Origin of the sequence: Flavobacterium sp. N2820 (assembly GCF_025947285.1) — a bacterium.
Lineage (GTDB): Bacteria > Bacteroidota > Bacteroidia > Flavobacteriales > Flavobacteriaceae > Flavobacterium.
The window spans coordinates 2,751,130-2,808,800 of sequence record NZ_CP110008.1 but is presented as its reverse complement, the minus strand read 5'-3'; the positions used below and the strand labels follow the sequence as shown (position 1 = coordinate 2,808,800).

Here is a 57,671-nt window from a genome sequence, read left to right as displayed (position 1 = left end):
CTTTAATTTTTCGTTACATAAAAATGACAAATTAGTTAATGAATATCTAAAACAACGTGAAAGCCATTTTCAGGTTTTGTTGAAGCAATTTATTCAGTTAACTGGATTTAAAATCCTGATCACTGCTGGATTACTAATTATTGGAGGATTACTAGTAATCAATCAACAAATGAATATTGGACAATTTGTGGCGGCTGAAATCATCATATTAAGCATTATTGCAGCTGTTGAAAAACTGTTTTCAGGCTTAGAATTATTCTATGATGTACTGACTTCTTTAGAAAAATTAGGTTCAGTTGTGGACATGGAATTAGAAGAAGATGTTCAAAATTCGAACTATTTGGTAGATAAAAATAAAATTACAATCGAAACCGAAAATGTTTCATTTGCGTATCCAAAATCAGATAAAGAAATATTAAAAAATATTAGTTTGTCGATTCAACCGAAACAACATACTTTGATTTTGGGCGAAAATGGTTCTGGAAAAACAACATTAATTCGTTTATTAGCGCGTTTGATAGAGCCAACTTCTGGAAGTATTTTTATCAACAACACAAATTACAAAAAGTATTCTTCAGAAGAATATCGTTCTAAAATTGGAATTATTACAGCACACGAAATGCCTTTTGAAGGCACTATTTTAGAAAACATTACCTGTAATAATCCAGAAATTAAGATGGATATAGTTTTTGAATTAATCGAGAAATTAAAACTAACCGAAGCCATTAAAGCACTTCCAAAAGGATTAGACACTCGAATCTCATCTGAAGGAAAGCAAATAAATTCCTCAACAATTCAAAAAATTGTTTTGGCTCGTTGTATTATCAATCAACCGAAACTATTGTTTTTAGAAAATCCATTGGACAAATCAGACGAGGAAAGTTGCAGAGAAATTTTAGATTTTTTAAGCGAAGAAAAACATCCTTGGACCTTAATTGTTGTGAGTAAAAACAACTATTGGAAACAGATTTGCACCCAAGTAATTCATCTCGAAAAAGGAGAAATTAAATCTATTTAAGCCATGCTAAATATCACAAAAAATAGAATTGATCAATTTGTAAAATTAGAGCAATTCAAATCAGGACAAATATTTAAAGAGCAAAAGCATTACAAAGTAATTCGCAAGATTATTTGGGCTTTTGTTATAATTTGCGTTTTGTTTTTGTTTCTACCTTGGACACAAAATATTAAAGGAGCTGGAAATGTTACTACTTTAAAACCAAATCAACGCCCACAAACGATTCAAACTATTATTGGTGGCCGTATCGAAAAATGGTATGTAAATGAAGGCGATTATGTAGAAAAAGGGGACACTATTTTGTTTATTTCTGAAGTCAAAGAGGAATATTTAGACCCAAATTTAATTGAAAACACTGGCAATCAAGTAAAAGCTAAGGAAAATGCAGTGACTTCCTATGCTGACAAAGTAAAAGCATTAGAAAATCAAATGGGTGCCATTCAAAACGAAAAAAATCTAAAACTCAAACAAGCGCAAAACAAACTTAAACAATCCTATTTAAAAGTTCAAAGTGATAGTATTGATTTTGAAGCGAGTAAAACCCAACTCAAAATTGCACAAACACAGTATAATCGCTCATTAAATTTGAATAAAGAAGGTTTAAAACCAATGACCGATGTGGAAGAAAAACGAATGAAACTGCAAGAAACAGAAGCAAAAATCATAACACAAGAAAATAAATACATTTCTAGTAAAAATGAGGTATTGAATGCTACTATGGAACTCAATAGAATTAGTGCAGAATATGCTGAAAAAAATGCTAAAGCAAGCAGTGATAAGCAAACCGCCTTAAGTTCACAATTTGATACCGAAGCGCAAGTAAATAAATTGAAAAATCAATACCAAAATTACCAAATAAGAAACGGTTTGTATTATATCACTGCACCACAAAACGGATATGTCAATCGTGCTTTGCAATCTGGAATTGGCGAAACCATAAAAGAAGGAACTGCAATTGTAAGCATAATGCCCTCCAACTATGATATTGCTGTTGAAACTTACATTGATCCCGTTGATTTTCCATTGATTAATAATGGCAAAAAAGTACGCGTTTGGTTTGATGGTTGGCCTACAATTGTTTTTAGCGGTTGGCCTGGCGTTTCTTATGGAACATTCGGCGGCGTTATTGTAGCAAAAGAAAATTTCATTAGTCCAAATGGAAAATATCGTGTACTGATTGCACCCGATCCAAAAGAAAAAAAATGGCCGGAACAATTAAGTATAGGTGCGGGAACACAAACTTTAGCTTTGTTAGACGATGTGCCAATTTGGTTTGAAATTTGGCGAACACTTAACGGTTTTCCACCTAATTTTTACCAACCCACAACAACTGAAAACACTAAGAAATAATGAAACCGAAACTATTTTATATCTTCATTTTCATTTGTAGTTCATTGAGTTTGTTTGGACAGAACGCACCAACTGAATTCAGTTTTAACGAATTTTTGGGCTATGTAAAAAAATACCACCCATTAGTAAAACAAGCCGATTTAAAACTCAACGAAGCACAAGCCAATTTAATGCAAGCGCGTGGTGCTTTTGATCCAAAAATTGAAGTCGATTTCAGTGAAAAACAATTCAAAGACAGTGAATATTATTCGATTTTGAATAGCAGTTTTAAAATCCCAACTTGGTACGGAATTGAGTTAAAAGCAGGTTTTGATAATGCCGAAGGAATTTACGTAAATCCAGAAAACACATTGCCAAATAGCGGATTAACTTCATTAGGAATTTCAGTTCCTTTAGGACAAGGTTTATTTATAAATCAACGAATGGCGGATATTAGAAAAGCCAAAATTGCTCGAAATTTAAACGTTGCCGAAAGAAATTTACAAGCCGTTGAAGTAATTTATGAAGCTTCGGTAAGTTATGTAAATTGGAAAAGAAGTTTTGATGAAGTAAAATTGTATGAAAACTATTTAGAAAATGCGCTAATGCGCTACAATGGTGTTTCAAAATTAATTGAGGAAGGCGACAAACCTGCAATTGATAGTGTGGAAGCTGGAATTGCTGTTAAAACCCGAAAATTAAATTTAGAAGAAGCCAAACTAAAATTTACTAAAGCTAAATTAGAATTGTCAAACTATTTATGGTTAGAAAATAATATTCCGTTAGAATTAAATGATGGTTTACAACCCGAAGATTTACTTTCTAAATCGATAAAAGAAACGCTTCAAATTAATGAACTGGGAACAATTGATTTAGATAATCATCCAAAAATAAAAGCGTTAGATGCTAAAATTGCGATGTTAAAAGTAGACCGAAAACTAAAAGCAAATGCACTTTTACCCAAGTTGGATTTGAGCTATAATTATTTATCAGAACCCAGTTATATTGATAATTATCGCTTTGAAGATTATAAAATAGGAGTAAATTTTGCGTTTCCTATATTTTTACGAAAAGAACGCGGAAGTTTAAAATTGGCCGATTTAAAAATTCAGGATTCAGAATTTGGACTACAGTTTGAACGAAAAAATTTGGAAAACAAACTCAAAGCACAACAACAAGAAATTGTTTCGCTTGAAAAACAGCAAGATTATAATGATAAATTGGTGAAAGATTTTACCACATTATTAAATGCCGAAGATCGATTATTTGAAATGGGAGAAAGTTCTTTGTTTATTATTAATTCACGAGAAAACTCGTTGGTAAGTTCGCAACTCAATGAAATTGCTTTAGAAAATCGTTATTTGAATGCTATAATTGGTTTATACAAAACCATTGCAAACCCACAATAAACTAAAAAACCTCCACAATGTGGAGGTTTTTTTTCGTTTTATATCCAAAAATATTAGTAACGACTTCTTGTTGAGTTTTCTCTATTATTAGAGTAACCGCCTCTACTTCCACCTGAATTACGATCGAAACTTCTTCTTTCGCCTTCTGGTTTTGGTTCAGATTTGTTAACAACGATTTTTCTACCTTCGATAGTTCCACCGTTTAATTCGTCGATTGCTTTTTGAGCCTCAGCATCATTAGCCATTTCAACAAATCCAAATCCTTTACTTCTTCCGGTAAATTTGTCAGAGATAATTTTAACTGATTCTACAGCTCCATACTCTTCAAAATAACCTCTTAAATCTGCTTCCTCTACACTGAAAGGAAGACTTCCTACAAAAATGTTCATCTATGAAAAATTTAATTCCTTACAAAGGTAGGCTATTTAATGTTGCTAAAAGGTTAAAGTTTGGTTTATTTTCAAAAACAATGCATTTTAGCTAAAAAATTCAAAATCAAAAGGTTAGTTTTTTGATAAATTTTTAATCTGTTTTGATTTTTTTGGAATTTTTTAAAAAAAACAAAAGACAACCTTTCGATTGTCTCTTTTCTATAGTTCAGTTTTTGTTTATTTACACCCTGTCATTTCATAGTAAGCACGTTCCACAGCTTCTTGATGCGTTGGATGTGCAATTTTTACTAGTTCGGTAACACGTTGTTTTAAGGTTTTACCATATAAATCGGCAATCCCGTTTTCGGTTATAATATAATGTACGTGTGCTCTTGTGGTTACCACTCCAGCTCCTTGTTTTAAATAAGGTACAATTCTACTTTCGCCTCTTTTTGTAATAGAAGGCAACGCAATAATTGCTTTTCCACCCTCGCTCAACGATGCACCACGAATAAAATCCATTTGTCCTCCTACACCAGAATACATGGTACTACCAATAGAATCAGCACAAACTTGACCGGTTAAATCCACCTCAATTGCAGAATTTATAGAAACCATTCTTGGATTTTTACGAATGCGCGCTGTATCATTTACCATTGAAGATTCTTTCATTTCGATAAATGGATTATCATCTACAAAATCGTACAAGCGTTTAGATCCAATTAAAAAGGTTGCCAAAGCTCTTCCGCGTAATGTTCCTTTGTAATTACAATTGATTACATCGTTTTCAATTAAATCAATTACACCGTCTGAAAACATTTCTGTATGCAAACCTAAATCTTTGTGATTGGTTAGTTTACTCAAAGCCGCATTTGGAATTGAACCAATTCCCATTTGAAGCGTACTTTTGTTTTCTATTAAAGAAGCCACATAAGTTCCAATTTTTTCTTCTTCAACTGTGAATGGCGATACCTCGTGTGCATAAATTGGTACATTTACTTCTACTAAATAATCAATTTCTGAAACATGCATAATTCCATCACCAAACGTTCTTGGCATATTTGGATTCACTTGTGCTATTACCGTTTTTGCATTTTCAATCGCTGCAACTGTTGCTTCTACAGAAACGCCTAACGAACAATATCCATGTGCGTCTGGAGGTGAAACATGAATGAATGCAACATCTAGTTTTACTACATTTTTACGAAATAACAATGGCAATTCGCTCAAAAAAACTGGTGTATAGGAACCGTTTCCTGCTTTTAATGTATGACGAACATTGGCTCCAATAAAAAAAGAATTCACGTGAAAACTTTCAGCTAATTCTGGATTTGCATAAGGCGCTTCACCTTCTGTATGCAAGTGACAAACTTCTACATTTCTAAGTTCTGAAGCCCTATCGGTTAATGCTTTTGTTAAGATTGTTGGTGTAGCAGCTGCGGCTTGAACATAAACTCTATCGCCACTTTTAACTACTTGTACAGCTTCCGCTGCGGTTACATATTTTCCCATACCTAATGAAATTTATACTGCAAAATTATGATGTAATTTAATGATAAAATATGATATTTCTCATTTTAAAGCACGAAGTTAGACGTTAGAAATACAATTTAAAAATGTAAGTTTTAAAATTAAAGTTGTTCTTGAAATTGAAATTGAACTTGAATTTGTATTTTTGCCTCGAAATTTTGCATTATGATTGTAATTAAAACCTTAGAAGAAATTGAATTGATGCGCGAAAGTGCTTTGATTGTTTCAAAAACATTAGGAATGATTGCTAAGGAAATTAAACCTGGCGTAACTACTTTATATTTAGATAAATTGGCAGAAGATTTTCTGCGTTCTCATGGAGCTGAGCCAGCTTTTTTGGGCATGTATGGTTTTCCAAACTCGCTTTGTATGAGTCCAAATACACAAGTGGTTCATGGTATTCCTAATAATGTTCCGTTGCAAGAAGGCGATATTATATCGGTAGATTGTGGTGCTTTCAAAAATGGTTTTTATGGGGATCATGCGTATACTTTTGAAATTGGTGAAGTTGCTCCAGAAACAAAAAAACTACTTCAAGTTACCAAAGAATCTTTATATGTTGGAATTCGTGAAACTAAAGTAGGTAATCGTGTAGAAGATATTGGACATGCGATTCAACAATATTGCGAAAGCCATGGTTATGGTGTGGTTCGTGAATTATGTGGACACGGTTTAGGTAGAAAAATGCACGAAGACCCAGAAGTTCCTAACTACGGAAAACGTGGTCGTGGAAAAAAATTAGTCAACGGAATGGTTATTGCAATCGAGCCAATGATTAATATGGGAACCAAAAATATCAAACAACATAAAGACGGTTGGACAATTACAACTGCCGACGGAAAACCAAGTGCACACTTTGAACACGATGTAGCAATTGTAAATGGGAAACCGGAGTTGTTATCAACATTTGCATATATTTATGATGCTTTAGGAATTGTGAGTAATGAAGAAGATGGATTGAGACAAAAACCATTAGTATTATAATTAACTTATTTAACCTATGAATTGTAAAACCTGTAATTTTCAGCTTGACAACAATGCTCAGTTTTGTTCTAGTTGTGGTTCAAAAATTGTACATGACAGACTTTCATTAAAAGGAACTTGGGAAGAATTTGTTGGTCCATTTTTTAGTTGGGATAATAATTTTTGGAGAACTTTTTTTGGCTTATTTAAAAATCCGAAAGATGTATTAGAAGCTTACATTACTGGTGCCAGAAAAAAATACTTTCAACCTTTTTCGTATATAATTTTATATGCTACGATAGCAGTTTTTTTCTATAAATTTTTCCCCATGGAAATAATTATGGATTATTCAGAAGGATTCACAAACGGTTATAATTCGACAAATTCCTCAAGCAATGTTCCTAAAATAGACATGAAAGGTTTCATGGAAGGCTATACGGAATCACTAATGAGTTATTATAACTTTTTTGTGTTGTTATTAATTCCAATATATGCTTTAACTAGTTATATTATATTCATTAAAAAAGGACATAATTTTTTTGAACATTTAGTATTTAACAGTTATTTACAAACAAACTTAGGGTTTATATCACTGGTATTACAAGTGATTTTAGTAAATATGCTAGGAATGAGTTTTGGTACTTATTCTATACTATTTTTGTTTTTATTCATACTTTTCACGCTTTATGCTTTTAAAGAATTATATAATCAAAACTTAAAACAAAGTATTGTCTCAGCAATAAAATATTTATTGCTTTTCTTCGGATTATATTTTGGGATAATCATCGCACTTACAATTCTATTTTTCATCATATACGCCATAACATAACTTTACTTTAATGAAAAAACTTTTTAAACTTATATTAAACACCATTCCTCGTCCAATATTGATTCGATTAAGTATTGTAGTACGTCCAATTTTAGCTTTTTTATTAAAAGGAAGTCGATTTACAGATCCAATTGATGGGAAAAGCTTTAGTATGTTTTTACCATATGGTTATGGAACACAACGAAACAATGTTTTATCACCAAGTACGCTTTCATTAGAAAGACACCGCTTGTTGTGGTTGTATTTACAAAACGAAACGGATTTTTTTACGGCACCAAAAAAAGTATTACACTTTGCGCCAGAACAAGAATTTTACAAACGTTTTAAGAAACAATCGAATTTAGATTATACGACTACCGATTTATTTTCACCTTTAGCCGATGTTAAAGCAGATATTTGTAACTTACCTTTTGAAGATAATTCGTATGACATTATTTTGTGTAATCACGTTTTGGAACACATTCCTGATGATACAAAGGCAATGCAAGAATTATATCGTGTTTTAAAACCGGGCGGAATGGGGATTTTCCAAATTCCACAAGATTTATCAAGAGCGATAACATTTGCAGATGATTCGATAACAGACCCAAAAGAACGCGCAAAAATATTTGGGCAATATGACCATGTAAGAGTTTATGGAAGAGATTACTTCGATAAACTAAGAAGTATTGGTTTTAAAGTAAACGAAGTAGACTATACCCAAACAATTGCACCTGAATTAGTAGAAAAATATTGTTTAGCAAAAGGAGAAATTATTCCAGTTTGTTATAAATAAAAAAAGGCTTTCGATTTGAAAGCCTTTTTTATTACTCTTTAATTAATTTATTAAAATTATCTGTAGTAAAACGTTGCATTTTATTATTTGAATCTGCATATAAAAGCATAACATACAATTCAGAATGTTGTTGTAAAAATGCTTTACTTTCTTCTAAATTCATTAGCATAAATGCAGTTGCATACCCATCAGACAAACCTGATGATTTTGATAAAACTGTAGCACTTAATACATGATTTTTTTGTGCTAAACCTGTTTTTGGATTGATAATGTGCACGAATTTTTTACCAGTAACTTCATCAACCATTACTTTACGATAGTTTCCTGAAGTTGCCATTCCTAAGTTTTCTAAATTTACTTTAGCAATTAAAGTACGTTCTTCTGGCTTTTGCAATGGATCATCGATTCCTACTACCCAATTTTTATTTTCAATCGTGTTTTTTCCTAAAGCGAATAATTCACCTCCAATTTCAACAATCGCATTTTCAATTCCTTTCGATTTTAAATAATTCACAACAACATCAACGGAATAGCCTTGTGCAATAGCATTAAAATCGATGAAAGTTTGGTTGTATTTTTTCGAAATAGTTTTGTTTGAATTTAAAGAAATCTTATCAAAACCAACAAACTGCAATAAACTATCGATTTGTTTTTGAGACAGATTTTCTTGCTTTTTATTTGGACCAAATCCATATGCATTTACTAAAACACCAATTGTTGGGTCAAACAAACCTTTCGTTTCTTTATAAATTTGATTCGAAAGTTGGAATGTTTCTGTAAAAAAATCATCTACTACAACAGTTAAATCACCAGCATTTATCTTTGAAATTTTAGAATCTGGTCGATAGGTAGAAAGTGATAAATCGAAAGCAGTTAACAACGAATCGATTTGATTTTTAGTTACTTTTTCTTCGTTTGAAATATATTTGATGGAATACGTACTCCCTTGTGCTTCGCCTTGAATGGCGAAAAAATTTGTGGTTTTATCACATGAAATAAATAAAACTGCAACAACTAGAACGCTATAAAATCTCTTTAATTCCTTCATAATTTAAAATATAATCTTGATTTTTAAAAACTGGCTTTTCGAAATCTTCTGCGTTAGCAAAACCAACTCCAGCATACAACACTTTAGCCTTTTTCCCTTTGGCGTGATTGATGAAGGTTTCCATAAACAAAACATCGTATTCGGAAGGATTATCTGGATATGTAACGGCTTGTACCATTACAAAATGCAAGGTATTCGTTGGTTTATCAACGCAAACAAATTGTGGATGTTTTTTCAATTGGCTATTAATGGCAATGAACTCAAATCCTTGTTTTTCGAGTTCTTTTCCCACGTGATTCATGGCCAAATGATGTAAGTCTTGTAGTGATAATGGTTCCATTAAGCAAAGGTAGTTATTCTATTTGAAAGCATAAAAAAACCGACTCATTTCTGAATCGGTTTTGGTATTTAAAATTTGGATTAACCTCCAAAGTCGTCAAATCTAATGTTTTCTGGATCTAAACCGAAGTCTTCACCCATTTTTTGAACCGCTTTGTTCATCATTGGTGGTCCACAGAAATACAATTCAATATCTTCTGGATTGTCATGTTTTGATAAATAATTATCAATTACCACATTGTGAATAAATCCTACGAATCCGTCACCTTCTCCGTCGATTCCTTCTTTCACTTTCCAGTTATCTTCAGGTTGTGGTTCAGATAAAGCCAAATAGAATTTAAAATTTGGAAAATCTTTCTCTAACGCTCTGAAATGGTCTGTGTAGAACAATTCACGTTTAGAACGACCTCCGTACCAATATGTAACTTTTCTTCCTGTTTTAACTGTACGGAATAAGTGGTACAAGTGCGAACGCATTGGCGCCATACCAGCTCCACCACCTACATACAACATTTCTGCTTCAGATTCGTTGATGAAGAATTCTCCGTAAGGTCCTGAAACTACAACTGGATCACCTGCTTTTCTAGAGAACACATATGAAGAAGCAATACCTGGATTTACTTTCATCCAATCGTTTGTAGCTCTATCAAATGGAGGAGTTGCAATACGAACGTTCAACATAATTTTTCTTCCTTCCGCTGGGTAAGAAGCCATTGAGTAAGCTCTTTCTACCAATTCGTCATTTTTCATAACTAATGGCCATAATTTAAACTTATCCCACTCAGCCTTGAATTTTTCTGGATCACCAGGATGTTCTTCTGGGTGCGCCATAATATCCATATCTGAGAATTTAACTTCACATTTAGGGATTTCAATTTGGATATATCCACCTGCTTCGTAGTGCATATCATCTGGTAACTCAACAATAAATTCTTTAATGAAAGAAGCTACGTTGTAGTTAGAATATACTTTTGCTTCGAATTTTTTGATACCAAAAATTTCTTCTGGCACTTCGATTATCATGTCTTGTTTTACTTTAACTTGACATCCTAAACGCCATCCGTCTGCTAATTCTTTACGTGAAAAGTTAGGTATTTCAGTTGGCAATGGTTCACCACCACCATCTAATACTTTACATTTACATTGTAAACAAGAACCTCCACCACCACAAGCTGATGGTAAAAAGATTTTATTATTTCCTAAAGTAGTTAGAAGTGTACTACCTCCGCTTACTTCAATTTCGTTTTCACCGTTAATTTTAATCTTTACTGCACCTGAGTTTACCAACTTTGATTTAGCGTATAATAGCATAAACACCATTAGTAAAATAAGCACTAAGAAAGCTAAAATTGAATATGTAATTAATTCTGTTATACTAAACATGAGTTCAATTTTTAATGTTATACTATTATTTAACTACTTGAGTTGAATCTACTTTTACAGAATCTACAGCTACTTGAACTGAATCAACCACAGGAGTTTCAACAACAGCTGGAGCTGGAGTTGCTACTTTTGCTTCTGGTTTTTTGTTTAATGCGTTAAGGTCAATTCCACCAAAACTCATAAATCCAATAGCCATTAAACCTGTTAAGATAAAAGTAATCCCTAAACCTCTTAGCGGTGCTAATACGTTAGAATATTCCATTTTTTCACGGATAGCTGCTAATGCAACAATTGCAATTAACCAACCAAAACCCGATGCAAAACCGAAAGTTATTACATGACCTAATGAAGAATATGTTCCACCATCAACTCTTTGTTGCATGAATAATGAACCCCCTAAGATAGCACAGTTTACTGCAATAAGTGGTAAAAAGATACCTAATGAGTTGTATAATGAAGGTGCAAATTTCTCAACAATCATTTCAACTAACTGTACCATTGTTGCTACAGAAGCAATGAATAAAATGAAAGTTAAAAAGCTTAAATCTAATTCTGCGAATGATGGATCTAACCAAGCTAATGCGCCAGCACCTAAAACATAGTGATAAATTAAATAGTTTAAAGGAACAGTAATTACTTGTACAAATATTACAGCAATACCAAGACCTATAGCTGTTGATACTTTTTTAGAAACGGCCAAAAATGAACACATTCCTAAGAAGTATGCAAAAATCATGTTATCAATGAAAACTGATTTTAAAAATATATTGATATATTCAAACATAGCTATTATTTTTTCTCGATTAATTTCTTGTTAATTCCTCTTTGTACCCAAATTACAATACCTACCATAACTAAGGCCATTGGAGCTAATAACATGAATCCGTTATTAACATATCCTGTAGCATACAAACCTGTTTTTTCAACAGAGTTTCCAAGAATTTCGATTCCGAATAATTTTCCTGAACCAAATAATTCTCTAAAAAATGCAACTACCAATAAAATGATTCCATATCCTAAACCGTTTCCTAAACCATCTAAGAAAGAAGGCCATGGTTTGTTTCCTAAAGCAAATGCTTCAAAACGTCCCATTAAGATACAGTTGGTAATAATTAATCCTACGAATACTGATAATTGTTTACTGATATCATAAGCATACGCTTTTAAAACCTGGTCAACCAAGATTACTAAAGCTGCTGCTACAACCAACTGAACAATGATACGGATTCTACTTGGAATTAAATTTCTTAATAATGATACAATTACGTTACCAAAAGCTACTACCGCAGTTACTGAAAGTGCCATTACAAAGGCATTTTTCATTTGAACTGTTACCGCTAAAGCCGAACAAATACCTAATACCTGAACCGTTACTGGGTTATCGTCATTAAATGGATTCGTAATTAATTTAATATTACTTTTTGAAAATAATCCTTCTTTGTTGTTATCTGCCATGACGATTATTTTTTATTAGATTTTAAATATTTTTCATATGGTTTTAAACCTCTAACTAACATTTCAGTTACACCATTTCCTGTTAAAGTTGCTCCAGAAATTGCGTCCACTTCACCATCAGCTTTGTTGTCTTTTCCTGTATATCCTTTAACTACTTTTAAACCTTGTAAGTTTCCGTTAGCATCAAATACATTCTCACCAATAAAACTTTTTTGGAAATAATCTTGCGTTATTTCTCCACCTAAACCTGGTGTTTCTGCTTTATGGTCAAACACAATACCGTCTACTTTTAAGTTTTCGTCAACAGAAACATAACACCAGATAGCATCCCATAACCCCATTCCTCTTACAGGAATAACATAGAATTTTTTACCGTCTTTTTCAGCATTGAAAATTGGAAATTTTCCTTTTTCTTTAGCGATATCAACTGTAAAAGCATCTTTACTAATTTCATTTCCATTCTCATCAAAAACAACTTCACTAATGATGTGTTTTTTGTATGCTTCTTCCGAAGCATCTCTATCTACAGCTACTCCAAACGATTTTAGAATGTACTGCATTTTCTCTTTCTTTATGTTCGCTTCTTGATTTGGCTTAAGTGCAGTTGCAGCAAATGCTAATGCAGAAGCTACCAACACCACCATTACAGTCGCAAACAAAAATGTATATCCGTTACTTTCTCTATTCATGACTATGCAGATTTTAATTGTTTAGACTTTGCTAATCTTTTCTTTCTCTTAGCAATGTTACCATTAACTACGAAATAATCAATTGTTGGCGCTAAAGTATTCATTAATAGGATAGCCAACATTACTCCTTCTGGATATGCTGGATTGAAAACTCTAATCATAATACTAAAGAATCCTATTAATAAACCGTAGATGATTTTTCCTTTATCAGTTTGAGCCGCAGAAACTGGATCAGTTGCCATGAATACAATACCAAAAGCAAAACCTCCTACTACTAAATGATTTGTCCAATCAAAACTCATTAAAGCGGTTAAACCAACAGCATTGAACATCATTGCTGTTAATGCTGCTCCAATTACTCCAGAAACCATAATTTTCCAACTACCAACACCAGTTGCAATCAAAATAAATGCACCAATTAAGATAGCTAAAACCGAAGTTTCTCCAATTGAACCTGGAATAAAACCTAAGAACATATCCATAGTCGAATAAGCTACTTCTTTTCCTTGTGCTAATGTACCCAAGATAGTTTCTCCTGAAATTGCATCAGTAGTACTTGCCTCACTAACCCAAATTTTATCTCCTGACATGAATGTAGGATAAGCAAAGAATGCGAAAGCACGCGCTAATAAAGCCGGGTTGAAAATATTCATTCCCGTTCCTCCAAAAGCTTCTTTACCTATTACAACTGCAAAAGCAACTGAAATAGCCAACATCCATAAAGGTAAATCAACTGGCATAACCATTGGAATTAACAAACCAGATACTAAATATCCTTCGTTAACTTCGTGACCTCTAAAAATTGCAAAAGCAAACTCAATACCTAATCCTACTGCATATGATACAATAATCATTGGCAATACTTTCCACAATCCGTGTAAAAAGATATCCATAAATGAAGGTAAAACACCATCATTCAATTGAATGAAATGTTGGTAACCTGCATTGTAAATTCCGAATAATAATGCTGGAACTAAAGCTAAAACCACAGTAATCATGGTTCTCTTTAAATCTACAGCATCTCTAATATGAGCACCATGCTTTGTAGTATGATTAGGCACATATAAAAATGTATCTAATGCATTAATTGCAGGTGCAAATTTTTCAAATTTTTGCCCTTTCTCAAAAGGCTTTTTAATTTGGTCTATTTTATCTCTTAAAAACTTCATAGCTATTATCCTACTTCTTTAATCATTAAATCAAGAGCTTCACGAATGATTTGTTGTGCTTCTAATTTAGATGTGTTAGTATAATCAATTAAAGCAAAATCTTCTGGAGCTACTTCATAAATTCCTAAGCTTTCCATTTTATCGATATCACTTGCCAAACAAGCTTTTAATAATTGCATTGGAAAAATATCAAGAGGCATAACTGCTTCCATTTCTCCTGTTACAACTAAAGCTCTTTCTTCACCGTTTAAATTGGTGTTAGGTGCATATTTTTTTCCTGGCATTAACCATGATAATCCTGTTCTTGAAGCACTGTGAACACTTGGCGAAGCAAATGGCATCCAACCAAACATTCTATATGTGTTTCCTTCAGGAATTACAGTTACCGTATTGCTATAGAAACCTAAATTTCCATCCGCTTTAACTTTAGTTCCAGTTAAAACATCTCCAGAAATAATTCTCACATTATCTCCTTTAATTTTACCCGCAACTAAATCAGCGATAGCAGCGCCTGAAATTACATTATAATATTGAGCATCTTTAACTTCAGAACCTGCCAAAGCAACTGTTCTTGTTGCATTGAATTTTCCAGTTAAAAATAATTCACCAATAGTAGCAACATCTTGAGGCGTTATTGTCCAAACTCTCTCACCAGCATTGATTGGCGAAATTTTTGCAATTTGTACACCAACATTTCCAGCAGGATGTGGTCCGTAAACATTGTGAATAGAAACTCCTTTTACATCACTAAAAATCGATTTCCCTTTTCCTTTTACAGATAAATGAACTTTTCCAGTGGTTAGTTTTGCTAAAGCATCAATACCCGCTTGAAAAGCTTGCAACTTGTTTTCTAAAACAAACTCCACATCTGTCGCCAAAGGAGCAGTTGCATAAGTTGAAATAAAAATAGCTTTAGGTGTATCAGCTGAATTAGCAATCACATCATATGGACGTTGATTAATAAATGGCCAACAACCTGAAGCTAACAAATGTGCTTTTACTTCTTCTGTTGATAAATCAGTAGGATTTTTTTTGCTATGCTCAACGTGAACATCTTGAGAATCGGCAGCGATAAGAATTTCCAAAATAACTCTTTTTTCCCCGCGTTTAATCTCTTGAATTTTTCCGCTTACAGGAGCTACAAATTTAACTTTCTCATCTAATTTAGAATAGAAAATTACTTCTCCCGCTTTAACGTTATCGCCTTCTTTTACAACCATTTTTGGAGTTACTCCATGGAAGTCTGAAGGTTTAACAGCATAGACTTTCGAGCGAGCGATGTCAGAAACTTTTTTTTCTGCTTCACCCTTCAGCTTAAGGTCTAAACCTTTTTTAATTCGAATGTCTTTTGACATATTTTTGAAGATATGATTGTTAAAAAATTACTATAAAACGTGCAAATTTAATCAATTAGAACTAACCTGACCAAAATTTAACCTAGTGAATTCTGTTATTTATAACTGTTCTAAATTAAGTTTTATCGATATCTGTAAGAATTTGTATTTATAGCTAAAGTTTTATTATTTTTACACATCTCAATATATCGACATGAACAAAATAATTAGTTTATTTGCCTTACTCTTTTTTAATTTCATCTTTTCACAAGAAGCAATTGAACAAGAACCTCCTTTTAACATCAAAACAATATCGTTTGTTACAAACAATACAAATGTTATTCCTTTTTTTAAACTTGGAGAACCCTTTCAGTTGCAATTTGATGATTTATTCAGTGATGAAGCCGATTATTACTACACCATCAACCAATACAATTATGATTGGTCTGCACCAACAAATCTATCAAAAGCAGAATATTTAAACGGAATGGATAATCAACGTATCATTACCTATGAAAATTCATTCAACACACTGCAGTTGTATTCGCATTACAGACAAGTTTTTCCAAATAAATTTAATCAGATCACTAAAAGTGGTAATTACTTATTTACTGTTCTAAATGATGAAAATGAAGTTGTATTCTCGAGAAAAGTAATCATTTACGAAGAAGAAGTTAGTGTAGGCTTATTAGTGCGTCGTTCAAGAGATTTTGAAGGTTTAGACGAAAAACAAAATATTGAAATGTCTATCAATTATGGAGACAAAATATTACAAAATCCGATTCAGAATGTCAAAGTAACTTTGTTTCAAAATGGAAATTGGAAAACCAGTATTTCTAATTTAAAACCGCAATATACGTTGGGTTCAGAATTAATTTACAGATACAATAAAGAAACACAATTTTGGGGTGGAAACGAAGGATACACAATTGACAACAAAATTATCAGAGCAACTAACAACACTGTTGCAAGAGTAACATCTGGCGACAACATTTACAACACCTATTTATATACCAATACGCCAAGAAAAAACCAACCTTACACCTATTTTCCAGATATTAACGGAAACTTTTTTGTACAAAATGCCAATAGTGCAAATTCTGGAATTGAAGCTGATTATTCATGGGTTTATTTTACATTAGATGCACCAGAATTTTTAGAAGGAAACATTTATGTCTCAGGAATGTTTAGCAATTATGCTTTAACTAATGATTATAAAATGGAATTGAATAAAAAAACTGGTTTATATGAAAAAGCACTTTTAATAAAACAAGGTTTTACAAACTATCAATACATTCTTACCGATAAAAAAGGGGCTATTGATTTCAAAAATGCAATTGATGGCAATTATTTTCAAACCGAGAATAATTATACTGCAATCGTTTATTACAAAGGAAACAACGACAGATACGATAGGGTTATAGGAATTGCTAACACAAACAGCGAGGTTATTCGTAATTAAATATGAATAGGAAAGATAAAAAATACAGAGGTACACAATGCTTAAATTGTGAGACAAAATTAGATATTAGCGAAAAGTTTTGTCATGCTTGTGGCCAATTAAACTCAACAAAAAAACTTACGATTAGTGACTTTATTGAAGAGTTTTTTGCGAATTTTTATGCCTATGATTCAAGATTACGAAATTCAATAATTTCCATTTTCACAAAACCAGGTGTTTTGGCTCGCGAATTCAACGAAGGAAAAAGACATACGTATGCAAACCCGTTTCGTCTGTTTTTGAGTGTTTCTATTATTTTATTTATTACATTTAATTTGACGGAAGGAGGTCCAACAGCAGCAACTGATAAAGCAGAAAAAGAGTTAACTGAAGAACAACTTAAAGAAGAACGAAAACAAGACAGCATTGCAATTGAAAAATTAGCAACCGGTGAAACTAAAAAAAACCTTTTCAAAAAGCTTAGAAATAATAAAATCAAATACAGTTTAGATTCTATTTATACTAAAAAACAATTAAATACAATTTCATTGGGATATGAATATACTTTAGCTTCGTTTAGAAATTTTCACAAAAAATATCCCGAAAAAACCACGGAACAAGCACTAAAAGAATTAGGCTTTGAAAACAAATTAGCTTTTAGAATTTTATATAAAAAATCAAAAGCATTGAAATCAAACGAAATAAATAGTGAAATTATCGACTATTTTTATGAAAAACTTCCTTTCTTTATTTTTCTGTGTTTACCTATATTAACGCTGATGTTTTGGATAGTATACTATTCAAATAAAATTAATTACACAGAACATTTAGTATTTTCATACACTTTTTTTACGTTCATTTTCTTATGCATGATACTTTTTAACTTTATTGATTTAATCAGTACAGATGTATCCGGTTTTTTTGTTGGAATTTCATTTGCATTTCTATTTCCAATATATTTTTACAAATCTTTAAGAAATTTTTATCAACAAGGTCGTTGGAAAACTACTTTAAAATTCATACTTTTGATTCCGTTATTCTTTTTATTCTTAAGCATTTGTGCTTTAGTAATGATGTTTTTAGGAATACTTTTATTTTAATTTATGGTAAGTCAAATTACAAGAGGCATAAAAATTTCAGTTTTAACTAGTTTTGAAGGGACTTACTTCAAGAACTATAAAATTCATTTTGCCTTTACTTATCATGTCTCTATTGAAAACCAAAGCAAAGATTCTGTACAACTAAATTCTCGTCATTGGGAAATTTATGACGCACTGAATAACACAGAAACGGTTGATGGCGAAGGAGTAATTGGCAAAAAACCAGTTATTAAGCCTGGCGAAAACTACACGTATTCATCTGGCTGCTTACTTTCCTCCCCAATTGGGGCTATGAAAGGACATTTCAACATGATAAACTTTACAACTACAAAAAGTTTTAAAGTTGAAATTCCAGCTTTTAAATTAAGTGCACCATTTGCTATTAATTAGTGGTAAATTCATTTTAAATTCCAAATTAAGAATCTTTATCTTAAGTAACTTTTGTTATCGATAATTCAAAATATACTTTGTATTTTTGTATTCATTTACAAATTTTTCGTAAATTGAAGTGCAAAATTGTCTAATTTTCAAAATACAACACCATGTTAAAAGGTTTTTTTAATGTTCCAAAAGCGGTTAACGAACCCGTAAAATCGTATGCACCAGGTTCTCCAGAAAGAGCAACTGTTGCAGCAACTTATACAAAAATGTGGAATTCTCAAGTAGAAGTTCCTTTATATATTGGTAGCGAAGAAATTAAAACGGGTGATACCAAAAAAATGTCAGCACCACATGATCACCAACATATTGTAGGTATTTATCACCAAGCAGATCGAGCATTAGTTGAAAAATCGATAACTTCTGCCTTAGAAGCACGTAAAAAATGGGCAACGATGGCTTGGGAAAACAGAGCTGGAATTTTCTTAAAAGCAGCTGAATTATTAGCAGGTCCATACCGTGCTAAAATTAACGCAGCAACAATGATTGCACAATCAAAAACGATTCATCAAGCAGAAATTGATTCGGCTTGTGAATTGATTGACTTCTTGCGTTACAACGTAGAATTCATGACAAAAATATACGCAGACCAACCAGCGTCAACATCAGATATGTGGAACCGTGTTGAGTACAGACCTTTAGAAGGATTTGTATATGCAATTACACCTTTCAACTTTACAGCTATTGCAGGAAATTTACCTTCAAGTGCTGCTTTGATGGGTAATGTTGTGGTTTGGAAACCAGCAGCAACACAAGTATATTCTGCTAATGTAATTATGCAAGTTTTTAAAGAAGCTGGTTTACCAGATGGTGTTATCAACATGGTAATGGGTGATTCTGGAATGGTATCCGATGTAATTTTATCAAATCCTCATTTAGCTGGAGTTCACTTTACAGGTTCGACTGGCGTTTTCAATGACATTTGGAAAACTATCGGAAACAATATTTCAACTTATAAAACCTACCCAAGAATCGTTGGTGAAACCGGTGGAAAAGATTTTATCATCGCACATCCATCTGCAAATCCAGCACAAGTTGCAGTAGGAATTGCGCGAGGTGCTTTTGAATTTCAAGGACAAAAATGTAGCGCAGCTTCTCGTGTTTATGTACCACAAAGTTTGTGGCCAGCGATTCAAGCTAAATTAGAAGCCGATTTAAAATCGATGAAAATGGGGTCGCCAGAAGATATGAGTAATTTTATTACGGCTGTAATTTCAGAAACTTCATTTGACAAATTAGCACGTTACATTGACCAAGCTAAAAAAGATAGTGATGCCGAAGTAATCATTGGTGGAAACTATGATAAATCAAAAGGTTATTTCATTGAACCAACTGTTATCTTAACTACAAATCCAAAATACTCCACTATGGAAACCGAATTATTCGGACCAGTAGTTACAATTTATATTTACGAAGACGCAAAATGGTCTGAAACATTAAAATTAGTTGACGAAACTTCAGAATACGCTTTAACAGGCGCGGTATTTAGCCAATGTCGTTACGCAGTGGAAGAAGCAACCGTTGCGTTACAAAATGCAGCAGGAAACTTCTACATCAACGACAAACCAACAGGTGCAGTGGTAGGAATGCAACCATTTGGAGGTGCAAGAGGTTCTGGAACTAACGATAAAGCAGGTTCATCTCAAAACTTATTGCGTTGGGCATCTGTTAGAACGATTAAAGAAACATTTGTAACACCAGAAGACTATAAATATCCGTTTTTAGGATAATTCAAAGTACTAAGTGTTAAGTACGATGCACAAATAAAAAACCCGATTTTCAGTTGAAAATCGGGTTTTTTATTTTGTATTGTTTACAAATTATAACAACTTTTCAGCTTTCATAATTTGTAAAGCTTTTTTAGTTTCAGATTCACCATTATCTAATGATCCAGGCAATAAAATCAATCTAGTTTTCAAATTTCCATTCTCATCTTCAAAAATAACTTCGAATCTTGAGCGAGTCGCTCCAAACTTAGCATCATAAAATTTTACTTCTTTAATTTTATTTCTCTCTATAATTGGAGTTGCTGAAAAATTTAAACTTTGCTTGATTTTGAATAACAAATAAATTGCGAAAAAACTATTAAATAGAAACGTAGCAATTTTATTCTCTTGAAAAGCTTTAAAAGCAAAAAAGAATAAAAAAAGAACTATTACTGAATAAATAACCAAAATCCTTGAAATACTATTTCCAACAAAGAACTCAGAAAATTTACCAACAGCACCATCTCGCGTCAAAATGATTTTATCTGATAACATTTGACAAAAACCTGATTTAGTTCTAAATGTATTTTCTTGTTCCATAAAATATTTTCTGAAATTCTTATTTCTTATACTTCAACGGCAAATGCACCACCTTCTTGGTTTCAAAAAACTCATCTGAAAAGAAATCTGATAAATTATATTCTGTAGCTTTTGGAAAAGCTGCCAATTCTTCGGTTAAATCGCCACCTTTTAAATATAAAATTCCGTTTGCCAATTCGTGGTTTTGCTTTTTGGAAACTTTATCATCTACCCAATTCACAAAATCAGGCATATTGGTTACAGCTCGACTTACAATGAAATCAAATTCTTGTTTCACCAATTCGGCACGTTTTTGTTCCGCTTTTACATTTTTTAAACCTAACCCTGAAGCAACTTCATTAACCACTTTAATTTTTTTCGCAATCACGTCAATCAAGTAAAAATCAACTTCAGGAAATAAAATCGCTAATGGAATTCCAGGAAAACCTCCTCCGGTTCCCACATCCATAATTTTTGAACCTGGTCTAAATTCGATAATTTTAGCAATTCCTAACGAATGTAAAACGTGTCTAGTATATAACTCATCAATGTCTTTTCTTGAAATCACATTAATTTTTGCATTCCAATCTTCATATAGCGATTGCAATTTTTGAAACTGAAGCACTTGATTATCAGTTAAATCAGGAAATTGTCTTAAAATCTCTTCCATTCGTTAAATTTTACACAAAAATACGCTTTTTGGTGAATAAAAAATGTGGAATATCACAAATGAAAAAATTATAATAATTATCTTTGGCAAAATTAGAATACAAAATTTATGAGTACTACATCGCCTATTTTCTCAAAAGAAGATAATCTGAAGTTTTTCAGAACATTAAATAAAAGAGTAAACGATTATTTCAAAGAAAATAAAATTGACAAAACAGGAAACTGGAAACTTCACTTGAAAACTATCGTGATGTTTGGTCTTTTTCTAACACCCTATTTCTTTTTATTAGCTATGGACATGCCTTTTTGGGCCTATTTATTGCTTAATGTAGTCATTGGAATTGGCATGGCTGGAGTAGGAATGAATGTTATGCACGATGGTAATCACGGCGCATATTCAACTAAATCTTGGGTAAATAAATTAATGGGCGGAAGTATTTATATTTTAGCTGGAAACGTATACAACTGGCAAGTACAACACAATGTTTTACATCATACATATACGAACATTATTGGTCATGATGAAGATTTAGAAGCAGGAAGAATTTTACGTTTTTCAAAAACTGCTAAATGGTACAGCCATCACAGATTTCAACATTATTATTCTGTTTTCTTATATGGTTTATTAACCTTCAATTGGGCAATCACTACCGATTTTCTTCAAATGAAACGCTACTTAAAAAGAAACTTATCGTATGGAGAATTTAAAAAACCAGCTATTCGTTGGACCACTTTAGTGATTACTAAGGTAATTTACTTCTCAATCTGGTTGGTTTTACCAATGGTTTTAGGAATTGATTGGTGGTTAGTTTTACTTGGATTCATCGTAATGCATTATACCGCTGGATTAATTTTAAGTGTCGTATTCCAATTAGCACACGTTGTAGAAGATACAGTAAATCCAATTCCAGATGAAAACGGAGAAATCGAAAACACTTGGGCAATTCATCAATTATTTACTACGGCTAACTTTGCTCCAAAAAACTGGATTGTAAATTATTATACTGGCGGATTAAATCACCAAATTGAACACCATATTTTCCCAAATATAAGCCATGTCCATTATGACAAAATTGCAGAAATTGTAAAACAAACTGCAGCTGAATGTAATTTACCATATCACGAGTTTAAAACTACTCGAGCGGCAATTGCATCTCACTTCAAACATTTGAGAGAATTAGGAAGAAAACCACAATTAGCATAATAAACAGAGAGACGCGAGGAATCGCGTCTTTTGTATTAACTATAATAACTAACACACAATGAACCCGTTATCGGATAGAATCAACAATTTAGCTGTTTCGCAAACTTTAGCAATGGCAGCTTTAGCAAGAGAATTAAAAGCACAAGGAAAAGACATTATTAGCCTTAGTTTAGGAGAACCGGATTTCAATACTCCTGAATTCATTAAAGAAGCTGCAAAAAAAGCTATCGATGAAAACTACAGTACATACACACCTGTTGAAGGGTACTTAGAGTTGAAAGAAGCCATTTGTAAAAAATTCAAAAGAGATAATAATTTAGAGTATAAACCCTCACAAATTGTTGTTTCTACAGGAGCTAAACAATCGTTATACAACATTGCACAAGTAATGCTAAACGATGGTGATGAAGTAATTCTTCCTGCTCCTTATTGGGTTTCATATTTCGAAATCATCAAACTTTCTGGCGGAGTTCCTGTAGAAGTTCCTACTTCTGTCGAAAGCGATTTCAAAATTACACCCGAACAATTAGAAGCGGCCATCACACCAAAAACTAAAATGATGTGGTTTAGCTCACCTTGTAACCCAAGTGGTTCGGTTTATAATCGTGAGGAGTTAACTGCTTTAGCTAAAGTATTAGAAAAACATCCACATGTATATGTGGTTTCTGATGAAATCTACGAACATATTAACTTTTCAGGAACATTTTGCAGTATTGGTTCTATTCCAGGAATGTTAGAAAGAACAATAACGGTGAATGGTGTTGCAAAAGCATTCGCAATGACAGGTTGGAGAATTGGATATATCGGAGCGCCAGAATTTATCGCAAAAGCATGTACAAAAATTCAAGGACAAGTTACTTCAGGAGCAAATTCTATTGCCCAAAGAGCTACTATAACCGCTGTTGAAGCAGATCCAAGCGTATTAAACGAAATGGTTTCAGCATTCAAAAATCGTAGAGATTTAGTAGTTGGATTAGTAAAACAAATTCCGGGATTTAAATTAAATGTTCCTGAAGGAGCGTTTTATGTTTTCCCAGATGTATCTTACTATTTTGGAAAAACTGTCAAAGGAACCGAAATTAAAAACGCAACAGACTTTTCTATGTTCTTATTAGCAGAAGCAAATGTTGCAACCGTAACAGGTGATGCTTTTGGAAATCCAAATTGTATTCGTTTCTCTTACGCAACAAGCGAAGCTTTATTAACAGAAGCGATGAGAAGAATCAAAGAAGCGGTTTCTTAAATCATATACAAATACATATTAGCACGAATTGATTTATTAAATTAGATGAATTCGTGTTTTTTTATGCTTAAAATTCAAAAAAAGCCAACTTGAATTAGAAATCTCCAATTTTTTATAAGAACTTTGCACACTTCTTATCGGCAAAACCCGAATAATTAACGTTTTACAAATGAAGAAAAAGATTGAAATATTAGCTCCTGCAAAAGATTTAATTCAAGGAATTGCTGCCATAAATAGTGGTGCCGATGCCGTTTATATTGGTGCTCCTTTATATGGTGCACGATCTAATGCAACTAATTCCGTGGAAGATATTGCCGAATTGGTAAAATATGCGCACTTGTTTAACGCTCAAGTTTTTGTGGTTATTAACACGATTTTATATGATAACGAGTTGGAAAACTGTCGTCAACTGATTTGGAAATTGTATGATATTGGAGTCGACGCTTTAATCATTCAAGATATGGCAATCATGGAAATGGAATTGCCTCCAATTGTCCTTCATGCCAGTACGCAAGCCAATAATCGTGATGCTGATAAAATTAAATTCTTAGCGGATGCCGGAATCAAACGTGTAGTTTTAGCACGTGAATTAAACTTGCACCAAATCAAAGAAATCAGTGAAGCTTCAGATGTTGAATTAGAATTCTTCGTAACGGGCGCATTATGTGTTTCGTTTAGCGGAAATTGTTATATGAGTGTTGCCAATGGTGAACGTTCTGCAAATCGAGGTTCTTGCGCACAAAATTGTCGTTTACCTTATAATTTAATTGATGGAAATGGCGACACTTTAATCAAAAACAGCCACTTACTTTCGATAAAAGATTTTGATGTTTCGAACCAAATTCCAAATTTAGTTGAAGCCGGAATTGTTTCTTTCAAAATCGAAGGTCGTTTGAAAGATATCGTTTATGTAAAAAACAATGTTTCTTATTTACGTCAAAAATTAGATAGCTTCTTAAACGAAAATAGCGATAAATATACCAAAGCTTCTTCTGGAAAATGCACGTATTTATTTGATTCATCGTTAGACAAAAGTTTCAATCGTGGTTATACAGATTATTTTGTAAACGAAAGACATCAAGCGATTGGTTCTTGGGAAAGTCCAAAATCTAAAGGCCAATACATTGGAAAACTGATTAAAACCGTTGGAAATTCATACGAAATTGAAAATGGCGAGTTATTAAATAATGGTGACGGTTTGTGTTTTATTAACGAAAACAACGAAGCCGAAGGAATTTATGTCAACCGTGCAGAAAACGGAATCGTCTATCCAAACGTATTGAAAGAAATTAAAGAAGGTACTTTCATCTATAGAAATAACGATGCCGCTTTCATTAAATTAGTAGAAAGAGAAGACAGTGCGGTTCGTAAAATCAGTACAACTTTAGTATTAAAAGAAAACGAAAATGGTTTTGAATTAATTGCAACTGACGAAGATGGAAATGTAAGCGTAGTAAGTTTGGTTCACCCGAAAGAGCCAACAAAAAACAACGAATCTTTAGCAGAAAACTTCAAAATCAACTTAGCAAAAACCGGATTTACACCGTATACAGCTGATGAAATTACCATTGAATTTTCTGGAAATTGGTTTCTTCCAATTTCAAAAATCAATGAAATGCGAAGAACAGTTTACGAACAATTATCAGAAATTCGCTTGAAAAATTATGTTCGCAAAGAACACCAATTGGTAAAAACATCGCACCCTTATCCAGAAACGAAATTGGATTTTATGTACAATGTTGCCAATAAAACTGCTCGTAAATTTTACGAACGTCATGGTGTAACCGAAATTGAAAAAGCGTTCGAATTGCAATGGGATCCTGGAAAATCTCGTGTAATGACCACCAAATATTGCATCAAATACGAATTGGAACGTTGCCCAAAATACCATCGTGAAAACATGGACAAAAAACTAAAAGAACCTTTAGTTTTAAAACAAGGCGAATTGGAATACAAACTAAAATTCAATTGTAAACCTTGCGAAATGGAAATTTGGGAAAAAGATGCCGAATTCGAAATTGAAGAAGATCATTTTCATTAATCGATTATTGTCAATCTGAACTTGTTTACTTCGTCAATTCGCAAGCTCGGGTCAGATTCTCGATTCATATCTCATCTTTGAGATGCTGAAACGAGTTCAGCATGACAAACAAATTTACATCGGTTTTTTTATTCATTTAATTTTTTAATCACTTTCGCAGGATTTCCAACGGCTAATGAATTTGCAGGAATATCTTTGGTCACAACTGAACCCGCGCCAATTGTACAACCATCACCAATTGTGACACCCGGACAAATTATAGCATTTCCTCCTATCCAGCAATCATTGCCAATAGAAACCGGTTTTGCAAATTCTGTTTTTCTTCTTTCCACTGCATTTGTGGAATGCGTTGCAGTGTAAATATGAACCCCTGGCCCAATGAATACGTTGTTACCAATACTAACTTTTGCGGTATCTAAAACAACACAATTCACATTGAAATAAACCATTTCGCCCAAATGAATATTATACCCATAATCACAATGAAATGGTGGTTCAATATATATTCTTTTATGTGCATTAGGCAATAATTCTCGAAGAATAGTGCGTGCATTTCCGTTCATTAAATATTCGGTGATATTTAATTTATGTAGTAGTTTTTTTGCTTTCACTCGTTCTAAAACCAACTCTTTATCATTGGAAAAATAATTTTCTCCCGAAAGCATTTTCTCTTTTTCGGTTTTCATTTCTACTTTTTTTCAAATATACCATTTCTTTAAAATGAGAAGTTAAAATTGTTTTGTATTTTTGAACTTATGCAATCTATTTTACAAAATATCGCCAAACACGTTGCTTTGACTATTGATGAAGAACGCTTATTCTTGTCTAAAACCGAAACTAAACAATTCAAAGCCAAAACCATTTTATTGAGTTCGGGCGAAATTGCTAATTGCACATATTTTGTAAATTCTGGTATTTTAAGAAGTTTCAATATCAACGATAATATTATTGAACACGTATTACATTTTGCTTGCGAAGGTTGGTGGATTGGTGATATGTATAGTTATATTTCGGAAAAACCTGGCAATCTTTTTATAGAAGTTTTAGAAGATGCCGAAGTAGTGATTATTACTAAAGAAAACCAAGAAATTCTTTATCAAGAAATCCCGAAATTAGAACGTTTTTTCAGAATATTAGCCGAAAATTCATTGGTTTCCCATCAAGAGCGATTAATGGATAATTTGAGTTTAACCGCCGATGAACGTTTTGAAAAATTCTGTTCTAAATATCCTACCTTAATTCAAAAAGTACCACAAAAACATATTGCCTCTTACATTGGGGTAACTCCTGAGTTTTTTAGCAAAATGAAAGCGCGATTGCTGAAGAAATAATTTCTTAATCTAGGTTAAGTGCTCTTTCCTATTCATCAGTGTAAATTTGTATCATAATAATTACTAAATTTATACATTATGAAAAATATCGTTTTACACAAAGCAGATTCAAGAGGCCATGCAGATCATGGATGGTTAAATGCATATCATAGTTTTAGTTTTGCAAGTTGGTACAATCCTGATAGAGTACAATTTGGAATGTTGCGCGTTTTAAACGACGATACCGTTGCAGCAGGAATGGGTTTTGGAACACATCCGCACGATAATATGGAAATTATCACCATTCCGCTAGAAGGCGATTTAGCTCATAAAGACAGTATGGGAAATGCCGCAACTATCAAAACAGGAGATGTGCAAGTAATGAGTGCTGGAACCGGAATTCAACACAGCGAATTCAATCCAAATCCTGACCAACACACAAAATTGTTTCAAATTTGGTTGTTTCCAAAATATAGAAATGTGGAACCTCGTTACCAACAAATTACATTAGACCAATCTTTACAAAAAAATGATTTTGCGCAAATCTTATCTCCAAATGCAGACGACGAAGGTGTTTGGATTCATCAAGATGCTTGGTTTTATTTGAGTGATTTTGACAACGGTTTTTCAAAAAAATTAAGTTTGAAAAAAGAAGGAAACGGATTTTATATCATGAATATTGAAGGTGAAATTGAAGTAAATGGCGAAAAACTAGAAAGAAGAGATGCAATTGGGATTTGGGCAACCAATGAAATTGAAATCAAGGCGAATTCAAATGCGAAGTTTTTAGTGATGGAAATTCCGATGGAACAATAATTACAACTATGAACGACGAAGTACAACTAAAAATCAATGATAAAAACGGAGCTTTTTACATTGAAGTAAATGGAAAACAAGAGTCTTTGATGACTTTTGTTTTTGCTGGCGAAGATAAAATCATCATCGACCACACTGAAGTTAATCCTGGAAATGAAGGAAAAGGTTTTGGTAAAAAAATGGTGACCAAAGCGGTGGAATTTGCTCGAAAAAAAGGCATCAAAATTATTCCGCTTTGTCCGTTTGCCAAAAGTGTTTTTGATAAAACTCCCGAATTTAGAGACGTATTATAAATCTAAACCAAATAGTTATGGATCCAAAAGACATTAAAAAAGAATATACAAATGGTGAAGTAACCATTGTATGGCAATCTGGAAAGTGTACGCATTCTGCCAATTGCGTTAAAAATAATCCTGCTGTTTTTAAACCAAAAGAACAACCTTGGATTACTCCCGATAATTCAACGACAGAAAAAATTATTGAAACCGTAAACAAATGTCCTTCTGGTGCTTTAACATACTATCTAAACAAAAATGACTAAAAAAATCATCGCTTTTGGAGCTTCATCGAGCAAGTCTTCCATTAATAAACAATTAGCTTCTTATACCGCTAATCAATTTCAAAATGTTTCTGTAGAAATTTTAGATTTAAACGATTATGAAATGCCTGTTTTTTCGGTAGATAAACAAGCTGAGAATGGTATTCATCCATTAGCTCAAGAGTTTTATGCAAAAATTGGAAGTGCAGATTTAATCGTGATTTCGTTTGCTGAACATAATGGAAATTTTTCGTCAGCATTTAAAAACATATTAGATTGGTCTTCTCGAATAAACGCTAAAACTTTTCAAGAAAAACCAATGTTGTTATTAGCTACTTCACCTGGAGCTCGTGGTGGAAGTTCGGTTTTAGATATTGCTACTAAACGCTTTCCATTTCAAGGTGGAATTGTAAAAGGAAGTTTTTCATTGCCAAGTTTCAACGATAATTTTGATGCTGAAAAAGGAATCACAAACGAGGAATTAAAAAATCAATTATTGGAAATTGTAAATTCAATCGAATTCTAATAAAAATGTTATTTTTGCTAAAGTTTTGAGTCCTACTTTTAAACTCATAAACCTTAAACTTTTAAACCAAAAACATGAAAGCATACGTATTTCCAGGTCAAGGAGCACAATTCTCAGGAATGGGAAAAGATTTATATGAAAATTCAGCAGTAGCAAAAGAATTATTCGAAAGAGCAAATGAAATATTAGGTTTTAGAATTACAGACATCATGTTTGAAGGAACAGCAGAAGAATTAAAAGAGACTAAAGTTACTCAACCAGCTGTTTTTTTACATTCGGTAATCTTAGCCAAAACGTTAGAAGATTTTAAACCTGAAATGGTTGCTGGTCATTCATTAGGCGAATTTTCTGCTTTAGTAGCCAATGGTGCATTATCATTTGAAGATGGATTAAAATTGGTTTCACAAAGAGCAATTGCTATGCAAAAAGCCTGTGAAATTAAACCGTCAACAATGGCTGCGGTTTTAAATTTAGAGGATAAAATTGTAGAAGATATTTGTGCTTCGATTGATGGCGTTGTGGTAGCTGCAAATTACAACTGTCCGGGTCAATTAGTAATTTCTGGAGAATACAAAGCAGTAGAATTAGCTTGCGAAAAAATGAAAGAAGCTGGTGCGAAACGTGCATTAATTTTACCTGTTGGAGGTGCTTTTCACTCTCCAATGATGGAACCAGCAAGAGAAGAATTAGCAGCAGCTATTGAAGCAACCACTTTTTCTACTCCAATTTGTCCCGTATATCAAAATGTAACAGCAAGCGCGGTTTCTGATGCGAATGAAATCAAGAAAAACTTAATCATACAATTGACCGCTCCTGTAAAATGGACGCAATCGGTACAACAAATGATAAAAGATGGCGCAACAAGTTTCACAGAAGTTGGTCCAGGAAAAGTTTTAGTAGGATTGGTCAATAAAATTGATAAAGAAGTCGAAACAATTTCGGCTTAATCATCAACAAAACACAAAATTATCCTCATGAACAATAGTTTGTGAGGATTTTTTATATTTGAATAATAGACGAACTATACACATGACTAAAATTCTTGAAATATTACACTCAATTCAATGCGCAAAAGTTATTGCTCCAGAAATTGATTATACAAAATATATTCCTTTAGATTTATCGGTTTCAAATACTGAATTGCAATATATCAAATTAGAAACCGCTTCTGATTATGAAATTTTTATTCAAAATCATTTAGACAAATACAAAGGAAAAATAGCTTTTGGAGGCTATATAGAAACTCGAAATTTATATAAAAGAAGTACCGTTTTTAAGAACAACACTTCAGACGAACGTAACATTCATATTGGATTGGATTTATGGATTAACGAACCCGCAACAATTCATGCAGCCTTAGACGGTAAAATACACAGTTTTCAAAACAATACAGCTTTAGGTGATTATGGTCCAACCATAATTTTGGAACATGAAGTAGAAGAAATTAAATTTCATACACTTTATGGTCATTTAAGTGAAGCTAGTTTGATTGGTAAAAAAGTAGGTAATGTGGTAAGGAAAGGAGAGCAAATTGCCACTTTAGGCTTACCTCCTATTAATGGTGATTATGCACCACATTTACATTTTCAACTCATTTTTGATATGGAGAAAAAAAAGGGAGATTATCCTGGTGTTTGCAATGAAAAAATGCTTCATTTTTATAAAAGCAACTGTCCTGATCCAAATTTACTCCTCAAAATAGCTTGATGAATTTGGCATTAATTTTGTAACTTTATTTTCTATAAAAACAATTTGACCATGAAAAAAATTTTTTTAGGAATTGCCTTAGTAACCGTTTTGTTATCTTGTAAAGAAGAAACTAAAGAAAAAGTAAAAGAAGCATCAGAAGCTGTTGGAGCCGATTTAAAACAAGCAGCAGATTCAGCAACAGTAAAAGCTAAAAAAGCAATTGATTCTTCAAAAGTAGGTGAAAAAGCAAAAACCATTATTGCCAAAGGTGCTGAAAAAGTAGAAGAAGGCGCAAAAAAGGTAAAAGAATCTGTTGAAGATTAATAAAAAATCCCAAGTAGAATTTAACTGCTTGGGATTTTTATTACTTCGTTTCTATTTCATATTTTTTCTCAACTGCTTTTTCTTGGTTTAGTTTTTTTGGCCCTATTGGAAATCTAACATCAACATGTTTTGACTCAATCGTTCCATCTTTTGCAATAACATCAGCTCTATTAGCTACCATGTTCCATGAGAAAGAAACATTGGATTTTCCATTTTGCAATTCTTTTACCTTAAAACCATTTTTTGTTTTTTCTGTAACATAAACTCCGTTACAATCGCCTTCCAATTGGACAAAAACTTTCATTGGGTGGTTTTCATCAACAAATATATGATCACTCATTAATTCATCAATCTGAACATACGCCTCTCCATTTACTAATTTTCCAATTCCAAAATCCTCAAATAAAATTTCTGGTGTTTCTGTAGCGTGCAGAATTCGATTATTTCCTTGTCTATCTTCTACCATAGTAGATAATGATCCACCTCCCAAAACTTTATATGATGTATTATTATTTCGAGCTCCAACAAAAACGTAATCTGTAGTTGAAGTATTTGCATCAAAATATCCACCATACGTAACATCTCTTCTTGCTGCACTTCCTCCAGTAAAATAATTCACATCCTTACCAGCAATTCTTGCAAAAGGACCATTACTCGTTCCTAAATTATCATCTTGATCATATTCAAAATAAGCAGCATTATAATCTACTCCATTTCCCTTACCCACGCCCCTTACGTGCAACCCTGTAGTTCCTTGACCTGATACACCAACCGATTCACCAGGCAATTCTGTAAAAGTTGTTCGACCTGCAACCCCAAGAACTCCCATAACAGTTGAAGAAGCATTAGCTGCTAAATTAGCACTTATCCCTATCACACCTCTGCCTCCATTAGCGTCTAAATTACCCCCATCAATTACAAACTGTGTGTCTGAGGCGTTTAAAGCTCGTATGGTTCGTGGTGAGTTATTACTGTTAACAAACAAGCCTACTTGAGTGGCACCAGCATTAATGGTGGTTAATGTATTTGCTATTGGTGTGGTGTTGGTTCCAATAACAACCTGACCATCGCTTTCAATTGTTAAGCGATTTGTATTATTTGTTCTGATTTGAAAATTTCTATTATCTGTAGTCCCTAAAAAATTAGTTCCATTTGTTGTTCCTGCATTTCCAGTTAGAGACCAATCTTGACTTAACGAAAGAGGATTTGATTTTAAAGCTATCCATTCAGTACCTGACCAATAATAGAATCCAGGGGAAACCGCAGTTATTCCAGCTCCAGTAGTCGCCGTATTGAAAACCAAAACACCTGTAGCAATAGGTGCGGGACCTACAGGTGCAACAATATTTGTAGCAGTTAGCGCTACTCTAGGAATTAATAATCCCTTAGAACTACTTTCAATTTGCAATTCAACACCATTAAGAATGTTGGTTGTACCAATTCCAACTTGAGAAAAAGTATTTAAAGCAAATAAGAAACTTGTTACCAATAGTAATGTCTTTTTCATAATCTGTGAGTTTTAATTACTTGCAGTTACGAAAAGAATAAAGTATTGGTTTTTTTTCTATTTAAAAAAAAAGAATTTTTAACTATTGTTTACTGATTTCTGATTTTTTGCTCCCATTTCCATGCACTTGATAAAGCTTCTTCTAATGTAGATTGTGCTTTCCATCCTAAAACAGAATTAGCTTTATCTGTATTGGCAAAAGCAGTAGTAATATCTCCTTCTCTTCTTCCAACAATTTGATAATTTAATTTTTTTTTAGCAACTTTTTCAAAAGCAGTTATAACTTCTAAAACCGAACTTCCCGTTCCTGTTCCTAAATTAAACGTTTCTACTTTTTCTAAGTTTTGCTTCTTTAACAAACGTTGTAAAGCTATAACATGTGCTTTAGCCAAATCTACTACGTGAATATAATCACGAATAGCCGTTCCGTCGGGTGTTGGATAATCGCTACCATAAACCGATAGCTTTTCACGAAGTCCAAAAGCAGTTTGCGTAATGAACGGAACTAAATTTTGAGGAACACCTAAAGGCAATTCACCTATTTCAGCCGAAGGATGTGCTCCAATTGGATTAAAATAGCGCAATAAAATGGAATTGATATTGGTTACTTTAGTAACATCTGTAATAATTTCTTCACCTATTTGCTTTGTATTTCCATAAGGTGACATCGCAGTTTGAATAGGTGCATTTTCAGTAATTGGCATTTTTTCGGCTTGACCGTAAACTGTACAAGACGAACTAAAAATGAAATGCGCTTCTGGCTTTTTTTGTAATTCTTGAAGTAAATACACTAAAGAATTGATATTGTTTTCATAATACAATAGCGGATTTTCAACACTTTCACCCACCGCTTTTGAAGCAGCAAAATGAATAACCCCCGAAATATCTTGGTGTTTTGAAAAGAAATTTTGAACAGCCGATTTATCTCTCAAATCGATATTTTCAAACAGAGGTTTTTTTCCTGTAATACGCTCAATACCATCCAAAACATCAATAGATGAATTCGAAAGATTATCAATAGCAATTACTTCAAAACCTTCATTTTGTAATTCGACAACTGTGTGGGAACCTATAAATCCTAAACCACCTGTAACTAATATCTTCATTTTTTAGTTTTCAGTCACAGTCGCAGTAAACAGTAACTGAGACTGAATACTGAGACTGAACACTATTATACGTATTCTAAAACTGCGTCAGTGATAAATTTAATTTGTTCATCATCTAATTCTGTATGCATTGGCAATGCAATTACTTCTTTTACCAATTGATTAGTAACTGGAAAATCAGCTTCATTATAACGAGCATCTGCATACGCTTTTTGACTGTGTAATGGAATTGGGTAATAAATCGCACAAGGAATTCCTTTTGCTTGTAAATGTTCTAACAACCCATCGCGTTTTCCGTTTAAAATACGAATTACATATTGATGAAATACATGACAATCACAAGATTCACAAATCGTTGGCACCCAAATATTCGAATTTTGAGCTAAAGCCAAACTGTATTTTCTTGCAGCATCTTGGCGTGCTTTATTGTAAGTATCTAAATGTGGTAATTTTGCTTTCAAAACTCCAGCTTGCATACTATCTAAACGGGAATTTACACCTACTACATCATGATGATATCTTTCATACATTCCATGGTTTACAATTCCTCTTATTTTATGTGCTAATGCATCATCATTGGTAAAAATCGCTCCACCATCGCCATAACAACCTAAGTTTTTAGAAGGAAAAAATGAAGTAGCCGCTACATGACCAATAGTTCCTACTTTCTTTTTAGAACCATCTTTTGAAGTGTAATCTGCTCCAATAGCTTGTGCATTATCTTCGATCACATATAAATTGTGTTCTTGAGCAATTTCCATAATCGCATCCATATTAGCAGCTCTTCCAAACAAATGAACCGGAACAATTGCTTTTGTTTTTGGTGTAATGGCTTTACGAATTCCGTCAAGGGAAATGTTCATATTGTTCATATCAACATCTACTAAAACGGGAGTTAATTGTAGCAAAGCAATCACTTCAACTGTAGCTGCGAATGTAAAATCGGCAGTAATTACCTCATCACCAGGTTGTAAATCCAATCCCATCATGGCTATTTGTAACGCATCTGTTCCGTTAGCACATGGGATTACATGTTTAACTCCCAAATATTTTTCTAAATCTGCCTGAAATTGGTGAACTAATGGTCCATTAATGTATGTATTCGTATCTAAAACCTCTTGAATAGAAGCATTTACTTCTTCTTTTATTTTTTCATATTGACTTTTTAAGTCAACCATTTGTAATTTTCTCATAATTGAAATTTTCTGTTAGCAAAATTACTAATTATCTTTTGATGTAGTTTTTTTTCTGTTTAAAAAATAAAGAAATAAACAAACTATTATAGTAGAAACTAATGTAGCAAATATTGATTTTTCATTAATCTGATCTTCAAAAAGATACTTCTTTGCTAATAAATTGAAGACGAAAAATAAAACAGCAAAAACACCCATTCGTATTGAAAATAATTTCATGTTTTTTTTTATTTGATGAAACAATCGTACTTTTATAACCTTAATTAAAGGCATGAATCAAATATATAATTTAATTGTAATTCTAGCTTCACAATTGCTAAAAATAATTGCGGTTTTTAGTCCAAAAATGAAACTTTTTGTTAACGGACGAAAATCGGTTTTTCAAACTTTGGCTAATAAAATTCAAAGCTCAGACAAAACGATATGGTTTCACGCGGCTTCTTTAGGTGAATATGAGCAAGGTTTACCTGTAATTGAGGCCATAAAACAGCAATTTCCAACACATAAAATTGTAGTTACGTTTTTTTCACCTTCGGGTTATGAAGTGCGAAAAAACAACACTATTGCAGATGTTACGGTTTATTTACCAATGGACACTATTTCAAATGCAAAAAAATTTATCAAATTAGTTCATCCAGAAATGGCATTTTTTATCAAATATGAATATTGGCCAAACTATTTGAACGAACTTAAGAATCAACAAATTAAAACTTATTTAATTTCTGGAATTTTACGAGAAAATCAAGCATTTTTTAAATGGTATGGCGGATTTTACAGAAATGCCTTAAAAACATTTGATTACTTTTTTGTTCAGAATGATCGCTCAAAAATACTTTTGCAAAGCATCGGATTCAACAATGTAAAAGTTTCTGGCGATACACGATTTGACCGCGTAGTTTCAATTTTAGAACGAGATAATTCTTTAGATTTCATCGAACAATTTAAAGATAACAAAACCATTATTGTTATGGGTAGTTCTTGGCCAAAAGATGAAAATTTATTGGTGAATTACATCAATCAAAGTTCGGACGAAGTGAAATTTATTATTGCACCACATAATATTAAATCAGAACAAATTCAGGAATTGAAAAAATCTATATCTAAAAAAACGGTTTTGTTTTCTGAAAACGTTGAGACGCGATTAATCGGATCAGATGTAGAGACGCGATTAATCGCGTCTCTACAGGAATACAACGTTTTTATCATTGATACTATCGGAATTCTTACCAAAATTTATTCCTATGCCGATATTGCTTATGTAGGTGGTGGTTTTGGAAATCCCGGTGTGCATAATATTTTAGAACCAGCAACTTTTGGTGTTCCGGTTGTGATTGGTCCAAATTATTCGCATTTTGCAGAAGCTACCGCATTGGTAAATATGGAAGGATGTATTTCGATTCAGAATCAAATTCAATTGAATGAATCTTTTGATTTATTACTTCAAAACAAAGAGGAACGATTAGAAAAAGGTCACATTTGCAGCACTTTTGTTCAGATGAATAAAGGGGCAACTCAAACGATTATGAATCATATTTTGAGCTAATGACAACCTTTAAACCATTAGAAATTACAGCTATTTCAACCATCACTCAAATGATGCAAGATTTCTATGCGATTGACAATTATCCTATGAACATTGAAGTGGCTAAAGAATTGTTTCATGAATTTATTTCGAATGAACATCTTGGAAAATCTTGGTTGATTTATTACGAAAATGAAATTGTGGGTTATCTTATTCTCACTTTTGTTTTTAGTTTTGAATATAGTGGCAAAATCGCTTTTATAGACGAATTATTCATCAAAAAAACTGCGCGTGGAAAAGGAATTGGAAAAGAAGCAATTCAATTTATTCAACAGGAAGTTCCTAAATTATCGTTAAAATTAGTGTATTTAGAGGTCGAACCTCATAATGAAAACGCACAAAAATTGTATCTTGCACACGATTTTGTAATTCACAATCGAAAATTAATGAAATACAAAGTCACTAAATAAAATTATTCTTATGAAATTTTTAAAATTACTACTTGTTTTAGTTGTTTTCCAAGTTCAAGCGCAACAAGGAGGCATGTGGATTCCTTCTTTATTAAAAGGAAGTAACGAAAAAGAAATGAAAGCTTTGGGCATGAAAATTAGTGCCGATGATATTTATTCGGTAAATAATTCCAGCTTAAAAGATGCCGTTCCTCATTTTGATGGCGGTTGTACAGCTGAAATGATTTCGCCAAAAGGGCTTCTTTTAACCAATCACCACTGTGGTTATGACAACATTCAAAGTCATTCTACAGTAGAACACGATTATTTAACTGATGGTTTTTGGGCATACAAAATGGAAGAAGAATTGCCAAACAAAGATTTAACCGTAACCTTCATCATCAAAATTGAAGATGTAACAAATAAAATTTTTGAAGGTGTTTTAAATCTTCCTTCAGAAAGTGATAAGCAAAAGAAAATTCAACAAAATATTGCAGCTGTAAGCAAAAGTTTTCCAAAAGAAGCTTGGCAAGATGCAATGATTCGTGCTTTTTACGATGGAAATCAATACTTATTATTTGTAACCGAAACGTTCAAAGATGTTCGTTTAGTTGGTGCGCCACCAAGTTCTATTGGAAAATTTGGTTCAGATACGGACAACTGGGTATGGCCTCGTCATACTGGAGATTTCTCGTTATTTAGAATTTACGCTGATAAAAACAATCGTCCTGCAGCCTATTCAAAAGACAACGTCCCATATAAACCAAAACACTTTTTCCCCGTTTCTGCAAAAGGAATTCAGGAAAACGATTTTACAATGGTAATGGGTTATCCAGGAAGAACACAGGAATATTTACCATCATTCGCAGTGGAACAAATTGTAAATGATTTAAATCCAGCAAAAATCGAAATTCGTGATGCTGCTTTGAAAGTACAAGATGGTTTCATGAGAAAAGATAATGCAATTAAAATTCAGTATGCTTCAAAATATGCTGGTGTTGCGAATTATTGGAAAAAATGGATAGGTGAAACGAAAGGTTTGAAAAAATCGAATGCAGTAGCTATCAAACAAGACTTTGAAAAGAAATTCCAAGAAAGAGTTAATAAAGCAGGTAAACAAGCTGAGTATGGAACTATTTTAGCTGATTTTGAGAAAAACTATTCTGACATTAGAGAATATGCCATTGCAAGAGATTATTTTAGTGAAGTAGTTTTACGTAATTCAGAAATTTTATCTTTTGGTTACCGCCTGTATCAATTAGAGCAAGTTTATAACACAAGAGGCGAACAAGCTTTTACAGATAGAAAAAACAATTTAATCACAAGTTTTGAAGGTTTATATAAAGATTATAGTGCTCAAGTTGACGAAAAAGTTTTTGAACAATTAATCCATTTATATGCCACTAAATCGCCAAAACAATTTTTGCCTGAGAGTTTAAACAATAGTAATGCATCAAATTTAACTGCAAGTGTTTTTGGTTCATCTAAATTGACGAACTATAATGGTTTAAAAGAACTATTAAATGGTGATGCAAAATCGGTTTTAGAGAAGTTAAATCAAGATCCAGCATATAAATTGGTAAAATCAATTGCAGATAGTTACCAAAAAAATGTAGCACCTAAGTTTGATGAAATTAATTTAAAGAATATCGCTTTACAAAGAACCTACATGAAAGGTATTATGGAATTCTTCCCTAACGATAGAATTTTCCCTGATGCAAATAGTACATTACGTGTAACTTATGGAAAAGTAAAAGGCTACAAGCCAAGCGATGCAATTATTTATGAACCTATAAGTTACTTAGATGGTGTTGTCGAAAAATATATTCCTGGTGATTACGAATTTGATGTACCAAAAAAACTAATCGATTTGTATAATGCGAAAGATTATGGAAGATATGCCGATAAAAATGGGAAAATGCCATTAGCTTTCATTGCAACTAATCATACAACAGGAGGTAATTCTGGAAGTCCAGCTTTAGATGCAAATGGAAACCTTATTGGATTAAACTTTGATAGAGTATGGGAAGGCACCATGAGCGACATTTATTATAGTCCAGAAATCTGTAGAAACATAATGGTAGATGCACGTTATATTTTATTTGTAATTGATAAGTTTGCGGGTGCAAAAAACCTTATTGAAGAGATGTCAATTGTTTATCCTAAGTCTCAAAAAGCCAAATAATTAGAAATAATTATTAAAAAACAAAGTTTGGCACGCCATTTGAAATAAAGCATTTCGGAATCCAAAGAAAAAAAATTAAAAAAAAAGGCTAAAAATATTTTGACCTATTAAAAAATTTATATCTTTGCTCCGAATTAATAATTAACCTTTATAATTTAGTAAGATGAAAAAAGTTGTTTTAAGTTTAGCTATCGTTGCTGCAATGTTCGTTTCTTGTAAAGAAGCTGCTACAGAAACTCCTGCTGTAGATTCTACAGTTGTTGAAGCTCCAGTTGTTGAAGAAGCTCCAGTTGCTGATTCTACTGCTGTTGATTCTACTGTTGCTCCTGCTGAAGCTCCTGCTGAAGCTGCACCTGCAAAGTAATTAATTGCTGACAGAAAAAATGAAGCTCCACTAAGTGGGGCTTTTTTTATGCTAACTACCAAAAATATCTTCAGCAGATGAAAAATCTAAAAACTCTGCTTTGTCTGCATACTTGATAATTTCATCAATCCCTTTTTGAAGTAACAACTGCGTGGTATATCTTCTACTAACAGCCACTTCATGTTCATCCAATATCAATCGGAAGAAAAACTTTCCACTAGAAGATTTAAAACGCATAAAAACACATCGATCAATAGCGCTTTTAAGCTTTTCTATCTCTTCCTCACATTCAAAACGCAATTCAAAATCGTTGCTTGTAAAAATTGTTTTTCCCTTTCTAGAGACAAACTCATATTTATAAACCCCGCTTAATCGTTGTGCGATTACAAATGTACCCATAGTTGTGATTGATAATTTTATAAAGAATTCTTTAAAGATAATAGAAAATTCTAAACTAAGAATTTTATAAACAAAAAAAGCTCCGAACAATGTTCGGAGCTTTTGTACTCAAGGCGGGACTTGAACCCGCACGGGCATTACTACCCACTGGATTTTAAGTCCAGCGTGTCTACCAATTCCACCACTCAAGCAAATATTTTGGTATAGAGCGAAAAACGGGGTTCGAACCCGCGACCTCGACCTTGGCAAGGTCGCGCTCTACCAACTGAGCTATTTTCGCGTTTCGTATTATAAACTTTAAAGAACGTCGCTATACTTGTTCCGTATTGCGAGTGCAAATATAGTACATATTTTTATTCTTGCAAGGACTTTTTAAATAAAAATTAAAACTTTTTTATAACCTTTTGATAACGAATATTTTATTTTAAAATTATTTTTTAACCAGCATTCGTTTTATTTCGTTTAGCTTCATTAAAGCTTCCACGGGAGTTAAGGTATTGATATCTATATTCATGATTTCTTCCTTAATATCTTCCAAAAGCGGATCGTCTAAATTAAAGAAACTCAATTGCAATTCATCATTAGCCGATTTAATTCCAGATAATTCTTCACTGGAATGTCTTTTTTCCAATTGCTTCAATAATTTTTGCGCTTTTTGAATCACAATTTGAGGCATTCCTGCCATTTTTGCTACGTGAATACCAAAACTATGTGCGCTTCCGCCTTTAACTAATTTACGAATAAATAAAACGGTATCTTTTAATTCCTTTACCGAAACATTGAAATTCTGAATTCTGTCAAACGTAACTTCCATTTCGTTTAATTCGTGATAATGCGTAGCAAAAAGTGTTTTCGGTTTATTTGGATGTTCATGCAAATATTCTGAAATCGCCCATGCAATTGAAATTCCATCATAGGTTGAAGTTCCTCTTCCAATTTCATCTAACAGCACCAAACTTCTTTCTGAAATATTGTTCAAAATCGAAGCGGTTTCGTTCATTTCTACCATAAAAGTAGATTCACCCATCGAAATATTATCACTTGCTCCTACTCTGGTGAAAATTTTATCCACAACACCTATTCTAACGCTTTCTGCTGGAACAAAACTTCCCATTTGTGCCATCAACACAATTAAAGCCGTTTGACGCAAGATTGCCGATTTACCTGACATATTTGGACCGGTAATCATGATAATTTGTTGAGATTCTCTATCCAAATAGACATCATTAGAAATATAAGGTACGCCAACTGGCAACTGCTTTTCAATTACAGGATGGCGTCCTTCTTTTATTTCTAAATCATAACTTTCATCTAAATCAGGGCAAACATATTTATTATCAATAGCTAATTGCGTGAAAGAAGTCAAACAATCCAATTGCGCAATTAAATTGGCATTCAACTGAACGTGTTTGATATACGTCGCAATCCAATTCACCAACTGCTCAAACAACTGATTCTCTAATTGATGAATTTTTTCTTCTGCACCTAAAATTTTAGATTCGTATTCCTTTAATTCTTCCGTAATGTAGCGCTCTGCATTTACTAAGGTTTGCTTACGAATCCATTCGACTGGAACTTTATCTTTATGTGTATTTCGAACTTCAATATAATACCCAAAAACGTTATTGAACGAAACTTTCAAGGAAGGAATTCCAGAAGCAATACTTTCGCGTTGTTCTAATTCCTCCAAATAGCCTTTTCCAGTTGAAGAGATCGCTCTTAATTCGTCTAATTCTGAATGAACTCCTACTGCAATAGCATTTCCTTTATTTACACTTACTGGTGCGTCTTCTTGAATAGTGGTTTTGATTTTCTCGCGTAACAATTCGCAAGCATGTAAACTATCTCCAATTATTCGTAAAGCTTCATTTTCACTAGCTAAAGCCAATGTTTTAATTGGAATAATGGCATCTAACGAATCTTTCAAAAAATTAACTTCTCTTGGCGAAATTTTGCCAGTGGCTACTTTTGAAATCAAACGCTCTAAATCGGAAATTTGCTTGATTTGATATTGAATTTGTTGTAAAACTTCTGGATTGGTTTTCAAATACGAAATCACTTCATGACGACTTCTAATTTTTGAAATATCTTTTAATGGAAGTGCTAACCAACGTTTCAACAGCCTTGCTCCCATTGGTGAAAGCGTTTTGTCAATCACATCTAAAAGCGTTACTGCATTTGGATTATAACTGTGATACAATTCTAAATTTCGAATGGTAAATTTATCCATCCAAACATAAGCATCTTCGGCAATACGTTGAATATTGGTAATGTGCTGTATCTTATTATGTTGCGTTTCCGACAAATAAAACAAAATCGCACCCGAAGCAATCAAACCTTCAGTTAATTCTTCTACACCAAAACCTTTTAGCGAATTGGTTTGAAAGTGTTTGGTCAAACTTTCTAACGCATAATCTTCTTTATACACCCAATCTTCCAAAAAGAAGGTATGAAAATCGTCTCCAAAAACCGAATTAAACTGATTTTTAAACTGTTTCGGAATTAAAATTTCACTTGGACGGAAGTTTTGTAATAGTTTATCAATGTATTCTTCATTGCCTTGTGAAACTAAAAATTCACCTGTAGAAACGTCCAAAAAAGCTACACCAAGTGATTTTTTACCAAAATGAACAGATGCTAAAAAGTTATTTGACTTGGATTGCAACACCTCATCATTCATCGAAACTCCAGGCGTAACTAATTCCGTAACACCACGTTTTACGATTGTTTTAGTCATTTTTGGATCTTCTAATTGGTCGCAAATCGCTACTCGAAGTCCGGCTTTAACTAACTTGGGTAAATAAGTATTAATTGAATGATGCGGAAATCCAGCTAAAGCAGTTTCGGTTTCAGAACCTGCACCACGTTTAGTTAATGTAATGCCTAAAATTTGTGACGCACGCACGGCATCTTCTCCAAAAGTTTCATAAAAATCACCCACACGAAATAACAAACAGGCATCAGGATATTTGTTTTTTATCTCGTTGTATTGCTTCATTAAAGGTGTTTCCTTTGGTGCTTTATCGGGAGTTGCTGCAGATTTTTTAGCCACAATTTGTAATTTTAAGTATGATTGCGAAGGTAAGAAAATAAAGTATTAAGATAAAAGAATTAAGTAGCAAGACTAAAATCTAAAATTTTAATCCAAAGAAGTTAAGTTTTTCGAAAAGACCTTTATGATCTTAAATGAGTTGTATGTTTAAAATGTAACATTGACAAATTGCCTAATTGCCACATTTCTCTTATTTTTGCCACATGAGAAAATTAGCCAACGCAGAATTAGAACGCAAAAACATCGACGAGTTTAAAGAAGCTCAAAAAACACCTATCATTGTGATCTTAGACGATATTAGAAGTTTACATAATATTGGTTCGGTTTTTAGAACTTCGGATGCTTTTTTGATTGAGAAGATTTATTTGTGTGGCATTACGGCTACTCCGCCCAACAAAGAAATTCACAAAACAGCTCTTGGCGCTACTGAAACTGTGACTTGGGAATATGCGAAAGACGTTTTAGAAGTGGTAAATCAATTGAAACAAGAAAATGTAAAAGTATATTCGGTGGAACAAACTGAACATGCAATTATGTTGGATGATTTTCAACCAGAAACCAATACAAAATATGCTTTAATTTTTGGAAACGAAGTAAAAGGCGTTTCGCAAGAGGCCATTAATTTAAGCGATGGTGTAATTGAAATTCCACAATTGGGCAGCAAACATTCATTGAATATTTCGGTGAGTGCTGGAATTGTGATCTGGGATTTGTTTCAAAAGCTTCGCTAGAATAAGAATAATTAGAAAAGACTCATAATTTGTCATCTGAACTCATTTCAGCATCTCTCTTTTTGAAGCTGAAATAAATTCAGCTTGACAAGATTTAATTTTTATTACTTTTTAATTTTCTTATTAATTTCATTCAACAAAAACACATAATCTTCTTGTTTTTTGACGAAATCTAAATTCGAAACATCAATTATCAATACATTCAAATCGGTTTGTGTTTTGATGTAATCTAAATAACCTTGATTAATTTTTTCTAAATAATCTGCTGGAATTTCTTGCTCATAGCTTCTACCACGCTTTTTGATGTTTTCTAAAAGGCGTTCAGTATTTTGATACAAATACACATACAAATCAGGTTTTGGCATTTCTTTATGGATGATGTCAAACATGGTTTTGTACAATCGAAATTCGTCTTCTTGAAGCGTAACTTTGGCAAAAATCAAGGATTTAAAAATGTGGTAATCGGCCACTACAAAATCTTTAAATAAGTCAAATTGCGCTAAATCATCAGCTAATTGTTGGTATCTATCGGCTAAAAAAGACATTTCTAATGGAAATGCATAACGACTTTGATCTTTATAAAATTTTGGCAAAAACGGATTATCAGCAAAGCGTTCTAACACTAATTTTGCATTGCAATCTTCTGCTAATTTTGATGCTAAAGTAGTTTTTCCAGCACCAATATTCCCTTCAATAGCTATGTAATTGAATTGTTGTAATTGCAATTTTTCGATAGGAGAAACGATGGAATGAACGGCTTTTATTTCACTTTTGTCTTCTGTTTGAACTAACAATTGAACAACTGATTTTTTCAGCGTTGGATGTTCCCAATTCAATCCTAAATCCAAGAGGGGTTGCAACACAAATTTGCGATTTTGCATTAATGGATGTGGAACTTGCAACGTTTCAGTCGAAATAATTTCTTCATCAAAAGCAATGATATCTATATCGATAACTCGTGCTTGGTAACCCACATCTTTTGAACGCACTCTACCCAAATTGTTTTCAACCTTTAATATCTGTTTGAGCAGCTTTTGAGCCGATTTTGACGTTTGAATTAGAACGGCACAGTTATAAAACGGCTCACTTTCAAAACCCCAAGCAGGTGTTTCATAAATTTTAGAAACCTTTACAACCGTTGCTACTTCACTATGAATCAAACCAATGCAAGATTGAATCGTTTCTAATCGATTGCCTTGATTGCTTCCTAACGATAAAATTACTTGATGCTGACTCATATTGGCAAAATAACAAACAATTTTAGACTTATAATTTACCTTTTTGGTTTTTTTATGAACATGTAACAATTTTGTGCTTTTAACTACTTATAGCTAATTAATAAAAACGAATCAAAATGAGATTTTTAGGAAATGTATTAGCAACTATTGTTGGAATATTTATTTTTTTCATGATTTTTTTCTTCGGAATCATCATCATTAGCGCAATTGCAGGGAACAGCGAAGACACTGTTAAAGTAAAAGAAAATTCAGTAATTGAATTAGACTTATCAAAAGTATCTTTAGACTACGCAGGAAAAACAAATTACAAAGACTTTAATTACTTTGAAGCGCATCATGATGGTGTTACTGATATTTTAAACGCGATAGAAGCGGCTAAAACTGATGACAAAATCAAAGGAATCTCAATCTTGAATAATCAATCGCAGTTAGGCTTAGCGCAAAGTAAATCGGTTCGTGATAAATTAGAAGAATTTAAAAAATCGGGTAAATTTGTGTATGCTTATGCGAATTACTTTACTCAAGGTGAGTATTATTTGAATTCTGTTGCAAGCCAAATTTATTTGAATCCGGTTGGAGAAGTTGATTTTAAAGGATTGTCATCTGAAATTTTATACATGAAAGAACTTCAGGAAAAATCAGGAGTTAAATTTGAAGTTATTCGTCATGGAAAATACAAAAGTGCCGTAGAACCTTTCTTAGCACAAGAAATGAGTCCAGAAAATCGTGAACAAATGACGGTTTTATTAAATTCGGTTTGGGGAACAATTGTATCAGATATTGCAAAAAGCAGAAAATTAACGGTTGCTCAACTTGATGCAATTGCAAATACATTAGGCGCAAGAACACCTGAATTAGCTTTAGCCAATAAATTAGTTGACAAAGTAGCTTATGAAGATGAATATCACAACATGATTAGAGCTAAATTAAAAGTAGATAAAAAAGAAAAATACAACATTGTAAGTATTACTGATTATGCAAAAAAGGCTGCTTCAACGGTTGAAGATTATTCAAAAGACGACATTATTGCTGTAATTTATGCACAAGGAGAAATTGCAGGTGGTGAAGGCGATGTTAATGTAATTGGTGAAGGCTCAATTAAACGTTCATTAGAAGAAGCGCGCAAAGATGATGATGTAAAAGCCATTGTATTGCGTGTAAATAGCCCTGGTGGTAGTGCATTGACATCTGAATTAATTTGGAGAGAAATAGAGATTACTAAAAAAGTAAAACCTGTTGTAGTTTCTATGGGAAATTATGCCGCATCTGGTGGTTATTATATTGCAGCCAATGCAGACAGAATTTTTGCAGAACCAAACACAATTACAGGCTCTATAGGTGTTTTTGGCATGTTACCAAACATGAACCAACTGGGTAAAAACATTGGAATTAATGCTGAACAAGTACAAACTCATGCTAACGCAAGTGGCTATAGTGTTTTTGAACCAATTGACGAAAACTTTAAAGGTTATGTTTTAGAAAGTATCGAAAAAACGTATGCTACTTTCTTGAAACGTGTAGCTGATGGTAGAAAAATGACAACAGCACAAGTAGATTCTATTGCGCAAGGAAGAGTTTGGACAGGAATTGATGCACACAAGCTTGGTTTAGTTGATGAAATTGGAGGCTTAGAGGATGCTATTAAATATGCTGCTAAATTAGGCAAAACAACTTCGTACAGAACCGAGAACTTTCCAGAATATGAGAAAAATTTTGAAGACTTTTTAGCTAATTTTACTGGAATTGCAATGTTTAAAACCAAAGAGCAATTATTAAAAGAGCAATTAGGCGAAGAAGGATTTCAAATGCTTGAACAAATTAAACGTGTAAAAAGTAGAAAAGGTATTCAAGCAATTATGCCTTATGAAATATCTATTAAATAAGGTGCATTACCAAACAATAAAATTTCGGGTAAACTTTAAAACTCTTATTTAAATAAATAGTAGAAAACAAAAAATGGGGCTTATAGCCCCATTTTTAATATATTTAAAGTACTAATTAATTACTTCTTATTGTTTTGTTGATTAAACTCTTTGAACAACTCTAGCAAGCTCATAGTTGATTTTATCAAATCATTAGTTTCTAAAAGTAAAGCAAAGTATAATTTACTGTTTTTAGGACTTGTCTCAGTAGTTCTAATTCTAACAATTTGTTTTGTAATTAAACTTTCGATAGTTCCTAAAAATGTATTTTTCTCTTTTAAAATTTCATCTAATTTAGTAAAATCTTCTGTTTTAAAACTCTCTTCTAATTTACTTAACAATGTTTGTAATTGAACATCAATCGTTTTTAAATCACGAATTTGATTGAATTTTAATTTCTTGTGATTATTATTTACATGCGAATGACTGCTATTTGTAATAAAATCAATAGACTGAACCATGTCTTGTAAATAACCTAAGATTAAAATATAGAATCTACTAGCCTCTACAGAAGTTTCATCTAAATTCTTAATGAAATAGAACACATTACTTTTCAGTTCATCTATTTCTTTTTCTAGTTTTTTGTGCGCTTTTTTATTTTCTTTTAATTTAGTTAAATCCTGCAAACCTAAATTATCAATCACACTTGTATATAGCGTGCTTGTTTTGTGAAGCACCTTTGAAATTTGAGATGAACTTTCAGTTATCATTTCTTTGATAGTAACAATATCTTCTTTTCTTAAACTTTTAATTTCTTCTTCTTCTTTTACTTTCTTTTTGTGAATTTGATTACTTCTATAAAAGAAAATAGCTACCACAATCATAAACGCAAAGAAAGCAAATACTTCTCCGATAAATAAGATATAAGCGATAATTGCTGAAGATAAAAAAGCTGCTAAAGCTGTTACAAACCAACCTCCAATTACATTAAAAACTCCTGCTACTCTATACACAGCACTTTCTCTATCCCAAGCTCTATCAGCAAAAGACGAACCCATTGCCACCATAAAAGTTACATAAGTAGTAGATAATGGTAATTTCATAGAAGTTCCAATTGAAATCAAGATAGAAGCTACAATTAAGTTCACTGAAGCTCTAACCATATCAAACATTGGTTGCTCATCTCTCTTTCCAGTATATTCTGGCTGAACAAACTGCGCATCTAATTTTCTTTGCAACGATTTTGGTAAAATAAAACTGATGATATTACCAAGATACATCATTGCTCTAACTAAATTTCTTGAAAGTGTATTGGCATTATATTTCTCATTTCCTTCACCTTGTCTTGATAAATTCTGCTCTGTTTCAATTACAGATTTAGCTTTTTTTGATGTCCATAAAGTATACACCATTACTAATCCAGCCAATGCTAAAAAGATAAAAGGCGCTGGTAAATTTTCCTTTTCTAAACCAGACATCATAAATTCAGTTGCTCCAACAGTTTGTCCGGGTGCAGCCCAAATCTCAAAAGCTTGATAAGCCGCAATTGGCACACCAATAAAGTTTACTAAATCATTTCCTGCAAAAGCAAGTGCTAATCCAAATGTACCAACAATAATAATAAATTTGAAAACGCTGTATTTAAAAACACTTATTAGTAATTGACAAACAATTGTCCATAGGATTAATGAATAAGCAATAATAGTAAGTGGACTTTCTTTAATAAAATCTTTTACTTGAGAAGGCACAAAAGTGATTGATTTTAATCCTTTTACCAAAATGAAAAAGGTAATAGCTGTCATAGCAACTCCACCAAAAAGTGCAGCTACATACTTATATCTTTTTTCGATATGGAACGTAAAAATTAACCTTGAAACATATTGTACTAATGAACCTAAGGCAAAAGATAAGGCAACCGAAAGCAAAATACTATATACAATTTCTGATGCTTTTTCAGTATTGATGTAATTTCCTAATGTACTGAAATTATCACCACTTACATATACTTTGTAAATTGCCAAAGCCACTGAAGCACCTAACAATGAAAAAATCACAGAAACTGTTGTTGATGTTGGTAATCCTAATGTGTTAAAGACATCTAACAACAATACATCTGTAATCATTACCGCTAAAAAGATGATAATAACATCGTTGAAACTGAACATACTTGGTGTAAAAATTCCGTTTCTGGCAATTTCCATCATTCCGTTTGAATACAAAGCTCCAACTGCAACTCCTAAACTCGCAACAATCATGATTGTTTTAAACGAAACCGCTTTCGAACCAATTGCAGAGTTTAAAAAATTAACCGCATCATTACTAACTCCTACCATTAAATCAGTAATAGCAAGTATAGCTAGAGCAATTAACATTATAATATAAATCTGTTCCATTTTATATGAATTAATTTTATGCAAAAGTCTTTCAAGATTTTCATTCTTACGTTAATTTAATGTTATCAATTATAAGTTTTTCAAACAAAAAACAAACCTTTTGATAACTTTAAATTAAACTGGATTAAAAGTAAAAACAAAATGCAATTAGTTTATTTTGGATACAAACTTTATCTTTGTAATTACAATTCACTTCAAATAGAACCATGACAGCATTAGAAATCCAAAATTATTTCGAAACCATAAAAAATTTAATCCTAGAATACTCTCCAAAGTTTGTAGTGGCAATTCTGATCCTTTTAATTGGACTATGGGCTACTAGTTTTATAACTAAAGCTGCTAAAAAATTAATGGTAAGTCGTAATGTAGAATTAACGCTTTCTAATTTTATTGGAAATTTAATTTTTTGGACCTTGCGTATATTACTCTTTGTTACGGTAATTTCAAAACTTGGCATAGAAACCTCTGCATTTGTAACCATTTTAGGGGCCGCTGGTTTAGCTATCGGTTTATCGCTACAAGGTTCACTTTCCAATTTTGCTGGTGGAATTTTAATTATTCTCTTTAAACCTTTTAGATTGGGTGATTTTATTGAAGCACAAGGTGTATTAGGAACTGTAAAAGATATAAAAATATTTTCTACAGTAATAACATCGCCAGACAACAAACAAATTATAATTCCAAATGCAGCTTTATCAAATGGTGTTATAACAAATTATACTGTCAACGGAATTAGAAGAGTTGATTTAATTCTTTCTGTTGATTATACAACCGATTTACAGTTAGCAAAGTCAACAATAGAAACCGTTTTAAAATCAATTCCTGAAGTATTAAACGAGCCAGAAGCTGCGGTATTTATTACAAATTTAGCCACCAGTTCAATTGATTTTGCTGTTCGCCCATTTACTTTAACTGATAATTATTGGAAAGTAAAATCGGATGTTTTAGAAAAAACTAAACAAGCTTTTGATCAAGTTGGTATCGAAATTCCATATCCACATCAAGTGGAAATTCACAAAGAATAATTTTTTTACTTAGATAAAACGAAATCTTTTAAATAAAAAGGTTCAAAATAAGCAACATCAACAAAGTCTTTTATTTTGAATTTATTAAACGACAATTCACTCATTTCTTTTGCAGAAGGAAATACAGCATCGCTATGAAATATAAATTTCTCATCTGTCAATGTGTTTTTGAATTTTTCAATTCCGTCACCAACTAAATGAATAATTTCTGAAATTTCTTGATAGGATAATTCATCGATTATTTCGGCTTGAGTAGTTCGAATTTGGATGTGATTTTTATCGTAAAAAGCTGAGAAAACTTCCATTCTACGTGCATCAATCATTGGCAGAATAATACCGTTTTCTATTGTGATTTGTTTAGCTAAAAGCTGTAATGTATCTAGTGCAATCAATGGAATATTCAATGCATAACACAACCCTTTTGCCGAAGAAACGCCAATTCGCAAACCTGTGTAAGAACCAGGTCCTTGACTCACCGCAATCGCATTCAAATCTGAAAATTGAATATTATTTTCACTTAAAATTTCTTCTATAAAAACATGTAATTTTTCTGCATGTGAAAAATTTTGTGCTGCTATTTCTTTGCATGCAATAGTTTTTCCGTCTTTAGCCAAGGCTACAGAACAATTTTTTGTGGCGGTTTCTAAATTTAAAATAAGCGACATAATTGATTTTTGAACAGCAAAGTTACTACGTAATCTTTTCTAAAAAAAATAAGACGCTATTTCTAACGTCTTACTTACCCAAATTAACTAATAAGAAATCTTATTTTTCTTTTTTAGTATTGTCTTTTTTATCTTTTTCAGACTCCACTTTTACTTTATCATTTGAAACTAAATCTTTAGAAACAGTGGTATATGGACCAATGATAATTTCTTCACCTGGTTTTAAACCTGATATAATTTCAATATTTGAATCGTCTTGAATACCTGTTTTTACTACACGAAGCTTTGCTTTATCGCCAACCTTAACAAAAACACATTCGAATTTTTTATCACTTTTTGGAGCTGTTCCTTTTTTCTCTTGATCTTCTTTTTCTAACTCCGCAACAATGTCTTTTTTAACAGAAGTAGTATCATCTTTAATTACAACAGCACTAATTGGTACAGCAATAATTTTTTCTTTTCTTTCGGTAATAATATCAACAGTAGCCGTCATTCCTGGTCTAAAAGGCGAATAGTTTTCTGGTTTGCCTTTTAATAAATCTTGATACGATTCTTTTAAAATTCTAACTTTTACTTTAAAGTTAGTTACTTGATCAGCTGTTAACGCCGTACTTGCCGAATTGGAAATACTCGTAACAATTCCTTTAAATTCCCTTTTTAAATACGCATCAACTTCAATTTTAGCCGAATCACCAATGTTTATTTTTACAATATCGTTTTCGTTTACATCTACTTCAACTTCCATGTTGTTTAAGTTCGCAATTCTAAGAATTTCAGTTCCTGTCATTTGTTGCGTTCCTAAAACTCTTTCACCTAATTCAATGTTTAATAACGAAATTGTTCCGTCTGCTGGAGCATAAATTGTAGTTCTTCCTAAGTTATCTTTTGCTTCTGTAACAGTTGCGGAAGCACTTTGTACTTGATAATAAGCCGATTGTTTGTTGGCAACTGCAACTTCATAAGCAGAAACCGCTTTGTCCCATTCTGCTCTTGAAATAATACCTTTGTCAAATAATTTTTTGCTTCTATCATAACTGGCTTTAGCTTCTTTTACTTGTGCATCGGCTTGTGTTAATCCGGCTTTTGTTGTCGACATAGATGCTACTGAACGATTTACTCCTGATTCATATAAATCTGGATTAATTCGTACTAATAAATCGCCTTTTTTTACTTGTTGCCCTTCTTTCACAGGTAATGCAATAACTTCTCCCGAAACTTCAGATGAAATTTTAACTTCAATTTCTGGTTGAATTTTTCCGGTTGCAGAAACGGTTTCAACAATTGTAGTTTGCGCAACTTTTGATAATTCTACAATTTTTGAATCATCATTATTTCCGATAACGCCACCTTTTTTTAGTCCAACTAACAATAAGATTAATCCGATTGCACTTCCTAATAAAATGAATATGGTTTTCTTTGACATGACTTGATATTTGTATTTTGTTATTGTTTTTTGATTAATGGAATTCCGAAATAGAATTCTAATATTTTGGTTCTAAAAATGTAATCGTATTTTGTTCTTATTACTTCTGATTGTGCATTTTCTAATGCAATTGTTGATTGCGAATAATCAAATGCGTTTAATAACCCTACATCATATCTTTCTTTAGAAAAGTCAAATGCTTGTTTACGTGCTTCCAATGTTTTTTGTGCAGCTTCAAACGATTTTTTTGCATTAATTACATCATTATACGCTTGATATACATTACGCTCTAAATCTAATTCGGCTTGTTTTAACTGAAATTCTGTGCGCTCTTGATTGATCTTTGCACGTTGTACTCTTCCTCTTGTTGAAAACCCATTCAAAATTGGAACATTAAGTTGTAATCCAACTGCTGTACCATCAAATAAAGATAATTGATCTACAAAACTAAAAGGTGTGCTTTCTGCCCAACGTGTATTGTATCCAAAGAAACCTGTTAACGTTGGCAAATATGACGAACGCGAAATGGCTACATCTTTTTTGGCAATTGCTACATTAGACATTGCAATTTTTACATCTTTAACAGATTCTTTTGCTTTCGCCAAAATAGCTTCCTGAGTTTCATTAGTCACATTTGAAAGCGGTAAATCTATCGTTTCATCTGAAATATCAAAATTTGCATAATCTTCAATCAATAAAGTTTGACACAATGCAATTTTTGAGATCAGCAAAGCATTTTCAGTGCTAATAATTTGTTGTTGTTGTGTGGCATCCGTTGCTAACAATTCATAAATATCACCTGCCGGAACAGAACCCGCATCAATTAATTCTTGCGTTCTTTTTAAATTTTCTTTTGTAATTAAATTTTGATTTTTTTGAACTTTTAATTGTTCTTTATTGAATAAAATTTGCAAATAAGAATTTGCCACCGAAAGCGCAATATCGTCTTTCATTTTATCTAACCTGTATGAATTTGCTATTTTATTAAGCTTAGCTCTTTGTAGTGTTTTCCAATTTGCCAATCCATTAAACAAAGTAACGTTTGAATTTGCTCCAGCTGATAACGATTTAAAAGTTTCGTTTTGAAACTGATTCGTAACAGGATTAATACTTGCTCCTGTATTGATACTGTAATTAGCATTAGCATTTAAAGTGGGTAAAAAACCACCAACAGCTTCCATTTTCTCAATATCCGAAGTTTTTAAATCCAACTCAGATGATTTAATAGAAATATTATTTTTGATGGCATAATCCACACATTCTTCCAATGTCCATTTTTTCGTTTGTGCCGAAAGTTGAAAACCAATCAGCAATAGAAAAAAGAGTATTTTTTTTGTTATCATTTTATGGGCTTTATTTCTCAATACCAATAAGACCTCTTTTTTTGAATTTTGTTACAGTTATCAATTAAAATTTTACTTTTACATCAAAAAAAAAATCAACTTATATTTTGTGGTGATGAAAACAACTATTGCTTTTACTCTGATCTTTTGCTTGTTTTTACTATTAATTTCTTGTGGAACAACCAATAAAATAGAAGCGCTAAAACCTGCACCTTCAAACAATGCTGCCGTGGTTTACAAAAATAAAACTTCTTTTGTGGCTATGCCTGTTGAAATTACACTTAAGGAAATAGAATATCAGTTGAATAAAAATTTAACTGGATTAATTTATAACGATTCTGTTTTAAGTGATGACAAAACCGAAATGAAAATTTGGAAAACAGCTCCTATCAAGTTAACTGAAAAAGACGGCAATATTGTTTCTGTAATTCCAATGAAAATTTGGGCAAAATTTAAATACGGTACTGATTTTATGGGATTAAATGATACCCGAGAAATCAACTTAAACGGAACCATCACATTAAACAGCAAGACCCATTTAACCAACTGGAAACTTACTACAGTTTCTAAATTAGAAGATTTTGAATGGAGTGAAAGCCCAAGTATTTTAGTTGCAGGAAAAAATGTCCCAATTACTTACATTATTAATCCAACGCTAAGTATTTTTAAATCGAAAATTGCAAAAAAAATTGACAAAGCGATTGACGAAACCTGCGATTTTAAACCACAAGTATTAGTTGTTTTAGAAAAATTAAGCACGCCCTTTTTAACAAGTGAACAATATGAAACTTGGTTTAAAATGGTTCCGATGGAATTGTATGTAACCGAAGCTAAACTATCAAAATCAAAAATCACACTAAACATGGGCTTAAAATGCAACATGCAAACCATGGTGGGGCAAGAGCCTAAAAACGGATTTGATGCTGCTAAAATCATATTAAAACCTGTAGCATCAATACCAGAAAACACAACAGCTTCTGTGGTGGCAGTTTCTACCTATGAAAGCGCAAGTAAAATTGTAACCAAAAATTTTCAAGGTCAAGAATTTGCATCGGGAAGTAGAAAAATTACGGTTCAAAAAGTTGATTTATGGCAAAAAGATGGCAAAATGATTATTGCATTAGATCTTTTAGGAAGTATTAATGGCACGATTTATTTATCAGGAATTCCGAATTATAATTCAATTACAAAAGAAATTTATTTTGACCAAATGGATTATGTTTTGAACACTAAAGGTATTTTAACAAAATCCGCAAATTGGCTTTTGCAAGGAACTATTTTAAGAAAAATTCAGGAAAACTGCCGTTATTCAATAAAAGGAAATTTAGAAGAAGGCAAAAAGAGCATGAATCCGTATTTATCAAATTATTCACCCATGAAAGGCGTTTTTGTCAACGGAACTTTGAACGATTTTGAATTTGAAAAAATTGAATTAACGGATAAAGCCATCATTGCATTCATAACTACTTCTGGGAAAATGAGCATCAGTATTGACGGAATGGAGTAATTCAATTAATGAATTAAGAATTACTTGAAATTGATTTTCTAACTACTTCTTCTTTCCGTAACGCATTTTGTAAATTGCGTATCCTAAAACACCAACTAAAACGTAAGGAATTGCCATTAAATAAACAATTCCGTCATTAACGGCTTCTGCTTTTACACCACCATCTTCGCTTTCCAGAGCAGCACGACACATGGCGCATTGAGCTTGAGTCGAAAGAGAAAAGAAAAAAGAGAAAAGAAAAAAGAAAAATATTTTCATCTTACAACCTCTTTGTTCTATTTTCTTTGTTCTATTTTCTTTAGTGTGCATAATAAGGAGAAATCATTAAATACACCACAACACCTGTAACCGCAACATACAACCAAATTGGAAACGTAATTTTTGCAATGCGTTTGTGCTTATCAAATTGTTCAGACCAAGCTTTAACATAAGTGGTTAACACTAAAGGAATAATGATAACCGATAATAAAATATGAGTGATTAAGATGAAATAATAAATATATTTCGCAATGCCTTCTCCTCCAAATTTTGTAGAATCTGAAGTCATGTGATAGGCAACATACATGGCTAAAAACGCAACAGAACATGCAATTGCGGTTTTCATTAAATTTTCATGTAACTTTCTATTACCGTTTTTAATTGCAACCACAGCACCTATTAAAATAAAGGCTGTTAATCCGTTCGTTGTAGCATAAATTGGCGGTAAGAACGACAATGGTTGTACATCAAAGCCCATTTTTCTTAAGTTTACTCCAAAAAGTAACGCGACTACTACTGGAATTGCTATTGATAAAGCAATGATGACCTTATTATATTTTATTTCTTTTGACTGTTCCATATTATTCTTCTAATAATTTTTTAATATCCTCTTTAATGGCTTGCACGCCATCTGCTTCTAATCCATCATAGTATAAAATTGGATTGCCTTGTGCGTCTTTTCTGCATCTAATTTTCCCTTCTTTATCTACAAGAGCAAACAAACCCGAATGTTCAAATCCGCCAGCTGCTTTATAATTTTCACCAGCAAATAAATTGAATCCTTTGTTGGCTAAATTATAAATATATTCTTTATCACCTGTTAAAAAATGCCAATTATAATGTTTTACACCTAATAAATCCGCGTGTTCCTTTAAAACATTAGGTGTGTCTTGTTTTGGGTCAATTGTGATTGAGACCAATCCAAAACTTGGATTGCCATAAAATTCATCTTGCAATTGCAACATACTTTGATTCATTTTTGGACAAATTGTTGGACAAGTGGAAAAAAAGAATTCTACTACATAGACTTTACCCAAATAATCTTTGTCCGAAATTTTCTTATTATTTTGATTGGTTAATTCGAATGTTGGAACGGGTCCAATTTCAACTAAATCTGATTTTTGGAATTTAGCTATAATTTTTGGGATAGCCCAAATTCCGAAAATCAAAACGATAAATGAAATTCCAATGTATGACTTATTTTTCATTATTATTTTGATTTGCTTTTGTTACATTCTCTTCAATTTTATCTCTAAAAGCGTCTTTTCGTTTATTATTATTTTTTTTCAAAGCTAAACGATATTCACGAAGAATAATTTTTACATCATCGGTCATTTCATTATGCAAATCTGCCGCTGAAATTGTATTGTAACTTTCCTTATATTCCTCTACTCCTTTTCTGTTTTTACCTTTTCTTCCTCTATGATTTAACGCTTTATCAACTATTATAACCGCAGGTGTTCCATAGTTTTCATCTAATTTTCCTGCTAATTTGTAACTATCATAAAATGATTGTATCTCATCAGGCGAAGCAAAAACAAATTTCCAACCCTTCATATCACCTGTAATTGGAGCTAATTCATTAATTATTTGTTTGGCTTTGGCTTCATTTCCTTTTGGGGTAACCATTACCATTTGAAAATCAGTAAAACCTTTATATTTATTATAAATTTTTTGATTTAGGTTAAAAAAATTGCCTCTATTTTCAATTACATTATTTCCTACAAAACCAAGAACTGTAATTTTTCCAGATAATGCTATTTTTGAGCTGTCTAAACTTGTCCAATTTTGAGGAATTTCAGAATTATTTTCAGAAAGTGTTGGTAAAAAAAGTGAATTATGAGAAGCCGTAGAAAATATCAGATAAATCACAATTGGCAAAGCAAAAAGCGATATAAGGACAATTTTATTTTTCATTAGAATAACTAATTTTAGTTCATACAAAAGTAAAAAAAATCCCGATGAAAATCGGGATTATGATATAGAAAACAAATGTTAAAAATTCCACTTGATATGTCCTGTTTTATAAACATCGAAAACATAAGCTCCTTCGATTAAAACGATAAAACATAGATATAAAATTAAGAATACTAATGGTCCAACAATTGACCATCTAAAACCACCCTTTTCACCTTCTAAGTGCATGAAAGCCCACATAATGTAGTATGCTTTTACAATTGTTAA

Annotated in this window: 57 protein-coding genes and 2 tRNA genes (2 of these 59 only partly in view); 29 read left to right on the top strand and 30 right to left on the bottom strand. The window is 32.4% G+C overall.

Annotated features, from left to right (window positions below; genetic code table 11):
• The 3 genes in view from OLM52_RS13180 to OLM52_RS13170 are tightly spaced (at most 3 nt apart) and all read left to right on the top strand, a layout consistent with a single transcriptional unit that may run on beyond the window.
• Positions 1 to 1,018, top strand: partial view of a peptidase domain-containing ABC transporter gene (locus OLM52_RS13180; RefSeq protein ID WP_264548958.1) — the 3' portion only. The gene continues 635 nt to the left of window position 1, outside the view; 1,018 of the gene's 1,653 nt are visible here — the last part of the coding sequence; the start codon falls outside the window, past its left edge; the stop codon is at positions 1,016 to 1,018.
• 3 nt (positions 1,019 to 1,021) lie between these two features.
• Positions 1,022 to 2,368, top strand: a complete 1,347-nt coding sequence (locus OLM52_RS13175; RefSeq protein WP_264548957.1) for an HlyD family secretion protein — start codon at positions 1,022 to 1,024, stop codon at positions 2,366 to 2,368.
• Positions 2,368 to 3,756 (top strand): TolC family protein, encoded by a 1,389-nt coding sequence (locus OLM52_RS13170; RefSeq protein WP_264548956.1) that lies wholly within the window; start codon positions 2,368 to 2,370, stop codon positions 3,754 to 3,756. The genes OLM52_RS13175 and OLM52_RS13170 overlap by 1 nt, the downstream gene beginning before the upstream one ends.
• Before the next feature lie 53 nt (positions 3,757 to 3,809).
• Here OLM52_RS13170 and OLM52_RS13165 read toward each other — a convergent pair whose 3' ends face one another.
• Positions 3,810 to 4,145, bottom strand: a complete 336-nt coding sequence (locus OLM52_RS13165; RefSeq protein ID WP_153201406.1) for an RNA recognition motif domain-containing protein — start codon at positions 4,143 to 4,145, stop codon at positions 3,810 to 3,812.
• 219 nt (positions 4,146 to 4,364) lie between these two features.
• Positions 4,365 to 5,639 (bottom strand): acetyl-CoA hydrolase/transferase family protein, encoded by a 1,275-nt coding sequence (locus OLM52_RS13160; protein WP_264548955.1) that lies wholly within the window; start codon positions 5,637 to 5,639, stop codon positions 4,365 to 4,367.
• A gap of 183 nt (positions 5,640 to 5,822) precedes the next feature.
• On the opposite strand from OLM52_RS13160, the gene map reads away from it, so the two are divergent.
• Genes map through OLM52_RS13145 form a run of 3 tightly spaced genes read left to right on the top strand, consistent with a single transcriptional unit; the run spans position 5,823 to position 8,224 of the window.
• Positions 5,823 to 6,641, top strand: a complete 819-nt coding sequence (gene map, locus OLM52_RS13155; RefSeq protein ID WP_264548954.1) for a type I methionyl aminopeptidase — start codon at positions 5,823 to 5,825, stop codon at positions 6,639 to 6,641.
• A 16-nt stretch (positions 6,642 to 6,657) separates the two neighbouring features.
• Positions 6,658 to 7,449: a DUF3667 domain-containing protein gene (locus OLM52_RS13150; RefSeq protein WP_264548953.1), complete on the top strand. Its 792-nt coding sequence runs from the start codon at positions 6,658 to 6,660 to the stop codon at positions 7,447 to 7,449.
• A 10-nt stretch (positions 7,450 to 7,459) separates the two neighbouring features.
• Entirely contained in the window at positions 7,460 to 8,224 is a 765-nt protein-coding gene (locus OLM52_RS13145; protein ID WP_264548952.1) for a class I SAM-dependent methyltransferase, read from the top strand.
• A 31-nt stretch (positions 8,225 to 8,255) separates the two neighbouring features.
• Here the strand turns inward: OLM52_RS13145 and OLM52_RS13140 are convergent, their stop codons facing one another.
• From OLM52_RS13140 to OLM52_RS13105, 8 genes are all read right to left on the bottom strand, one after another.
• Positions 8,256 to 9,272 (bottom strand): FAD:protein FMN transferase, encoded by a 1,017-nt coding sequence (locus OLM52_RS13140; RefSeq protein WP_264548951.1) that lies wholly within the window; start codon positions 9,270 to 9,272, stop codon positions 8,256 to 8,258.
• Entirely contained in the window at positions 9,247 to 9,612 is a 366-nt protein-coding gene (locus OLM52_RS13135; RefSeq protein ID WP_264548950.1) for a Na(+)-translocating NADH-quinone reductase subunit F, read from the bottom strand. Before OLM52_RS13135 ends, OLM52_RS13140 begins: the two co-directional genes overlap by 26 nt.
• Positions 9,613 to 9,692: 80 nt before the next feature.
• Positions 9,693 to 10,994 (bottom strand): NADH:ubiquinone reductase (Na(+)-transporting) subunit F, encoded by a 1,302-nt coding sequence (gene nqrF, locus OLM52_RS13130; RefSeq protein WP_264548949.1) that lies wholly within the window; start codon positions 10,992 to 10,994, stop codon positions 9,693 to 9,695.
• Between the two features lie 25 nt (positions 10,995 to 11,019).
• The gene (gene nqrE, locus OLM52_RS13125) at positions 11,020 to 11,778 is read right to left on the bottom strand and encodes an NADH:ubiquinone reductase (Na(+)-transporting) subunit E (RefSeq protein WP_264548948.1); all 759 of its coding nucleotides are present in this window, start codon (positions 11,776 to 11,778) and stop codon (positions 11,020 to 11,022) included.
• Between the two features lie 5 nt (positions 11,779 to 11,783).
• Positions 11,784 to 12,449, bottom strand: a complete 666-nt coding sequence (locus tag OLM52_RS13120) for an NADH:ubiquinone reductase (Na(+)-transporting) subunit D (protein ID WP_133608264.1) — start codon at positions 12,447 to 12,449, stop codon at positions 11,784 to 11,786.
• Between the two features lie 5 nt (positions 12,450 to 12,454).
• Positions 12,455 to 13,138, bottom strand: a complete 684-nt coding sequence (gene nqrC / locus OLM52_RS13115) for an NADH:ubiquinone reductase (Na(+)-transporting) subunit C (protein WP_264548947.1) — start codon at positions 13,136 to 13,138, stop codon at positions 12,455 to 12,457.
• Positions 13,139 to 13,140: 2 nt separating this feature from the next.
• Entirely contained in the window at positions 13,141 to 14,307 is a 1,167-nt protein-coding gene (locus tag OLM52_RS13110; protein ID WP_264548946.1) for an NADH:ubiquinone reductase (Na(+)-transporting) subunit B, read from the bottom strand.
• A 5-nt stretch (positions 14,308 to 14,312) separates the two neighbouring features.
• The gene (locus OLM52_RS13105; protein ID WP_264548945.1) at positions 14,313 to 15,662 is read right to left on the bottom strand and encodes a Na(+)-translocating NADH-quinone reductase subunit A; all 1,350 of its coding nucleotides are present in this window, start codon (positions 15,660 to 15,662) and stop codon (positions 14,313 to 14,315) included.
• A gap of 193 nt (positions 15,663 to 15,855) precedes the next feature.
• Here OLM52_RS13105 and OLM52_RS13100 point away from each other — a divergent pair, with 193 nt between their 5' ends.
• The 4 genes from OLM52_RS13100 (at position 15,856) to pruA (ending at position 20,350) form a co-directional block, all read left to right on the top strand.
• Positions 15,856 to 17,103: a DUF5103 domain-containing protein gene (locus OLM52_RS13100; protein WP_264548944.1), complete on the top strand. Its 1,248-nt coding sequence runs from the start codon at positions 15,856 to 15,858 to the stop codon at positions 17,101 to 17,103.
• 2 nt (positions 17,104 to 17,105) lie between these two features.
• The gene (locus OLM52_RS13095) at positions 17,106 to 18,182 is read left to right on the top strand and encodes a DUF3667 domain-containing protein (RefSeq protein WP_264548943.1); all 1,077 of its coding nucleotides are present in this window, start codon (positions 17,106 to 17,108) and stop codon (positions 18,180 to 18,182) included.
• A 3-nt stretch (positions 18,183 to 18,185) separates the two neighbouring features.
• Positions 18,186 to 18,572 carry a Co2+/Mg2+ efflux protein ApaG gene (gene apaG / locus OLM52_RS13090; RefSeq protein ID WP_264548942.1) on the top strand — a complete coding sequence of 129 codons (387 nt, stop codon included), beginning with the start codon at positions 18,186 to 18,188 and terminating at the stop codon, positions 18,570 to 18,572.
• Between the two features lie 152 nt (positions 18,573 to 18,724).
• Entirely contained in the window at positions 18,725 to 20,350 is a 1,626-nt protein-coding gene (pruA, locus tag OLM52_RS13085) for an L-glutamate gamma-semialdehyde dehydrogenase (RefSeq protein WP_264548941.1), read from the top strand.
• Positions 20,351 to 20,440: 90 nt separating this feature from the next.
• Here the strand turns inward: pruA and OLM52_RS13080 are convergent, their stop codons facing one another.
• Both OLM52_RS13080 and rsmG read right to left on the bottom strand, forming a co-directional pair.
• Positions 20,441 to 20,881 carry a phosphoribosylaminoimidazolesuccinocarboxamide synthase gene (locus OLM52_RS13080; RefSeq protein ID WP_264548940.1) on the bottom strand — a complete coding sequence of 147 codons (441 nt, stop codon included), beginning with the start codon at positions 20,879 to 20,881 and terminating at the stop codon, positions 20,441 to 20,443.
• A gap of 64 nt (positions 20,882 to 20,945) precedes the next feature.
• Complete coding sequence (rsmG, locus tag OLM52_RS13075; protein ID WP_264548939.1) at positions 20,946 to 21,575, bottom strand: 16S rRNA (guanine(527)-N(7))-methyltransferase RsmG; 630 nt, start codon at positions 21,573 to 21,575, stop codon at positions 20,946 to 20,948.
• 108 nt (positions 21,576 to 21,683) lie between these two features.
• On the opposite strand from rsmG, the gene OLM52_RS13070 reads away from it, so the two are divergent.
• From OLM52_RS13070 to OLM52_RS13060, 3 genes are all read left to right on the top strand, one after another.
• Complete coding sequence (locus OLM52_RS13070) at positions 21,684 to 22,778, top strand: fatty acid desaturase family protein (RefSeq protein WP_264548938.1); 1,095 nt, start codon at positions 21,684 to 21,686, stop codon at positions 22,776 to 22,778.
• A 58-nt stretch (positions 22,779 to 22,836) separates the two neighbouring features.
• The gene (locus OLM52_RS13065) at positions 22,837 to 24,021 is read left to right on the top strand and encodes a pyridoxal phosphate-dependent aminotransferase (protein WP_264548937.1); all 1,185 of its coding nucleotides are present in this window, start codon (positions 22,837 to 22,839) and stop codon (positions 24,019 to 24,021) included.
• 169 nt (positions 24,022 to 24,190) lie between these two features.
• Positions 24,191 to 26,062, top strand: coding sequence for a peptidase U32 family protein (locus OLM52_RS13060; protein ID WP_264548936.1), 1,872 nt, complete (start codon positions 24,191 to 24,193; stop codon positions 26,060 to 26,062).
• 128 nt (positions 26,063 to 26,190) lie between these two features.
• Here OLM52_RS13060 and OLM52_RS13055 read toward each other — a convergent pair whose 3' ends face one another.
• Positions 26,191 to 26,748, bottom strand: a complete 558-nt coding sequence (locus OLM52_RS13055; protein WP_264548935.1) for a sugar O-acetyltransferase — start codon at positions 26,746 to 26,748, stop codon at positions 26,191 to 26,193.
• Between the two features lie 69 nt (positions 26,749 to 26,817).
• Between OLM52_RS13055 and OLM52_RS13050 the strand changes: the two genes are divergently transcribed.
• The 8 genes from OLM52_RS13050 (at position 26,818) to OLM52_RS13015 (ending at position 31,265) form a co-directional block, all read left to right on the top strand.
• Entirely contained in the window at positions 26,818 to 27,393 is a 576-nt protein-coding gene (locus OLM52_RS13050; RefSeq protein ID WP_264548934.1) for a Crp/Fnr family transcriptional regulator, read from the top strand.
• A 78-nt stretch (positions 27,394 to 27,471) separates the two neighbouring features.
• Positions 27,472 to 28,188: a pirin family protein gene (locus OLM52_RS13045; RefSeq protein WP_264548933.1), complete on the top strand. Its 717-nt coding sequence runs from the start codon at positions 27,472 to 27,474 to the stop codon at positions 28,186 to 28,188.
• Positions 28,189 to 28,196: 8 nt separating this feature from the next.
• Positions 28,197 to 28,481 (top strand): GNAT family N-acetyltransferase, encoded by a 285-nt coding sequence (locus OLM52_RS13040; protein WP_264548932.1) that lies wholly within the window; start codon positions 28,197 to 28,199, stop codon positions 28,479 to 28,481.
• 17 nt (positions 28,482 to 28,498) lie between these two features.
• Positions 28,499 to 28,729, top strand: coding sequence for a (4Fe-4S)-binding protein (locus OLM52_RS13035; RefSeq protein ID WP_264548931.1), 231 nt, complete (start codon positions 28,499 to 28,501; stop codon positions 28,727 to 28,729).
• A complete protein-coding gene (locus OLM52_RS13030; protein WP_264548930.1) occupies positions 28,722 to 29,252 on the top strand; it encodes an NADPH-dependent FMN reductase in 531 nt (176 codons plus the stop codon). Before OLM52_RS13035 ends, OLM52_RS13030 begins: the two co-directional genes overlap by 8 nt.
• Positions 29,253 to 29,326: 74 nt before the next feature.
• On the top strand, positions 29,327 to 30,199 hold the full coding sequence (fabD, locus tag OLM52_RS13025) for an ACP S-malonyltransferase (RefSeq protein ID WP_264548929.1): 873 nt from the start codon (positions 29,327 to 29,329) through the stop codon (positions 30,197 to 30,199).
• 82 nt (positions 30,200 to 30,281) lie between these two features.
• The gene (locus OLM52_RS13020) at positions 30,282 to 30,959 is read left to right on the top strand and encodes a peptidoglycan DD-metalloendopeptidase family protein (RefSeq protein WP_264548928.1); all 678 of its coding nucleotides are present in this window, start codon (positions 30,282 to 30,284) and stop codon (positions 30,957 to 30,959) included.
• Between the two features lie 51 nt (positions 30,960 to 31,010).
• Positions 31,011 to 31,265: a hypothetical protein gene (locus OLM52_RS13015; RefSeq protein WP_264548927.1), complete on the top strand. Its 255-nt coding sequence runs from the start codon at positions 31,011 to 31,013 to the stop codon at positions 31,263 to 31,265.
• Between the two features lie 40 nt (positions 31,266 to 31,305).
• On the opposite strand, the gene OLM52_RS13010 is transcribed toward OLM52_RS13015, so the two are convergent.
• The 3 genes from OLM52_RS13010 to OLM52_RS13000 all read right to left on the bottom strand — a co-directional run bounded on the left by OLM52_RS13010 (position 31,306) and on the right by OLM52_RS13000 (position 35,071).
• A complete protein-coding gene (locus tag OLM52_RS13010; protein WP_264548926.1) occupies positions 31,306 to 32,772 on the bottom strand; it encodes a hypothetical protein in 1,467 nt (488 codons plus the stop codon).
• 89 nt (positions 32,773 to 32,861) lie between these two features.
• Positions 32,862 to 33,878, bottom strand: a complete 1,017-nt coding sequence (galE, locus tag OLM52_RS13005) for a UDP-glucose 4-epimerase GalE (RefSeq protein ID WP_264548925.1) — start codon at positions 33,876 to 33,878, stop codon at positions 32,862 to 32,864.
• A gap of 65 nt (positions 33,879 to 33,943) precedes the next feature.
• Positions 33,944 to 35,071 carry a DegT/DnrJ/EryC1/StrS family aminotransferase gene (locus OLM52_RS13000; RefSeq protein ID WP_264548924.1) on the bottom strand — a complete coding sequence of 376 codons (1,128 nt, stop codon included), beginning with the start codon at positions 35,069 to 35,071 and terminating at the stop codon, positions 33,944 to 33,946.
• Positions 35,072 to 35,342: 271 nt separating this feature from the next.
• Between OLM52_RS13000 and OLM52_RS12995 the strand changes: the two genes are divergently transcribed.
• The 4 genes from OLM52_RS12995 to OLM52_RS12980 all read left to right on the top strand — a co-directional run bounded on the left by OLM52_RS12995 (position 35,343) and on the right by OLM52_RS12980 (position 39,591).
• The gene (locus OLM52_RS12995) at positions 35,343 to 36,614 is read left to right on the top strand and encodes a 3-deoxy-D-manno-octulosonic acid transferase (protein WP_264548923.1); all 1,272 of its coding nucleotides are present in this window, start codon (positions 35,343 to 35,345) and stop codon (positions 36,612 to 36,614) included.
• Positions 36,614 to 37,063, top strand: coding sequence for a GNAT family N-acetyltransferase (locus OLM52_RS12990; RefSeq protein ID WP_264548922.1), 450 nt, complete (start codon positions 36,614 to 36,616; stop codon positions 37,061 to 37,063). The genes OLM52_RS12995 and OLM52_RS12990 overlap by 1 nt, the downstream gene beginning before the upstream one ends.
• Positions 37,064 to 37,073: 10 nt before the next feature.
• On the top strand, positions 37,074 to 39,227 hold the full coding sequence (locus OLM52_RS12985) for a S46 family peptidase (protein ID WP_264548921.1): 2,154 nt from the start codon (positions 37,074 to 37,076) through the stop codon (positions 39,225 to 39,227).
• Positions 39,228 to 39,390: 163 nt separating this feature from the next.
• On the top strand, positions 39,391 to 39,591 hold the full coding sequence (locus OLM52_RS12980) for a hypothetical protein (RefSeq protein WP_264548920.1): 201 nt from the start codon (positions 39,391 to 39,393) through the stop codon (positions 39,589 to 39,591).
• 51 nt (positions 39,592 to 39,642) lie between these two features.
• Here the strand turns inward: OLM52_RS12980 and OLM52_RS12975 are convergent, their stop codons facing one another.
• From OLM52_RS12975 to mutS, 4 genes are all read right to left on the bottom strand, one after another.
• Complete coding sequence (locus OLM52_RS12975; RefSeq protein ID WP_264548919.1) at positions 39,643 to 39,990, bottom strand: YegP family protein; 348 nt, start codon at positions 39,988 to 39,990, stop codon at positions 39,643 to 39,645.
• A 105-nt stretch (positions 39,991 to 40,095) separates the two neighbouring features.
• A tRNA-Leu gene (locus OLM52_RS12970) sits at positions 40,096 to 40,181 on the bottom strand.
• Positions 40,182 to 40,197: 16 nt separating this feature from the next.
• Positions 40,198 to 40,270, bottom strand: a tRNA-Gly gene (locus OLM52_RS12965).
• A gap of 150 nt (positions 40,271 to 40,420) precedes the next feature.
• The gene (gene mutS / locus OLM52_RS12960) at positions 40,421 to 42,988 is read right to left on the bottom strand and encodes a DNA mismatch repair protein MutS (RefSeq protein WP_264550552.1); all 2,568 of its coding nucleotides are present in this window, start codon (positions 42,986 to 42,988) and stop codon (positions 40,421 to 40,423) included.
• A 257-nt stretch (positions 42,989 to 43,245) separates the two neighbouring features.
• On the opposite strand from mutS, the gene OLM52_RS12955 reads away from it, so the two are divergent.
• On the top strand, positions 43,246 to 43,773 hold the full coding sequence (locus tag OLM52_RS12955; RefSeq protein ID WP_264548918.1) for an RNA methyltransferase: 528 nt from the start codon (positions 43,246 to 43,248) through the stop codon (positions 43,771 to 43,773).
• A 104-nt stretch (positions 43,774 to 43,877) separates the two neighbouring features.
• Here OLM52_RS12955 and folK read toward each other — a convergent pair whose 3' ends face one another.
• Positions 43,878 to 45,011, bottom strand: coding sequence for a 2-amino-4-hydroxy-6-hydroxymethyldihydropteridine diphosphokinase (gene folK / locus OLM52_RS12950; protein WP_264548917.1), 1,134 nt, complete (start codon positions 45,009 to 45,011; stop codon positions 43,878 to 43,880).
• A gap of 116 nt (positions 45,012 to 45,127) precedes the next feature.
• Between folK and sppA the strand changes: the two genes are divergently transcribed.
• Complete coding sequence (sppA, locus tag OLM52_RS12945) at positions 45,128 to 46,894, top strand: signal peptide peptidase SppA (protein ID WP_264548916.1); 1,767 nt, start codon at positions 45,128 to 45,130, stop codon at positions 46,892 to 46,894.
• A 119-nt stretch (positions 46,895 to 47,013) separates the two neighbouring features.
• On the opposite strand, the gene OLM52_RS12940 is transcribed toward sppA, so the two are convergent.
• Positions 47,014 to 49,266 carry an inorganic phosphate transporter gene (locus OLM52_RS12940; protein ID WP_264548915.1) on the bottom strand — a complete coding sequence of 751 codons (2,253 nt, stop codon included), beginning with the start codon at positions 49,264 to 49,266 and terminating at the stop codon, positions 47,014 to 47,016.
• Between the two features lie 206 nt (positions 49,267 to 49,472).
• Here OLM52_RS12940 and OLM52_RS12935 point away from each other — a divergent pair, with 206 nt between their 5' ends.
• Positions 49,473 to 50,291: a mechanosensitive ion channel family protein gene (locus OLM52_RS12935; protein ID WP_264548914.1), complete on the top strand. Its 819-nt coding sequence runs from the start codon at positions 49,473 to 49,475 to the stop codon at positions 50,289 to 50,291.
• A 5-nt stretch (positions 50,292 to 50,296) separates the two neighbouring features.
• Here the strand turns inward: OLM52_RS12935 and tsaB are convergent, their stop codons facing one another.
• The 3 genes from tsaB to OLM52_RS12920 form a co-directional block, all read right to left on the bottom strand.
• Entirely contained in the window at positions 50,297 to 50,956 is a 660-nt protein-coding gene (gene tsaB / locus OLM52_RS12930) for a tRNA (adenosine(37)-N6)-threonylcarbamoyltransferase complex dimerization subunit type 1 TsaB (RefSeq protein ID WP_264548913.1), read from the bottom strand.
• 100 nt (positions 50,957 to 51,056) lie between these two features.
• The gene (locus OLM52_RS12925; RefSeq protein ID WP_264548912.1) at positions 51,057 to 52,379 is read right to left on the bottom strand and encodes an efflux RND transporter periplasmic adaptor subunit; all 1,323 of its coding nucleotides are present in this window, start codon (positions 52,377 to 52,379) and stop codon (positions 51,057 to 51,059) included.
• A gap of 20 nt (positions 52,380 to 52,399) precedes the next feature.
• Entirely contained in the window at positions 52,400 to 53,722 is a 1,323-nt protein-coding gene (locus OLM52_RS12920) for a TolC family protein (protein ID WP_264548911.1), read from the bottom strand.
• Between the two features lie 115 nt (positions 53,723 to 53,837).
• On the opposite strand from OLM52_RS12920, the gene OLM52_RS12915 reads away from it, so the two are divergent.
• Positions 53,838 to 55,229, top strand: coding sequence for a DUF4403 family protein (locus OLM52_RS12915; protein ID WP_264548910.1), 1,392 nt, complete (start codon positions 53,838 to 53,840; stop codon positions 55,227 to 55,229).
• Between the two features lie 42 nt (positions 55,230 to 55,271).
• On the opposite strand, the gene OLM52_RS12910 is transcribed toward OLM52_RS12915, so the two are convergent.
• The 5 genes from OLM52_RS12910 to OLM52_RS12890 all read right to left on the bottom strand — a co-directional run.
• On the bottom strand, positions 55,272 to 55,538 hold the full coding sequence (locus tag OLM52_RS12910; RefSeq protein ID WP_264548909.1) for a hypothetical protein: 267 nt from the start codon (positions 55,536 to 55,538) through the stop codon (positions 55,272 to 55,274).
• On the bottom strand, positions 55,528 to 56,067 hold the full coding sequence (locus OLM52_RS12905; protein ID WP_264548908.1) for a DUF420 domain-containing protein: 540 nt from the start codon (positions 56,065 to 56,067) through the stop codon (positions 55,528 to 55,530). The genes OLM52_RS12910 and OLM52_RS12905 overlap by 11 nt, the downstream gene beginning before the upstream one ends.
• 1 nt (position 56,068) lies before the next feature.
• Positions 56,069 to 56,695 (bottom strand): SCO family protein, encoded by a 627-nt coding sequence (locus tag OLM52_RS12900; RefSeq protein ID WP_264548907.1) that lies wholly within the window; start codon positions 56,693 to 56,695, stop codon positions 56,069 to 56,071.
• Entirely contained in the window at positions 56,685 to 57,404 is a 720-nt protein-coding gene (locus tag OLM52_RS12895; RefSeq protein WP_264548906.1) for a hypothetical protein, read from the bottom strand. Before OLM52_RS12895 ends, OLM52_RS12900 begins: the two co-directional genes overlap by 11 nt.
• A gap of 78 nt (positions 57,405 to 57,482) precedes the next feature.
• On the bottom strand, positions 57,483 to 57,671 hold the 3' portion of the coding sequence (locus tag OLM52_RS12890) for a cytochrome C oxidase subunit IV family protein (protein WP_264548905.1). It continues 162 nt past the right edge of the window; the window shows 189 of its 351 coding nt (coding positions 163-351); the start codon falls outside the window, past its right edge — the gene reads right to left on this strand; the stop codon is at positions 57,483 to 57,485.

Coding starts and splice junctions, on each gene's coding strand:
- rsmG (WP_264548939.1), bottom strand. CDS start 21,575: ATGGAAGAGATTTTAAGACAATTTCCTGATTTAACTGATAATCAAGTG.
- OLM52_RS12925 (WP_264548912.1), bottom strand. CDS start 52,379: ATGTCAAAGAAAACCATATTCATTTTATTAGGAAGTGCAATCGGATTA.
- OLM52_RS12920 (WP_264548911.1), bottom strand. CDS start 53,722: ATGATAACAAAAAAAATACTCTTTTTTCTATTGCTGATTGGTTTTCAA.
- OLM52_RS13105 (WP_264548945.1), bottom strand. CDS start 15,662: ATGTCAAAAGACATTCGAATTAAAAAAGGTTTAGACCTTAAGCTGAAG.
- OLM52_RS13135 (WP_264548950.1), bottom strand. CDS start 9,612: ATGGAACCATTATCACTACAAGACTTACATCATTTGGCCATGAATCAC.
- OLM52_RS13140 (WP_264548951.1), bottom strand. CDS start 9,272: ATGAAGGAATTAAAGAGATTTTATAGCGTTCTAGTTGTTGCAGTTTTA.
- OLM52_RS13175 (WP_264548957.1), top strand. CDS start 1,022: ATGCTAAATATCACAAAAAATAGAATTGATCAATTTGTAAAATTAGAG.
- OLM52_RS13035 (WP_264548931.1), top strand. CDS start 28,499: ATGGATCCAAAAGACATTAAAAAAGAATATACAAATGGTGAAGTAACC.
- OLM52_RS12910 (WP_264548909.1), bottom strand. CDS start 55,538: ATGCACACTAAAGAAAATAGAACAAAGAAAATAGAACAAAGAGGTTGT.
- nqrF (WP_264548949.1), bottom strand. CDS start 10,994: ATGTTTAGTATAACAGAATTAATTACATATTCAATTTTAGCTTTCTTA.
- OLM52_RS12985 (WP_264548921.1), top strand. CDS start 37,074: ATGAAATTTTTAAAATTACTACTTGTTTTAGTTGTTTTCCAAGTTCAA.
- apaG (WP_264548942.1), top strand. CDS start 18,186: ATGGTAAGTCAAATTACAAGAGGCATAAAAATTTCAGTTTTAACTAGT.
- OLM52_RS13110 (WP_264548946.1), bottom strand. CDS start 14,307: ATGAAGTTTTTAAGAGATAAAATAGACCAAATTAAAAAGCCTTTTGAG.
- OLM52_RS13060 (WP_264548936.1), top strand. CDS start 24,191: ATGAAGAAAAAGATTGAAATATTAGCTCCTGCAAAAGATTTAATTCAA.
- OLM52_RS13030 (WP_264548930.1), top strand. CDS start 28,722: ATGACTAAAAAAATCATCGCTTTTGGAGCTTCATCGAGCAAGTCTTCC.
- OLM52_RS13010 (WP_264548926.1), bottom strand. CDS start 32,772: ATGAAAAAGACATTACTATTGGTAACAAGTTTCTTATTTGCTTTAAAT.
- OLM52_RS12995 (WP_264548923.1), top strand. CDS start 35,343: ATGAATCAAATATATAATTTAATTGTAATTCTAGCTTCACAATTGCTA.
- mutS (WP_264550552.1), bottom strand. CDS start 42,988: ATGAAGCAATACAACGAGATAAAAAACAAATATCCTGATGCCTGTTTG.
- OLM52_RS13170 (WP_264548956.1), top strand. CDS start 2,368: ATGAAACCGAAACTATTTTATATCTTCATTTTCATTTGTAGTTCATTG.
- OLM52_RS13020 (WP_264548928.1), top strand. CDS start 30,282: ATGACTAAAATTCTTGAAATATTACACTCAATTCAATGCGCAAAAGTT.
- OLM52_RS12980 (WP_264548920.1), top strand. CDS start 39,391: ATGAAAAAAGTTGTTTTAAGTTTAGCTATCGTTGCTGCAATGTTCGTT.
- OLM52_RS12905 (WP_264548908.1), bottom strand. CDS start 56,067: ATGGAACAGTCAAAAGAAATAAAATATAATAAGGTCATCATTGCTTTA.
- OLM52_RS12955 (WP_264548918.1), top strand. CDS start 43,246: ATGAGAAAATTAGCCAACGCAGAATTAGAACGCAAAAACATCGACGAG.
- OLM52_RS13070 (WP_264548938.1), top strand. CDS start 21,684: ATGAGTACTACATCGCCTATTTTCTCAAAAGAAGATAATCTGAAGTTT.
- OLM52_RS13045 (WP_264548933.1), top strand. CDS start 27,472: ATGAAAAATATCGTTTTACACAAAGCAGATTCAAGAGGCCATGCAGAT.
- nqrC (WP_264548947.1), bottom strand. CDS start 13,138: ATGAATAGAGAAAGTAACGGATATACATTTTTGTTTGCGACTGTAATG.
- nqrE (WP_264548948.1), bottom strand. CDS start 11,778: ATGTTTGAATATATCAATATATTTTTAAAATCAGTTTTCATTGATAAC.
- galE (WP_264548925.1), bottom strand. CDS start 33,878: ATGAAGATATTAGTTACAGGTGGTTTAGGATTTATAGGTTCCCACACA.
- folK (WP_264548917.1), bottom strand. CDS start 45,011: ATGAGTCAGCATCAAGTAATTTTATCGTTAGGAAGCAATCAAGGCAAT.
- OLM52_RS12940 (WP_264548915.1), bottom strand. CDS start 49,266: ATGGAACAGATTTATATTATAATGTTAATTGCTCTAGCTATACTTGCT.
- OLM52_RS13055 (WP_264548935.1), bottom strand. CDS start 26,748: ATGAAAACCGAAAAAGAGAAAATGCTTTCGGGAGAAAATTATTTTTCC.
- OLM52_RS13095 (WP_264548943.1), top strand. CDS start 17,106: ATGAATAGGAAAGATAAAAAATACAGAGGTACACAATGCTTAAATTGT.
- fabD (WP_264548929.1), top strand. CDS start 29,327: ATGAAAGCATACGTATTTCCAGGTCAAGGAGCACAATTCTCAGGAATG.
- OLM52_RS13065 (WP_264548937.1), top strand. CDS start 22,837: ATGAACCCGTTATCGGATAGAATCAACAATTTAGCTGTTTCGCAAACT.
- OLM52_RS12895 (WP_264548906.1), bottom strand. CDS start 57,404: ATGAAAAATAAAATTGTCCTTATATCGCTTTTTGCTTTGCCAATTGTG.
- OLM52_RS12915 (WP_264548910.1), top strand. CDS start 53,838: ATGAAAACAACTATTGCTTTTACTCTGATCTTTTGCTTGTTTTTACTA.
- OLM52_RS13080 (WP_264548940.1), bottom strand. CDS start 20,881: ATGTTATCAGATAAAATCATTTTGACGCGAGATGGTGCTGTTGGTAAA.
- sppA (WP_264548916.1), top strand. CDS start 45,128: ATGAGATTTTTAGGAAATGTATTAGCAACTATTGTTGGAATATTTATT.
- OLM52_RS12935 (WP_264548914.1), top strand. CDS start 49,473: ATGACAGCATTAGAAATCCAAAATTATTTCGAAACCATAAAAAATTTA.
- OLM52_RS13160 (WP_264548955.1), bottom strand. CDS start 5,639: ATGGGAAAATATGTAACCGCAGCGGAAGCTGTACAAGTAGTTAAAAGT.
- OLM52_RS13100 (WP_264548944.1), top strand. CDS start 15,856: ATGAACAAAATAATTAGTTTATTTGCCTTACTCTTTTTTAATTTCATC.
- tsaB (WP_264548913.1), bottom strand. CDS start 50,956: ATGTCGCTTATTTTAAATTTAGAAACCGCCACAAAAAATTGTTCTGTA.
- OLM52_RS13120 (WP_133608264.1), bottom strand. CDS start 12,449: ATGGCAGATAACAACAAAGAAGGATTATTTTCAAAAAGTAATATTAAA.
- OLM52_RS13015 (WP_264548927.1), top strand. CDS start 31,011: ATGAAAAAAATTTTTTTAGGAATTGCCTTAGTAACCGTTTTGTTATCT.
- OLM52_RS12975 (WP_264548919.1), bottom strand. CDS start 39,990: ATGGGTACATTTGTAATCGCACAACGATTAAGCGGGGTTTATAAATAT.
- OLM52_RS13150 (WP_264548953.1), top strand. CDS start 6,658: ATGAATTGTAAAACCTGTAATTTTCAGCTTGACAACAATGCTCAGTTT.
- OLM52_RS12900 (WP_264548907.1), bottom strand. CDS start 56,695: ATGAAAAATAAGTCATACATTGGAATTTCATTTATCGTTTTGATTTTC.
- map (WP_264548954.1), top strand. CDS start 5,823: ATGATTGTAATTAAAACCTTAGAAGAAATTGAATTGATGCGCGAAAGT.
- OLM52_RS13165 (WP_153201406.1), bottom strand. CDS start 4,145: ATGAACATTTTTGTAGGAAGTCTTCCTTTCAGTGTAGAGGAAGCAGAT.
- OLM52_RS13040 (WP_264548932.1), top strand. CDS start 28,197: ATGAACGACGAAGTACAACTAAAAATCAATGATAAAAACGGAGCTTTT.
- OLM52_RS13145 (WP_264548952.1), top strand. CDS start 7,460: ATGAAAAAACTTTTTAAACTTATATTAAACACCATTCCTCGTCCAATA.
- OLM52_RS12990 (WP_264548922.1), top strand. CDS start 36,614: ATGACAACCTTTAAACCATTAGAAATTACAGCTATTTCAACCATCACT.
- OLM52_RS13000 (WP_264548924.1), bottom strand. CDS start 35,071: ATGAGAAAATTACAAATGGTTGACTTAAAAAGTCAATATGAAAAAATA.
- OLM52_RS13050 (WP_264548934.1), top strand. CDS start 26,818: ATGCAATCTATTTTACAAAATATCGCCAAACACGTTGCTTTGACTATT.
- pruA (WP_264548941.1), top strand. CDS start 18,725: ATGTTAAAAGGTTTTTTTAATGTTCCAAAAGCGGTTAACGAACCCGTA.